Here is a 57,671-nt window from a genome sequence, read left to right on the forward strand (position 1 = left end):
CGCTGACCGCCGGAGAACTCGTGCGGGAAGCGGTTGTAGTGCTCGGGGTTCAGGCCCACGATCTCCAGCAGCTCACGGACCCGCTTCTCCCTGCCTCCCTCCGGCTGGATCCCGTTGATCTCCATCGGACCCGAGATGATCTTGCCCACCGTCTGGCGGGGGTTCAGCGACGAGTAAGGGTCCTGGAAGATCATCTGGATCTCGGAGCGGACCGGGGCCAGCTGCTTGCGGCTCGCGTGCGTGATGTCCTGCCCGCGGTACGAGATCCTGCCGCCCGTCGGCTCCATCAGCTTGGTGATCAGCCGGCCCGTGGTCGACTTGCCGCAGCCCGACTCCCCCACCAGACCGAAGCTCTCGCCGACGTGCACGGTCAGGTCGATGCCGTCCACCGCCTGCACCTGGCCGACCGTGCGGCGGATCGGGAAGCCGCCCTTGACCGGGAAGTGCTTGACGAGCTTCTCCACGACCAGCAGCGGTTCGCCGGGCGCGTCGGGGGCGGCTTCGCGGGGAGTGGGGAGGACGAGGTCCTCTGTCATGTCCGTAGACCTCCTAGCCCAGTCGGGGCTTGATCTCTTCGATGAAGATGGTCCGCTTCTCCTCGGCCGTGAGGTGGCAGGCCGAGGAGCGGTCCGGACCGAGCAACGGGATCTCGGTGACGCAGCGGTTGCCGCCGACGCGGTCCTGGAAGGTGCAGCGCGGGTGGAAGCGGCAGCCGGAGGGCGGCTTGAGCAGGGACGGCGGGGTGCCGGGGATCGGGGCCAGCGGGGCGTTCGGGTCCGAGTCCAGGCGCGGCATCGAGTTCAGCAGGCCCCAGGTGTACGGGTGTTGCGGCGCCCTCAGCACCTCGTCGACCGTGCCGCGCTCCACCGCGCCGCCCGCGTACATCACCATGATGTCGTCCGCCATGTCGGCGATGACCCCGAGGTCGTGCGTGATGAAGATGATCGCCGAGCCGAACTCCTGCTGCAGGTCCTTCAGCAGGTCCAGGATCTGGGCCTGGACGGTGACGTCCAGGGCGGTGGTCGGCTCGTCGGCGATCAGCAGGTCGGGGTCGCAGACCAGCGCCATCGCGATCATCGCGCGCTGGCGCATACCGCCGGAGAACTGGTGCGGGTAGTCCTTCGCCCGTTGTCGCGGGTTCGGGATGCCGACCTTCCCCAGCATCTCCACCGCCCGCTCCCAGGCCGCCTTCTTCGAGGCGCGCATGTGCTTCATGTACGGCTCGGCGATCTGCCGGCCCACGGTGTAGTACGGCGACAGGGCGGTGAGGGGGTCCTGGAAGATCATGGCGACCTTGTTGCCGCGCAGCCTCTCCAGTTCGGACTCCCGGGCGGTGGTCAACTCCTGCCCCTCCAGCAGGATCTCGCCCTCGACGGTGGTGAACATCGGGTTGTGCAGCCCGAGGATCGTCAGGTTCGTCACCGACTTCCCCGAGCCCGACTCGCCCACGATGCCCAGCGTCCTGCCGCGCTCCAGGTCGAAGGAGAGCCCGTCCACGGCCCGTACGACGCCGTCCTCGGTCCTGAAGCTGACGTGCAGGTCCCGCACCGAGAGGAACGCGTCCGCGTCGGCCGGGACCGGGGCGCCGGCCTCCTTGGTCAGAGTGGTCACGTCAGTGCTCCCAATCAGCAGTACCGCTGGAACGATTCCCCGCCGGGGCCTAGGCCAGGCGTACCCGGGGGTCGATGAAGGCGTACGCGGCGTCGACGACGATGTTGCAGAGCAGGATCATGGTGGCGGAGAACAGCATCACGCCCAGCAGCAGCGGCAGATCGCTGAAGAACACCGACTCCACCGCCAGCCGGCCGAGCCCCGGAAGTCCGAAGGTGTACTCCGTGATGATGGCGCCGCCGAGCAGCGAGCCGAGGTCGATGCCGAAGATGGTGACGACGGGGATCAGCGAGCCGCGCCAGGCGTAGCGGAAGAAGACGTACCGCCGGGACATGCCCTTGGCGCGGGCGGTGCGGACGTGTTCCTCCTGGAGTTGCTCGATCATCGAGGAGCGCGACATACGCGTGTACTGCGAGGCGAAGATCGTCGACAGCACCACCCACGGGATGATCAGTCCTCCGAACCAGGCGGCGGGGTTCTCGGTGAACTCGTTGTAGGCGGGCTTGTCGAAGATGTGGGTCTGGTAGACGAGGATCGCCAGGGCCAGCGGGCCGAGGAAGTAGATCTGCATCGAGCTGATCACCATCGCGCCGGCCGTGAAGGCCTTGTCGACGAGCGTGCCGCGCTTCCAGGCGGCGATCAGTCCGGTGCCCAGACCGACGACCAGGAAGCAGACCGCCCCGCCCACGGTGAGCGAGAGGGTGGTGGGCAGGCGGTCCATCAGGGTGGCCCAGACCTGCTCGTTGGAGTGGTACGAGTACCCGAAGCAGGGGGCGGGGCAGGGACCTTGGGCGAAGTCGTCGCTGCCCGTGACGAGGTTGGTCAGGAAGATCCAGTACTGCTCGGGGATCGGCTTGTCGAGGCCGAGGACCCGGTGCAGGTTCTCCAGGTTGGCCGGCGTGCACGTCTTGCCGCACATCAGGAGCGCCGGGTCACGCGGCATTCCGAAGAACAGCAGGAAGGTGACGATGCTCAGCAGGAAGAGGATGACGACGGCGCCGAGGGACCGGCGGACCAAAAAGCGCAGCATGGCAGGCAGCTCTCAGACGTCGGCGGGCCGGGCGGCACCCGGCGCGCGGGCCCCGGGGGAGGGCGGACGCACCGGGTGCCGCGAAGGGCGGGGTTACTTGACGTACAGGCGGCGCGGGTCGACGCCGGCGATGATGTCGTCGTAGACGAGGCCGCCGATCTTGGATCCGGCGATCTGGACCTGCTTGTAGTAGGCGGTCGGTACGACGTTGACCACCTTCGTGAGCAGGTACTTGTTGAGCTTCTCCCACTCGGCCGCGGCCTTGACCGGGTCGGTGATCGTGTTGATCCGGTCGATCTCGCTGTTGACCTTGGGATCGTTGATCTGGGAGTAGTTCTGGGCGCCCTCGGCGATCATGCGTCCGTCGTACAGCGGCGGGATCACGGTCGAGGCGGACGGCCAGTCGGCACCCCACGCGGTGTGGAAGATGTCGTAGTTGTTGTCCAGCTTGCTGACCTGGTCGTAGAAGGTCTCGGCCGGGATCTCCTGGCGCTGGACGTCGAAGCCGGCCTTCTCCAGGCCCGCCGCCATGGCGGTGGAGTACTGCTGGCCCTCAGGGGTGTTGATGTAGCCGAAGGTGAGCTTCAGACCGACCTTGCCGGCCTCTTCCAGCAGCTTCTTGGCCTTGGCCGGGTCGCCCGCGGGCTTCTTCTTCTTGCCGAACGGGTCGAACGAGGCGTCGTAGCCGCTGACGGTCGGGCTGATGATGCCGCCCGCGACCTCCATCGCGTCGGTGCCGCCGTAGGCACGCACGAAGGGTGTGACCGGAAGCGCGTGGGCGATGGCCTGGCGGACCTTGATGTCCTTCATCTCCGGGTGGCTCATGTTGATGTTCATCTGGCCGACGTACGGCTGGTAGCCGGAGACCGTACGGGACTTCAGCTTCGGGTCGTTCAGGACCTTGGACAGGTTGCCCGCGTCGACCTGGTTGCTGAAGCTGACACCCGTCCGGTCACTGCCGCTGTCGGCGAGCAGCGCCTTGGTGGAGTCCTCGTACTGCTGGTTGAAGGTGATGTTGAACCGGTCGACGTACTGGTGCCGCAGCGGGTCCGTGGCCGGGTCCCAGTTGGTGTTCCTCACCAGCACCATCGACTTGCCCGACTTGAACTCCTGGATCTTGTACGGGCCGGCGGCCACCGGGTCCTTGTCGTACTTCTCCTTGGTGTCGCCCTTCTTGGAGACGATGGCGTAGCCCGTCATGGCGAGGGCGTACGGCAGGTCGGGGTGCGGTTTCTTGAACTTGAAGACGACCGTGTTCTCGTCGGGTGTCTCCAGGATGCTGTCCGGCAGGTGCTTGCCCTTGAACGGGCCGTCCGGCAGCAGCTTGCGGTAGTCGGCACCGGGGGTGTCGGCCAGCCACTGCTGGATGTACGGCGGGCCCTGGTTGATGAAGGGCGCGAACTGCCGCTCGAAGGTGTGGCGGACGTCGGCCGAGGTGATCGCGGAGCCGTCCTCGAACTTGATGCCGTCCTTGAGCGTGAACTTCCAGGTCTTGCCGCCGTCCGTGGTCGTGCCGGAGTCGGTGGCGAGGTCGCCGACGACCTCGTGCTCGCTGCCGTCGTTGCTGGTCGCCTTGTAGCCGGTGAGGCCTCTGTGCAGCAGTTGGGAGACCGCCATCTCGTCCTGGACGTAGATCTGGCCCGGGTCGAGGTGGGCGTAACTGTCGCGGGCCAGCACCGAGATGGTGCCGCCGGACTTGGCGCCGGGGACCTCGGCCGCGGGTCCCTTGGAGGCCGCGGCGTCCCCGAACTTGATGGACGCCTGCTGCCGCTCGGCGTTCTCCTGCTGTTTCTTGTCGTTGCCAGTGCCCTTGCTGCCGCCCTCGCTGCACCCGGTCAGCACGAGTGCGCCGGCCGCGAGCACCGAGATCGCCGCGTATGCGTGGCGTCCGCCCCTACTCATCACTCAGTTCCCACCCATCTGTGTGTCACCAGTGCCAAGGAAGTGCCAAGTGCGAAGTGCCAATAGCCAAGTGCCAAGTGCGAAGTACCAGGTGCCAACCAGTGCGTCAGCGTGCCGTCTTGGGGTCGAAGGCGTCTCTGACGGAATCCCCGAGCAGGTTGAACGCGACGATGAAGATGATCATCGAGATGCCGGGGAAGAACATGTAGGTGATGTCGTTCCGCATCACGAGCTCGGTGGACGCCTTGGAGAACATCTGTCCCCAGTCCGGCGTCGGCTCGACGATGCCCACGCCGAGGAAGGACAGACCGGCCTCGGCGGTGACGAAGTTGGGGAGCATGTAGGTGCCCTGCACGAGGATCGGGGTGACCACGTTCGGCAGGATCTCCTTGCGGATGATCCGCCCCGGCGGGGCCCCGCTGACCTTGGCCGCCTCGATGAACTCCCGTTCTCGCAGGGCGAGTGTGGTGCCTCTGAGGATCCGCCCGAGGCTCATCCAGCCCAGGAACCACATCACCAGGATGAGGGCGACCACCCGGACGTAGACGGGCGTCTCGTCGCGCGGGCTGACGAACAGGGAGACCACGACCGGCATGCTGGCGATGAAGAACAGCTGGGACGGGAAGGCGAGCAGGAAGTCGATGACCCGGCTGATCCAGTAGTCGGTCTTTCCGCCCAGGTAGCCGGCCGTGACGCCGAGGATGATCCCGGTGAGCACGGTCGCGATCGTGACCGCGACGGAGATCCCCAGCGAAGTCCGGATGCCGTAGAGCAACTTGGTGAAGACGTCGTATCCGTTGCCGGGTTCGAGGCCGAACCAGAACTCGCCGCTGATCCCGCCGTTGGGCTGCACCGGGACGCCCGCGCTGTCGAACAGCTCAGGGCGCTCGTCGGCGTACACCGTGTACGGGTCCTTGCCGTACAGCCAGGAGATCACCGGGGCGAGCAGGCCGATCAGGAAGAAGAAGATGACGACGCAGGCCGAGATCACGCCGGTGCGGTCGCGTTTGAAGCGGATCCACATCAACTGCCCGGGTGAGCGCCCGACGAGCTGCTCGTCCTCGGCCTTCTCCGTCGGCTGTGGCTCGCCGTCCGCGACGATCGAGGTCCCGCCACCCTCAATACCGATACGACTTTTCACGTTTCGTCCGTTTCGCTGGTATGGGTATGCCAAAGCGAGGCGTACGGAAGTCCGCAGCCGGACGCGCGTAAGAGGTGGTGCGCCCCTTCCTCCGACACCCCTGACGGAGGATCAAGCGACCCCTGCCGCTCGTGAGTCGAACACTGTCCCCACAGTGCGAGGCCCATTGACCCGAGCGCTGCCGCTAACTATCTGCCATGCGCCAACTACCGACCACCGTCTTGAAATCTCAATTCAGTCACAGCTCACGGCGAGATCTTCCAAAATCCGGACAAAGCGTTTGCGGGGAGAAGGCCGCGAAACGGACGTGTTCCCTGGCTATCGTGCGAAGATCTCCGCATTTCGGACATGGGGGCGAGTCTCAGCCACGGAAAAACGACTTGCAAAAAGCCCGGGCTCCCCCATGACGGGGGAGCCCGGGCTCAAGTGCTCGATACTCAGCCGTGCTTGGCGCGGCTCGCGGCGCGGGCGCGCTCGCGGGCGTCCAGGTTCACCTTGCGGATGCGCACCGCCTCCGGCGTCACCTCCACGCACTCGTCGTCGCGGCAGAACTCCAGGGACTGCTCCAGCGACAGCTTGCGCGGCGGGACGATCGACTCGGCGACATCGGCCGTGGACGACCGCATGTTGGTGAGCTTCTTCTCCTTGGTGATGTTGACGTCCATGTCGTCGGCGCGCGAGTTCTCGCCGACGATCATGCCTTCGTACACCTCGGTGCCGGGCTCGACGAACAGCACACCGCGCTCCTGGAGGTTCGTCATCGCGAACGCGGTGACGGCACCGGCGCGGTCGGCGACCAGCGAACCGTTGTTGCGGGTCTGAAGGGTGCCGAACCAGGGCTCGAAGCCCTCGTGGATCGAGTGGCCGATGCCGGTGCCGCGGGTCTGGGTCAGGAACTCGGTCCGGAACCCGATCAGACCACGGGACGGAACGACGAACTCCATGCGCACCCAACCGGAACCGTGGTTGGACATGTTGTCCATACGGCCCTTGCGCACACCCATGAGCTGGGTGACGGCGCCCATGTGCTCCTCGGGCACGTCGATGGTCATGCGCTCGACGGGCTCGTAGACCTTGCCGTCCACGTCCTTCGTCACGACCTGCGGCTTGCCGATGGTCAGCTCGAAGCCCTCACGGCGCATCTGCTCGACCAGGATGGCCAGCGCCAGCTCGCCACGGCCCTGCACCTCCCAGGCGTCCGGCCGCTCGGTGTCCAGGACGCGGAGGCTGACGTTACCGATCAGCTCGCGGTCGAGGCGGTCCTTGACCTGGCGGGCGGTGACCTTGCGGTCCTTCACGGCCGCCTTCGCGTCGGCGCCCTTGCCGGTGCCGCCGCGGCCGACCAGCGGGGAGGTGTTGGTGCCGATGACCATGGAGATCGCGGGCTCGTCGACCGTGATCAGGGGCAGCGGGACCGGGTTCTCCGGGTCGGCGAGGGTCTCGCCGATCATGATGTCCGGGATACCGGCGACGGCACAGATGTCACCGGGGCCGGCCACCTCGGCCGGCTTGCGGGTCAGCGCCTCGGTCATCATCAGCTCGCTGATGCGGACGTTGGTGACGGATCCGTCGCGCTTCATCCACGCGACCGTCTGCCCCTTCTTCAGCTCGCCCTGGTGCACGCGCAGCAGCGCGATACGGCCGAGGAAGTTGTCGGCGTCGAGGTTGGTGACGTGGGCCTGGAGCGGGGCGTCCTCGTCGTAGGTGGGGGCCGGGATGTGCTCCAGGATGGTGGAGAAGAACGGCTCCAGGCTGGTGGAGTCCGCGGGGACGGTCCCGTCCTCCGGCTTGGTGAGCGACGCGATGCCGTCACGGCCGCAGGCGTAGACGATCGGGAACTCGATCTGCTCCTCGTCGGCGTCCAGGTCGAGGAAGAGGTCGTAGGTCTCGTTGACGACCTCGTCGATACGGGCGTCCGGCCGGTCCGTCTTGTTGATGCACAGGATGATCGGCAGGCGGGCCTGGAGCGCCTTGCGCAGCACGAACCGGGTCTGGGGCAGCGGCCCCTCGGAGGCGTCGACGAGCAGGACGACCCCGTCGACCATCGACAGACCGCGCTCGACCTCGCCACCGAAGTCGGCGTGGCCGGGGGTGTCGATGATGTTGATCGTGATGGGCTCCCCGCCGTCCTTGGGGTGGTACTTCACCGCCGTGTTCTTGGCGAGGATCGTGATGCCCTTCTCACGCTCCAGGTCGTTCGAGTCCATCATGCGGTCGTCGACCTGGTCGAGCTGGTGCGCGGCGAAGGCACCGGCCTGCTTCAGCATGCCGTCGACGATGGTGGTCTTGCCGTGGTCGACGTGGGCGACGATGGCGACGTTACGGATGTCGTGGCGCGTGGCCATATTGCGGCGTACTCCCGGAGTGTGAGGACGGCCCTGCTGCGTACGTCTGTGTTACGCGGGCCCTGCCGGGCGGAACATGCCACGGCCTCACCCCATGGTACGGGGCCGCTGCCGCTGGGGCTTGGTGGGATGCTTCAGCGCAGGTCAGTGAAGGGTTGACGCCCCTTTCCGGCCCGCACAGGGGGTCTGCGGCCCCCAGACCCCCGCTGTGGGCCGGTGTCGCAGCGTGACCGCTCCCCTCCAGCCCCTAACCGACCGACGTCGTAGCCGACGGCCTCGTCCCCTTCTTCAGGAAGCCCATGTCCTCGTACACCGGCGTCTCGAAGCCGAAGGCGCCCGCGTTGGCGAGGTTCTTCTTCGCCGCTGTCAGCTGGGGCCGCTGGTAGAGCGGGATCGAGCCGGCCGCCGCCCAGATGCGGGAGTCGGCCTTGCGGATCAGGGAGCGGGACTCGGACTCGTCGAGCGTGGCGATCGCCTGGTCGAAAAGCTGGTCCACCTGGTCGGTGCCGACGCGCGTGTAGTTCTGCTCGACGTTCAGGGAGCCGTCGGCCGCCGGGACCGGCTTGGCGTAGATGGGGCGGGCGTCGGTGGCGGGGTAGGCGGACGTCGGCCAGGAGTAGAGGGCGAGGTCGTACTGGCCGGAGGCGATGTGGTCCTTGAAGTAGCTCTCGTCCGAGACCTTGCTGATCTCGGTACGGATGCCGATCCGCTCCAGCATGAGCCCGATCCGGTCCGCCACCGTCCGCAGCGTCCGGGAGCCCTCGCCCGACGGCACCACGAACCGCAGGACCAGCGCCTTGCCGTCCTTCGCCAGCGGCCGCGCCGCCGCCCCCGCCGGCGCGGCGGTGCCCTGGGGGGCGTACGCGCCGGGCGCCCCGCCCTGCTGAAGCTGCTTGCCGCCGTACTGCTTGCCGTCCTGGGCGAGGTGCTCCCCCGTACGGCCGTCGCCGTCACCCGCCTTGTCGTCCTCGCCGACGATGTACGTGCCGTCGTCCCCGCCGGCCGAGTCCGGGTCCGAGTCCTTGCCCGCCGAGTCCGAGTCCTTCTCGCCCTTGCCGGCCTTGTCGGTCCCGCCGGCCTTCTCGGTCTTCTCGGGCTTCTCGTTCTTGTCAGCCTTCTCGTTCTTGTCAGCCTTCTCGGCTTTCTCGGCCTTCTCGGCGTTCCCGGTCTTGTCAGCCTTCTCGGCCTTCTCCCCGCCCTCGCCCTTCTCGGCCTTCTCCCCGCCCTCGCCCTTCTCGGCCTTCTCCCCGCCCTCGCCCTTCCCGGCCTTCTTCCCCTCCGCCCCGGCCGCCTTCTCCCCCTTCTCCGGTTCCTTGACCGGCCCGCCCGGCACCCACCCCGCGTCCGCGAGCAGCGCCTGCGCCTCCTCCGTGTCCTGGTCGCCGATCGCACCGCTGTTGTCGGCGTACGCGGCCTGGCCGGACAGGGCGAGATGGCTGCCGACCGGCTCGGCGGGCAGGCCGAGCGGGGCCAGGACCAGCTTCGCCAGCTCCTCGCGGTCCAGCGCGCGCGCCACGGCCCGCCGCACCCGCTCGTCGGCGAGCGGACCGTCGGTGCCGTTGAGGGCGAGCTGGGTGTACGTCGGTTCCAGGGACTTGCGCAGCTCGAAGCCGCGGAACGCCACCTCGTCCCGCCGCTGCTGGGGGGTCTTCTTCTGGCGCCGGTCCGGACCCATCAGCGGCGTGCCGCTGGCGCTCGCTCCGGCGCCGGCTCCGGTGCTCGCCGGCCGGGGAGGCGCGGCGAGGGCGATGCGCCGGGCCGCCGCGGGGTCGATCTCGGCCAGGTCGAGCTTTCCGGCGGCCAGCTCGGCGGTCCGCTCGTCGCGCGGCACGGCCCGCAGGACGATCTCGTCGAGCTTGGCCCGCTGTCCCCACCAGCGGGGATTGCGGGTGAGCCGGACCTCGTCGTCCTTGCGGTCGATCTTCTTCAGGGTGAACGGCCCGGCGCTGACCTTCAGCTTCTTGCGCGCCCCGTCGTTGAAGGAGTCCGGCGTGCCCATGACCTCCTTCGGGTACAGCGGCGAGAAGAGAGAACGCCAGTCGGCGTACGGGCGGGCGAAGGTGACCCGGACCTCCAGGTCGCCCTTGCCGCGCTCGATCCTCTCGATCCGGTCGTAGCCGGCGTTGCGGGCGGTCCAGTAGGCGCTGTCCTTGCCGGACAGGGCCCGCCACTGGGCGGCGAAGTCGGCGGCGCCGATCTCCCGGCCGTCGCTCCAGACGGCCTGCTGGTTGAGCTTGTACAGGACGACCTGCTTGGGCTCGGTCTCGACGATCTTGGCGGACTCCAGGTAGTCCGGGTTGCGCTCCGGCCGCCCGTTGGGGTCGAGCCGGAACATCGAGGGCAGGGTGGCCTGCGCGATCCGGGTCGTGGTGGCGTCGGCGTCCGACTGGAACGTGTTCAGTGTCTCCGGTACGGCGTCCACGGCCCACCGCAGCGTGCCTCCGTCGGCGACCTCGGCCCGGGCGGCCGGTGCGATGTCCTGCCCGGCCAGCGGCTTCCCGGCGGGATCGGGGTCGCTGCACCCGGAGAGCACGGTCATCGCGAGCCCACCGGCCGTGAGGAAGACGACCGAGCGCATGACCGCGCGGGAGGGCCTGGATCCGGCGCCGTCGTGGGACATCACTGCGTACCTCCGGAGAGCGGGTCCCGCCGGTGACAATTAGTGCGTTCTGATCACGTTTGGCGGTATTTTGGAGCTGATCAGATCTAAGGCACCCCACTGAAGGGGAAAGGGTTCGCCAGGCGGAGACGACACGGCGGCGGGGGCGTACAAGGCCACCCGCGTGGAGCAACGCACCCCCGGCGCTCCGCCCGGCTCCCCGGCGTACACAGAGCGCGCGTGCGGGCGTGCGTCGGAGGCATGCAATCCGCCAATCGCTGCACATGGCTTCACATCGGCAGGTGTGACGCGCAACACTCGCAGGCGCATGAACGTTGCCACCCAGGGCCGAAGGGCCCACGGAAGTGAGGTCACGTCATGTCCGTGCAAGACGACCTGACAGCTGTCCAGCGCTGCCTCGACGACCTGTCCCGGTCCGTTGGCCGCCTGGAGAAGCAGCTCGGTACCGCCGGGCTGGAGATGCGCCGCGTCCGTACCGACGCCAACCATCTGCGCGAGAGCGTCGCGCTGCTGCGGGATGCGGCCGCGAGCCCCACCGCGCAGCGCAAACCGGAGCTCGTCACCATCCCCGACACGCCGTACGACGACTCTCTGTGGATCGACACGGATGACGAGGGTCTCGGCGCCCGGGACCGCCACGCCCCCTGAGAACCCGCACCCGACCGGAGTCATGCATTGGCCACTGGTACGGAACCCCATCTGAACAGCGGCGGCGTACACACCGGTACGCGCGCCGCGATCGCCGCCCCGCATCTGCGGACCGACCGCTGGTGGCTGGCCCCGGCCGCCACCGCGGCCGGTCTGCTCGCCTTCATCGTGTACTCGACCTGGCGGGCCTTCGCCAACGCGGACTACTACGCGGCGCCGTACGTCTCCCCGTTCTACTCGCCCTGTCTGGCGGAGAACTGCGAACCCATGCGCGCCGGGCCGAACTGGGACCTGTTCGGGAACTGGTGGGGCATCTCCCCCGCGATCATCATCCTGATCTTCCCGCTCGGCTTCCGCCTGACCTGCTACTACTACCGCAAGGCCTACTACCGCGGCTTCTGGATGTCGCCCCCGGCCTGCGCGGTGGCGGAGCCGCACAAGAAGTACAGCGGTGAGACGCGCTTCCCGCTGATCCTGCAGAACATCCACCGGTACTTCTTCTACGCCGCCATCCCGGTCGCCGGCATCCTGACCTACGACACGGTGCTCGCCTTCCGCGACGAGAACTACGAGTGGGGCCACATGGGCCTGGGCACCCTCGTCTTCCTCGTCAACATCGTGCTGATCTGGGCGTACACCCTCTCCTGCCACTCCTGCCGGCACATCGTCGGCGGCAAGCTCAAGCACTTCTCCAAGCATCCGGTGCGCTACCGGATGTGGCAGTGGATCGGGAAGCTGAACGCCCGCCACATGCTGCTCGCCTGGACGTCGCTGGTGAGCGTGGCGCTCGCCGACTTCTACGTCTATCTCGTCGCGTCCGGGGTCTTCGACGATCCGCGCTTCTTCTAATCGTGAGTGGGGACTGAACTGATGTCCGTGGTCGAACGGCAGGAGTGGGACGTCGTCGTGGTCGGCGCGGGGGGCGCGGGCCTGCGAGCGGCGATCGAGGCGCGCGAGCGAGGCGCCCGTACGGCCGTGATCTGCAAGTCGCTGTTCGGCAAGGCGCACACGGTGATGGCCGAGGGCGGCATCGCGGCGGCCATGGCCAATGCCAACCCGCACGACAACTGGCAGGTCCACTTCCGCGACACCATGCGCGGCGGCAAGTTCCTCAACCAGTGGCGGATGGCCGAGCTGCACGCGCGGGAGGCGCCGGAGCGGGTGTGGGAGCTGGAGACCTGGGGCGCGCTGTTCGACCGTACGAAGGACGGCCGTATCTCGCAGCGCAACTTCGGCGGCCACGAGTACCCGCGCCTGGCGCACGTCGGCGACCGCACGGGCCTGGAGCTGATCCGCACGCTCCAGCAGAAGATCGTCTCGCTCCAGCAGCAGGACAAGAAGGAGACCGGGGACTACGAGTCCCGTCTGAAGGTCTTCCAGGAGTGCACGGTCACGCGGATTCTGACTGTGCCTGACAGCGGCTCCGCCGCGGGCGGCGGCCGGGTCTCCGGGGTCTTCGCGTACGAGCGCGAGACGGGCCGTTTCTTCGTGCTCGAAGCCCCCGCGGTCGTGATCGCGACGGGCGGGATCGGCAAGTCCTTCAAGGTGACGTCGAACTCCTGGGAGTACACGGGCGACGGCCACGCACTGGCACTGCTCGCCGGGGCGCCCCTGCTCAACATGGAGTTCGTGCAGTTCCATCCGACGGGCATGGTCTGGCCGCCGTCGGTGAAGGGGATCCTGGTCACGGAGTCGGTGCGTGGCGACGGCGGGGTGCTGCGCAACTCCGAGGGCAAGCGGTTCATGTTCGACTACATCCCCGACGTCTTCAAGGAGAAGTACGCCGAGTCGGAGGAGGAGGGCGACCGCTGGTACGAGGACCCGGACAACAACCGGCGCCCTCCGGAGCTGTTGCCGCGTGACGAGGTCGCCCGCGCCATCAACGCCGAGGTGAAGGCGGGCCGGGGCTCGCCGCACGGCGGGGTCTTCCTGGACGTCTCGACCCGGATGCCGGCGGAGGTCATCAAGCGCCGGCTGCCCTCCATGTACCACCAGTTCAAGGAGCTGGCGGACGTGGACATCACGGCCGAGGCGATGGAGGTCGGGCCGACCTGCCACTACGTCATGGGGGGCATCGCGGTCGAGTCGGACACCGCGGCGGCACGCGGGGTGCCCGGCCTCTACGCGGCCGGTGAGGTGGCCGGAGGCATGCACGGCTCGAACCGCCTCGGCGGGAACTCGCTGTCCGACCTGCTGGTGTTCGGCCGCAGGGCGGGCTGGCACGCCGCCGAGTACGCCGCCGCGCGGGCCTTCGAACGTCCCGAGGTCAGCGACCTCCAGGTCGACACGGCGGCCGCGGAGGCGCTGCGCCCCTTCTCGGCGGAAGGACCGGCCCCGGGCACGGAGGACGGGCGCCCGCCGGAGAACCCGTACACCCTCCACCAGGAACTCCAGCAGACCATGAACGACCTCGTCGGCATCATCCGCCGCGAGGCCGAGATGGAGCAGGCGCTGGAGAAGCTGGCGGATCTGCGGGTACGCGCCCGGCGGGCCGGCGTCGAGGGCCACCGGCAGTTCAACCCCGGCTGGCACCTCGCGCTCGACCTGCGCAACATGCTGCTGGTCAGCGAGTGCGTGGCCCGGGCAGCGCTGGAGCGTACGGAGTCGCGCGGCGGCCACACCCGCGAGGACCATCCGACGATGGACCGCAAGTGGCGCAACATCAACCTGCTGTGCCAACTGGCCGATCCGACGGGTGGTCTCGCGGCCACCGACCCCGAACGCGGCCAGATCACCCTCCTGCGGGAGACCACCGACCCCGTCCGCCCCGACCTGCTCGCTCTCTTCGACAAGGAGGAGCTGGTCAAGTACCTCGCCGAAGAGGAGCTGTACCAGTGAGCAGCTACGAGGCCCGCTTCAAGGTGTGGCGGGGCGATGTGCGGGGCGGCGGCCTGGAGGACTTCAAGGTCGAGGTGAACGACGGCGAGGTGGTGCTGGACATCATCCACCGCCTGCAGGCCACCCAGGCGCCCGACCTGGCCGTCCGCTGGAACTGCAAGGCGGGCAAGTGCGGTTCGTGTTCCGCCGAGATCAACGGGCGGCCGCGGCTGATGTGCATGACGCGGATGTCGGTGTTCGGCCGGGAGGAGACGATCACGGTGACGCCCCTGCGGGCGTTCCCGGTGGTCCGCGACCTCGTGACGGACGTCGGCTTCAACTACGAGAAGGCGCGTGAGGTCCCCGCCTTCGTTCCGCCCGCCGGCCTGGGTCCCGGCGAGTACCGGATGATGCAGGAGGACGTGGACCGCTCGCAGGAGTTCCGCAAGTGCATCGAGTGCTTCCTGTGCCAGGACACCTGCCACGTCGTGCGCGACCACGAGGAGAACAAACCGGCGTTCGCGGGGCCGCGCTTCCTGATGCGGGTGGCGGAGCTGGACATGCACCCGCTGGACGCGGCCGCCGAGGCCGGCCTGGACCGCAGGACGACCGCCCAGGACGAACACGGCCTCGGCTACTGCAACATCACCAAGTGCTGCACGGAGGTCTGCCCCGAGGGCATCAAGATCACGGACAACGCCCTGATCCCCTTGAAGGAACGGGCCGCCGACCGCAAGTACGACCCGTTGGTGTGGCTGGGGTCGAAGATCAGGAGGCGGTGATCCCCCCTCGCACTCCTCGCCCGCCTCGTTCCCGGCGGTCCGTTCGTCACCCGCCACACCCCGGGCTCATCCCCGGTCGCGCCGGCGCAATCGGGCTCATACGCTCCCAAATGTGACGTCATCCTTGATCCGGGGCCGGCCGCGGCGTGGGGGCTCGCCCATATCCGTGCGGGTGGTGCACGCCCTGGTGGGTGGGGTGGCCGCGGTGGTGTGGCTGGTGTTGCCCGCGATGACGGCGATGACGATCGGGGACGGGGATCCGGTCGCGGGCGGTGCGCCGCGGCCCGTCGCCGGGGCGGTGGCTCAGCAGGAGGTCGAGGAGACGTCCGCGGTGGACCTCGTGATGCCGTTGCTGGCGGCTGTCGCGGCGGGGGTGCTCGCAGGGTACGGGTTCCTGCGGCGGAGGCGGCGGGCACGGGGGCGTACGACTCCCGGTGGGGCGCCGGTCCCGGTCGTCGAGCCCGCGGTGGGGGAGCTCGATGAGCGGGCGCGTGCCCTGCTGGTCGAGGCCGATGACTGGGTGCGGGTGAGTCGGGAGGAGCTCGGGTTCGTCGCGGGGCGGGTCGGGGCGGGGGGTGGGGAGCCTGCCGCGGTTGAGCCTTTCGCCGCGGAGTCTTTCGCTATTGAGCCTTCCGCCGTTGAGCCTTTCGAGCGGGTTCTGCGGGACGCGGAAGGGGAGCTGGCGGTCGCGTTTCGGATGCGGTGGCAGTACGAGGGCGGCGTGCCGCAGGAGAGCGCGGCTCGGCGGCATGTGCTCGCCGGGATCGTCGGGCGCTGCGAGGAGACGGGGCGGTTGCTGGACGCGCAGGCCGCCGCGTTCGACCAGACGCGGGGGTTGGAGGAGGGCCTGGGCGGGGGGCTGGGTCATGCGCTGGTCGTCGCCGAGGGGCGGTTTCGGGAGCTGGCCGGGCGTATCGGGGACACGGACGCCGTCCTTGCCGAGCTCGGCGAGCGGTACGCCCCCTCCGCCACCGCCGCCGTCGCGGGCCATGTCGAGCAGGCCAAGGACCGGCTGGTGTTCGCCACCACGCGGCTCAACCTGTCCCGCCAACGCGCCGACTCGGGCGAGAACGGGCGGGCCGCGGGACAGTTGCGGTCGGCCGAGGGCGCCATCGCCCAGGCCGCCGTCCTCATCGACGGCATCGAGCGGCTCGCCGGGGAGCTGGCGACGGCCGCGGCGATGGTTCCGGCCGCGCTGACCGGCGGTGAGGCGGAGATCGCCGGGGCGCGGGAGTGGCTGCGGCGAGCCGGTGCCGGGACCTGGGACGCCGACGCGCCGAGGTCCGTCGGCGGGCCGCCGCCACCCGGCTCGCCCGCCTCCCCGCGCGCCGTCGAGGTCCCTCCCGGTGAGCTGCACGCCCGTGCCACCCGTGCCGACCTCGTCCTGGCCGTCGTACGAGAGGAGCTGACGTCCGGGCGGTACGACGCCCTCGACGTGCTGCGGCGGATCGTGCGGGGCGTTCAGCCCGTCTTCGCGGGGCGGGCCGGGGTGATCCCGGCCGCCGCGCTGGTGTGCGCGCGCAGTGCCGTGGCCGGGGCGGACGCTGTCGTCGCGACGCATCGGGCGGCGGTGGGCGGCGAGGCGCGCACCCGGTTGGCGGAGGCCCGGCGACTGCTCGCTCCCCCGGCGTCCGCGTCGGGGGCGGGTCGGGACGTGCGCCAGGAGCTCGCCGACCTCGTCGCGGCCGACGCTCTGGCCCAGCAGGCCCACGACCTCGCCGAACAGGACATACGCGTGCACGGCCACCCCGTCGTCGGCCCCGGCGCCGACACCGTAGGACTCGCCGGCGCCGTCCTCGGCGGGGTGCTGCTGGGCAGGGAGCCGGACGGCGGACCGCCCGTCAGCTTCGGCGGACCGCGCAGCCGGGAGCGGCGCGGAGACACGGCCCGCACCTGAACGCGCCGCGCCTCCGCCCGGCACGGCAACACCCCGCACCCCCACGCTCAGAACAGACTCAGCAACGCCTCCGCCGGATCCGCCAGCCCGTTCTCCCCGTCCGGCAGCGGGAGTTCGAACCACACCGTCTTGCCGCGCGGTGTGCGGCGGGAGCCCCACGCGGCACTGAGGAGGCCGACCAGTTGCAGGCCCCGGCCGCCCTCGTCCGTGTCGCGGGCGCGGCGGCGGCGTGGTTGGACCAGACCGGAGTCCCAGACCTCGCAGACCAGGGTGCGGTCCAGCAGGAGGCGGAGTCGGATCTCGCCCTCGCCGTAGCGCAGGGCATTGGTGACCAGTTCGCTGACCAGGAGTTCCGTGGTGTCGACCAGGGGTTCCAGGTCCCATGACAGCAGCTGGCCGCGGGCGTACTCACGGGCGCGGCCCACACTGCGCGGTTCCCGCGGCAGCGTCCAGTCGCCGACCGACTCGGCGGGCAGGCCCTGGACGCGGGCCATCAGCAACGCGATGTCGTCCTCGCCGTGGTGGCTGTCGAGGGTGTTGAGGACGTGGTCGCAGACGTCCTCCAGGGGGCGGGAGGGGTCGGTGAGCGCTCCCACGAAGGCTTGCAGACCCTCGTCCAAGGGGTGGTCGCGGGACTCGACCAGGCCGTCCGTGTAGAGCGCCAGCAGCGCGCCCTCCGGCAGTTCGACCTCCACCTCCTCGAACGGTTCCCCGCCCACGCCCAGCGGCATCCCCGGCGGCACGTCCAGCATCAGCGCCGCCTCACCGGGTTCGACGAGGACCGGCGGCAGGTGGCCGGCGTTGGCGAAGGTGCACCGGCGTGTGACGGAGTCGTAGACCGCGTACACGCAGGTCGCGAGGTACACCTCGGACAGGTCCGCCTCACGGGGCCGGCGGGCCGCGCGGGTGGCCTGCTGGACGCCGCCGGGGGCGCCCAGGCCGCGCGCGATCTCGTCCAACGCGGAGAGGACCTCGGCCGGTTCGAGGTCGAGGAGCGCCAGTGTTCGTACAGCCGAACGCAGTTCGCCCATCGCGACGGCCGCGCGCAGGCCACGTCCCATGACGTCCCCGACGACCAGCGCCGTGCGGTGCCCGGGGAGTTCGATGACGTCGAACCAGTCACCGCCCACCTCGCTCGGGCGGTCGGACGCGGCGTTGCCGGGCAGATAGCGGCACGCGATGTCCAGCCCGGACGCGACCGGGTCCCCCGGCGGGAGGAGCGAGCGTTGCAGTATCAGCGCGCGCTCGTGCTCGCGCCGGTACAGGCGGGCGTTGTCGATGCACACCGCCGCCCGCGCCGCCAGCTCCACCGCGAGGTCCTGGTCCCGCTCGCCGAACGGCTCACTGCCCTTCGTCCGGGCGAACTGCGCCAGTCCTACGACCGTGTCATGGGCGACCATCGGCACGGCGAGCGTGGACTGGACGAGGCCGCCCTCCTCGCCGGGCACGTGCTGCGGCCGGGCGGTGCGCAGGGCGTCCGCGCAGGGCGAGTTGAAGGGGTAGTGGTGGACGGCGCCGACCGCGACGGGGGCGCCGCCGCCGACGAACGGCGCGTCGGAGACCGCGCTGGCGAAGGCGACGCGGCGCACTTCGGCGCTGCCGTCGGCGAGGCCGGGCGGGGTCTCGTCGCCGGCCAGCAGGCCCTGGTAGAGGTCGACGGTGGCCAGGTCGCAGAAGCCGGGGACCACGACGTCGAGGAGTTCGCGGGCGGTGGTCTCCAGGTCGAGGGAGTTGCCTATGCGGGCACCGGCCTCGTTCAGGAGGGCGAGATTCCGCCGCGCGGCGGCGGCCTCGCGGGCGGCGGCGCGGCGGGCGGTGATGTCGATTCCGAGCCAGGCGATGCCGATGGGACGGCCGCTGCCGCTGTGCACCCGGTAGAGGTTGATGGACCAGTGGCGGCGCTCGTCGGAGCCGGGCAGGAAGCCCGTGACGTGCATGTCCGTGATGGAGTCGCCGCTCTCCAGGACGCGGCGCAGGGTGGCCGTCACCCGGTCCGCCTCGGGGCGGGCGAGATAGTCGTGGACACCGCGGCCGCGGTGGTCGTCCGGTGTGCCGCCGAAGACGGAGGCGAACCGGTGGTTGGCGCGACGCACCCGCAGGTCCGAGTCGATCAGCAGGAAGCCGAAAGGAGACTGACCGAAAATCGCCTGCGAGGCGGCGAGGTCGGTCTCGATACGGCGGAGGGTGCGCACGTCGACGACGATGCAGACGGCGGCCTTCTCACCGTCCTCGGTCCGCGTCGGCATGACGTAGACCTCGGCGAGGCCCTCCTCACCGCGCTCCCCCTCGGCCGTGTCCGGCTTCCGGAAGGGGACGACACCGGTCCACTCCCGCCCGTCGAGGATCTCGGCCATCTTGCGCTGGCCCTGCTCGCGCAGGTCGGGGTCGATGAACGTCTCGATGGGGTCCGTGCCGACGGCACGCTCAGCCGGGATGCCGAACAACTGCTCGGCGCGCAGGCTCCACTGGTCGACCAGGCCGTCGGGGCCGATGGAGAAGGACGCGACCTTGATGTAGTCGTACATCGAGCCGGGCGGACTGCTCTGCCAGATGGGGTCCCCGGGGCGGGCCTCGTCGGAGGCGAAGCCCGAGTCGTGGGGGGTGAGGCCGTCGGGGGCCGGTGTGTCACGGGAGCCCCGTGTGTGGTGCGTCGCCCGTTCTGGCGCGGCCCTCCTCCTCGCGCCGTCCGACGGGTCCTCGGACTCCGTGGCCTTCGCTGGTATCTCGCTCACGCGAACCGTCCCCTCCAGCTCACCGCGTCCGGCACCGGTCACCGGCGGCGGCTGCCCGCAGTATCCAGCACTACGGTCCCGCAGGACACGGTGTTCACGATCACAGCACGTTCCCGATGGTTTTCGGTCCCGGCTGCGGAAACACTTCCCGTCTTCTAACCAGCGGACACGCGGTCGAATCACGCGATTCGTCAACCGTCACCGGCCTGAACCACGTGTTCGACAGGGTGGGGCGGGACGTACACCGGCGTTGACGCCTACTGACGGGTTGTGAACGGCGTGGGCGGGGCGTGGAGGAAGCCGTCGCCGTGTCTCGCGGTGCCGGGCCTACTCCGGTACCACGAGCTCGAACCACACCGTCTTGCCCGCGTTCCGTCCCGGTCTCGTTCCCCATCGTCGTGAGGAGTGCGCCACGAGTTGCAGGCCGCGGCCGCTCTCGTCCTCCAGGTGGGCGGTGCGTTCGCGGGGTGGGTCGGGAAGGGGGTCGGAGACCTCGACGAGGAGGACGTCACCGAATGCGAGCGGGCGTACCAGGCGTACGCCGATGGGCCCGGTGGCGTGCCGCAGGGAGTTGGTCACCAGCTCACTGACCAGCAGTGCCGCGATGTCGGCGAGGCTGCCCAGGTCCCACGCGCGCAACCGGCCGCGAACGGCGGCACGCGCGGCCCGCACCGCGCCCGGCTCTGCGGGAAAGGTCCACTCGGCGCAGTCACCATCGGTGTCGGTCACGCCGATCACTTCCCAGGCCAACGGGGGCGCTCATGTCCGGTTTCACAGGGTTAATAGGCACATACCCGATATTCGGGAGCGGTATCGCGGGAGAGGAATCGCATCAACCGGTTCGCGCGGCGCTTCAGGGCGGTGACGGCGACGCCTCCGGGGCCTTCGCGTCACAGCCCGCCCTCGCCCCGGCCGCCCGGCCTCACCCCAGCCACCCGGCCACTTCCCGGACCGCCGGCACGTCCTGGTCCAGCCAGTCCACGTCCCAGAGTTCCCCCGGCCCCAGCCAGCGCAGCGCGTCGTGGTCCTGGAGCGGCTCGGGGTCCCCCGCCCCGGGCAGCAGGCGGGCCGTCCACACGTGCAGGACGTAGGGAGACTTCAGTGGCCACACCCCGGGCACCCGCTCGATCACCTCGGCGTCCACGCCGAGTTCCTCCCGCAGTTCCCGCACCAGCGCCTCCTCGGGCGCCTCTCCGGGCTCGACCTTTCCCCCGGGCAGCTCCCAGCGCCCGGCCAGCTCCGCGGGCGCACTGCGGCGCGCGGCGAGCAGGCGGCCCCGCCCCAGCAGCGCGGCGCCGACCACGATCCGTTCCGTCATGCGCCGGAGCCTACGGGAGCGGAAGAGGGCGGACGGAAAGGTGGTGCGCAGGCCGGTCAGCCGTCCGCGCCGCCGTTCTGGGCGATCCGCTCGACCCAGTACAGCCGCTTGGGTCCACGGCCGTCGAGGCTGTCCGCGATCTTCTGGGCCTCCGCCCGGGTCGCGTACCGGCCCACGCGGTAGCGATTGCCGTTGTCGTCCTGACGAACGACGAGCCAGGGAAGAGTGATCGTGCTGTCGTTCATCGCGCCCCACTGCTCCTTCCCGTCCACGACCGCCCGAGTCCCTCCCCCAGCCTTCGGCCGGGGGGATCCCCATCTCGCTTCGCTCGCGGCCTGTGCCGTGCCCCGCCCGCTAAGGAAACCGCAATCCGCATATGCCCGAGCCTACGCCTTACCTTCACTCAGCGAATACGGCTTTTCACAAAGAGGTACGCAACCAGCCAAGCCGCCGGGGGCGCGCGGTGTCGAGTGCGCCGTGCGCGGACGTCGACGCATCCGGTCACGGGCATGGCGGAGACGCCTGCCGCGACCTGCGAAAACGGCCAGATTCCAACGGCCGTGCGGAGTAAGGGAGTTGAGGGGCCGCCGGGGGCAACTCCCGTGAATGCGGGCGCTACTCGACCAACGGTGTGCGCTACTTCACTGGGAGGTGGTACGCGACCCGGTAGCGGTCCGCCGGGATCACCACGTCCGCCGTCTCCACGGGGCGGCCGGACGCGTAGTAGGTGCGCTGGATGACCAGGACCACATGGCCGGGGACGCCGCCCAACGCCAGCAGTTCCTCCGCCAGGCCGGGGCGCGCGCCCACCTCCTCCGTGACGTTGTCCACGACGACGTCGATGGCCGCCATGCGCTCGACGACGCCCATGCCGCCGAGCGGGCCCTCCTCGGGCAGCATCACGGGCGTACGGCCGGTGACGGCGAGGGGTTCCCAGGACGTGGAGAGCATCATCGCCTCGCCGGCGTCCCGGAACACGTACCGCGTGCACATCACGCGGTCGCCGGGCCGGATGCCGAGCCGCTCGGCGACGGCGACGCTCGCCAGGGCCTGTTCGCTGCTGGACTCCCAGGTGCCGCGCGCCTCGCCGTCGGCCTGCTCCTGACGGAAGGGGGTGGCACCGCTCGGCGGGCGGAAGCCGGAGCGGGCGATCCGGCGGGGCACGGGCCGCTCACGGACGTACGTCCCGGACCCGGAGCGGCCCTCGACCAGCCCCTCGGCCATCAGCACCTTGCGCGCCTCCAGCGCGACGGTGTCGGAGACGCCGTACTCCTCGCGGATCCTGGCCTGGGACGGGAGGCGGGTGTGCGGTGGCAGCGAACCGTCGACGATCTTCTTGCGGAGATCACCCGCGACGCGCAGGTACGCCGGCTGCTCACCGAAAGTCACTGGCCGCTCCCATCAGCTTGTACAGACAGCAACAGCCTGGCAACCAAGAGTTGTCCCGTGCAAGCAAAGGCCAGAGAATCACTCGATGTGATGACTTGTGCCGGTGGAGGGCTTTACCCAGGCACTTTCTTTCCGTATAGGCCGCGTTCACACATCGAGACCGCCCCCGCTTCCGCCCGCGCCACCGCCGCCGGAGTCGTCCTCGTAGCTCGGCACAGTCGTTTCCAGGCCCAGAGCCTTGCGCGCGGTGACGGTCGCGGGGCCGTCGACATGGGCGTACGCCTTGTCGTAGTGCGCGGAGAACGTGTCCGCGTCGTCGGCCGCGGCCGCCTCGGCCCACTCCTCGCGGGCGTCCTCCATGTCCGCGAGGAACTCGGTGACCGGCCCCTCGGCGACCTCCGGCCAGGGCTGTGTGCGCAGCATCCGGGTCTGCTCGCCGAGGACGCGGTGGACGTCCTTCGCCCAGGCCCGGTTCGCCGCCAGGTCCTCCTCGGGGTAGGCCTCGGGCTCCTCGTACAGCACGTCGTCGATGAGGTTGCTCGCCGACAGGAACCTCACCTGGTACGCGTCGAGCGTCATGTAGTCGCGGCGCAGCGAGCCGGTCAGGGGCTTGCCCTCCGTGCTGCCGAACATGCAGGTGATCGCCCGGTCTCCGAAGCGCCAGCTCTGCCGGGTCGGCACGAGGTGGTACACCTCGACGTCGTCGGGGACGGCCCAGGTGTCCAGGGAGTACTGGTTCCAGAGCGCGTAGCACCGGTCGTCGGCGACCCGCGTGACCTCGTCGTCGCCGGGGTAGGAGCCGCCCGGCACCGTCACGACGGCGAAGACCTCGGCGTCGTGCTCGCGGGCGCACGGCACCTCGTCGACGTCGTAGGTCTCGCCCTCCAGGGAGCCGGTCGAGGAGTTGAAGCAGTCGCCCTTGGCGAGCGCGTAGGCGGTGCCCTCGCCCTTCGCCGCGTCCCTGAAGCCGTCCCAGAAGTCGCCGGCGGAGCCCGTGGTGAGCGCCAGCGTCCACAGCGCGAGCCCGACCGAGGACAGCACGGAGCCGGCGATCGCCATGCCCTTGCCGCGCTCGCCCTTCTTCTTGATCTGCGCCAGGGCGATCAGCCCCAGCACCAGCCCGACGGCCGGAACGCAGCACAGGATGCCGAGGACGAGGGCACCGATGGCGACGCCGTTGACGGGCGCCGGGCGGCCGTAGGGGGCGTGGGGGCCGTAGGGGTGGTACGGGTACGGTCCCGGGGCGCCGGGTGCGCCGTAGGGGTACGGCGACGGCGGCGGGAACTGGCCCTGCGCGTACGGCCCTTGGGGCTGCTCCGGGTACCCCTGCGGCCGCTGGGGACCGGAGGGCGGGGGAATGGACACGGGTACCGTGCTCCTGGTTCAGGCGGCGGCGCCGGGCGGTGGGAACTGGCGTACGACTGGGCGAATCGTAAGCGGCAGGGGAGGGGGGACGTCATGCGCGTCACCAACGTGGTGATCGCGGCGGTGAACCGGCTCACGGCCCGGTGGGCGGGGGCGGCGGCCCCGGTTGCGTCCGGGCACGGCACGGTCTTCTCGGCGGCGGGGGTGTGGCCGCTGCTCGGCTTCCTCGCGGACGGGGCGGGCGGTCCGGCGCGGGCGGAACTGGCGGACGCGGTCGGGCTGCCTGCGGACGAGGCGGCGGGCGCGGCGCGGGAGTCGCTCGGCGCGATGGGGGCGATGCGGGGGCTGGACTCGGCGCTCGGGCTGTGGACCAAGCGGACACTGGAGCTGCGCGAGCGGTGGGAGGCGGGGCTTCCCGCGCAGGCGCACGGGGTGCTGACGGGGGACGCGGGCGCCGACAAGGGCGCGCTGGACGCCTGGGCGGCGAAGCGGACGGGTGGGCTGATCGAGGAGATGCCCGTCGACCTCGGCAAGGACACCCAGATGGTGCTGGCGAGCGCGCTGGCGTTGCGGACGCAGTGGCTACGGCCCTTCCTGGACTGGCCGATGACGCCGCGGACCGGGCCCTGGGGCGAGCGGACGCTGCTCGGGCTGTACCGGCGGAGCACGCTGCTGGACCGGGTCGGGGTCGCGGACACTCCGGCCGGTCACGTCACCGAGCTGAAGGTGCTGGGCGACAACGCGCTCGACGTCCATCTGCTGCTGGGCGAGGAGGGGATGACGCCGGGGCAGGTGCTGGGGGCCGGGGTGGACGTCCTGGCCCGCCGGTGGCCGGTGGTGCCGGGGCCCCACCTGCCGTACGGGGAGGTGGGACCGGGTCTGCGTGTCGTCAGGGAGCGCCGTGCACGGCCCGTACCGCCCACGCTGGACGTGGAGACCGTGGCCTTCGACCTGACCGCGCACCACGACCTGCTGGCGCTGCACCGGGTGTTCGGCCTGACGACGGCAACGGCACCGGGCCGTGGTCACTTCCCCGGCATCAGCGACTTCCCGCTGGCCGTGGGATCGGCCCGGCAGTCCACCACGGCGCGGTTCGGCGCCCTGGGCTTCCGCGCGGCCGCGGTGACAGCCGTCGATGTCGTCGCCGGCGGAGTTCCCCAGCTCCGCTGGGTGACCACCAGCGTCAAGGCGGCCTTCGACCGCCCCTTCGGCTTCCTCGCCCTGCACCGCCACACGCGGCTCGTCCTCGCGGCCGGCTGGGTCACGGACCCGGAGCCGTACCGCGAGGACGAGGAGGATCACTGATCCGGGGCTAGAACTGGAGCGCCCAGGCGTCGATCCGTCCGGTGTCGTAGTTCGCGTTGTCGCTCACGCGCAGCTTCCACGTGCCGTTCGCCGCCTCCGACGAGGCGTTCACCGTGTACGTGGTGTTGATGTTGTCCGCACTGCCGCCGCTGCCGTACGACTTGAGCGTGTACGCCGTGCCGTCCGGGGCGATGAGCTGGACCTGGAGGTCGCCGATGTAGGTGTGGACGATGTGCACCTCGACGGCCAGGGCCGAGGGCGCGTTGCCGGAGACGCCGGAGACCGTCACCGGGGACTCGACGGTGGAGTTGTCGCTGATCGGGTAGTCACCGGCGTTCTCGAAACGCGGGCCGGGCGGGGTGGTCGTACCGCCGCCGACGTTGAGGAGCCGGTTGGGCGAGCCCGTGCCGGGGTTGGTGACGACGCCGGTGGTGGCGGCGGACGTCAGTGCCGAGGCGACCTGGGCCGGGGTGGCCGAGGGGTTGGCGGCCAGGTGGAGCGCGGCCGCGCCCGCGACGTGCGGGCTCGCCATCGACGTACCGGAGATGGTGTTGGTCGCCGAGTCGCTCGTGCTCCAGGTCGAGGTGATGGACGAGCCGGGCGCGAACAGGTCCAGCGCCGAACCGTAGTTGGAGTAGCTCGCCCTGGCGTCCGAACTGGTCGTCGCGCCGACCGTGATGGCTTCCGCCACGCGTGCGGGCGACCTGGTGGAGGCGTTGGTCGACTCGTTGCCGGCCGCGACGGCGAAGGTGACGCCGGAGGCGATGGCGTTGCGTACGGCCGTGTCGAGGGCGGAGTCGGCGGGGCCGCCGAGGGACATGTTGACGACGGCCGGCTTGACCGCGTTCCGGGCGACCCAGTCGATGCCGGCGACGACCTGGGCGGTGGTGCCCTGGCCGGAGTTGTTCAGCACGCGGACCCCGACGATCTTCGCCTTCTTGGCGACGCCGTGCGCCGTCCCGCCGACCGTGCCCGCGACGTGCGTGCCGTGGCCGTGGCCGTCCTGGGCGGTGTTGTCGTTGTCGATCGCGTCGTAGCCGTAGGAGGCGCGGCCGCCGAAGTCGCTGTGCGTGATGCGGACGCCGGTGTCGATGACGTACGCGGTCACGCCCTGCCCGGCCGAGTCGGGGTACGTGTACGAGCTGTTGAGCGGCAGGTTGCGCTGGTCGACGCGGTCCAGGCCCCAGGAGGGCGGGTTGGTCTGGGTCGCGTCGACGCTGAAGGTGCGGTTCTGGACGACGGAGGCGACCGCCGGGTCGGCGGCGAGCCGCTTCGCCTCGGCCTCGGACGCCTCGATCGCGTAGCCGTTCAGGGCCTTCGTGTACGTCCGCTCGACATCGGCGCCGTACTTCTCGACGAGGGCACGCCCCGCCTGGGAGCCCGAGCGGGCGTGGTCCGCCCTGAGGGTCACGAGGTAGCTGTCGGCGACGGCGCCTGCCGCGCCCGCGTACTGGATACGGCCCTCGGGAGCGGCCGCGGCGGGGAGAGCGGAGACGAGGCTCGCGGTGAGGGCCGCGGTGGCCGCCGTGCTGAGCAGAGCCAGTCTTCGCCGGGTGGAACGCATCACTGCCATCTGAGGGGTCCTCCTCGATTGGTGGTGCGCTTGTGGGGTGACACCCGGACGGACGGGATGACAGGTGGGACAGGTGGGACAGGAGCCATGGAGCGATGGAGCGATGGAGCGATGAGGCGATGGCGCCATGGACTTGATGATCAGGTGCATGCCAAATCCCTGGCCGCTCCTGGGTGTCAGCCGAAAGATTGAGGCCTCCACAGGAATTGCACAAGGGCCCTGCACCCACGTAACGGACGCGCCGTGCCTCAGTCGTCGAACGCCGTGGCCCGGGTGCGCTTCTCCCAGGCGGCCACGTCCTCACGCACCTGGTCCAGATGACCGAGTACGGCCGTCACCGCGTCGTCGCCCAACGGCAGTCGCAACGGGGTCTTCTCCGCCTCCAGCGCGGCCAGGATCAGGGCCGCCGCCTTCGCCGGGTCGCCGGGCTGGGTGCCGTCGCCGCCGGAGACGAAGCCGCGGGTCCGGCTCACCTTGGGATACCGGCCGCTGTCCGCGCTGGCCCCGGCCCGCCCCGTCTCGAACAGCGAGGTGCGGAAGGAACCCGGTTCGACGATCAGCACCTTGATGCCGAACTCGGCGACCTCGTCCGCGAGCGCCTCGGACATGCCCTCCAGCGCGAACTTGGTGCCGCTGTACGCCGAGAAGCCCGCGAAGGACATCTGCCCGCCCATGCTGCTCATCTGCACGATCGCTCCGGCCCGCCGCTCCCGCATGTGCGGAAGTACCGCACGTGTGAGGGCGGCGGGCCCGAAGACATGCACATGGAACAGCTTGCGCAGTTCGTCGTCGGTTGTCTCCTCGAATGCGCCCACATGGGTACGGCCCGCGTTGTTGACCAGGACGTCGATGCGCCCGTGCCGGGCGATCACATCCGCTACGGCGGCCTCGGCGGCCCCCGTGTCACCGACGTCCAGCCGCAGTGCCTCCACCTGGTCGGGGTGCGCGGCCACCAGGTCGTCCAGCCCCTCGGGCCGCCGTACGGCACCGACCACTACGTCACCCTCGGCGAGGGCCGCCTCCGCGACGGCCCGCCCGAAACCGCTGCTCGCGCCGGTGATCAACCACACCTTGTTCATGACAGCTCCTCGTAGTCGCGTGTCCTGCGCGAACAAGCCTGCTGCCTCCGCCGGTTGCGCGTCCAAGACCCCCACTGATAACCGATGGCTATGACGAGGGACGTTCATGTGCGGGACCTGCGCTATTTCCTGACGGTGGCCGAGGAACTGCATTTCACCCGGGCGGCCGAGCGGCTGTACGTCTCCCAGCCCGCGCTCAGCAAACAAGTACGGGTGCTGGAACGGCAGTTGGGCGTGGAGCTGTTCCGCCGCGATGCGCGGGGCGTCACGCTCACCGAGGCCGGCACGGCACTGCTGCCACATGCCCGGCGGGTGCTGGACGCCTGGTCGGAGGGGGCGGCGGCGCTGGAGGCGGCCCGGGCCGCGGCGCGCGGCACACTGGTCGTCGGCATGAGCACCAGCCCCGGTCGCGGCGGACTGCTCCCGGCGATCCGCTCCCGCTTCACCGCCGCGCACCCGGACACCGTCCTGCGCCTGCGCCAGGTGAGCTGGGAGGACCCGACGGCGGGCCTCGCGGACGGCGGCACGGACGTGGCCTTCGTCTGGCTGCCCCTCCCTGACGCCGACCGTTACGCCTGGACGGTCGTCGCGCGCGAGCCCCGCCTGGTCGCCCTCCCGGAGAGCCACCCGCTCGCGTCCCGCACGGAGATCGACTTCGCGGACCTGCTCGACGAGCCGTTCCTCGCGCTGCCGGAGAGCGCCGGGCCGTTGCGTGCGTACTGGCTGGCCCTGGAGGAGCGGGAGGGCCGGCCGCCGCGCATCGGGGCGGAGATCGGCAGCACGGAGGAGACGTACGAGGCCCTGGTCGCCGGCCTCGGCGTCTGCCTCGTGGCGTCGGGCAACGCTCCGTTGATCACCCTGGGCGGGGTGGTGACCCGGCCCGTGCACGGGCTCTCGCCCAGCCGGTACGCGCTGGCGTGGCGCAGGGAGGACGAGGGGCGGTCGCTGGTGCGGGCGTATGCGGAGACCTGCCGAACGGTCACGAACGGCTGATCACGCATGACGTGCGAGTGCGCCCCGAAGCCCCCGACCTGCGACTGCTCCCCGGAGAGGATCGCGCCGCGGGAGGACCGCGCCTCGGGCACCGAGGTCCGCTTCATCGCCTGCCGACTGCCGATCTGCCGACCCTTCGTAGGCGAAGAGGGCTTCCAGTTCGGGGTAGCGCGGGTGATCCGAGTCGGGCGCTCGCGCCTCACTGCCGCCTGGGGTCGACGCCGCTGCGCGAGACCGCACGACTGGAACGAGTTCGTCGGTGAGGGTGGCCCGGTGTCGAAGGAGGGCCGCCAGGTCGTGCCGGTCGAAGGGTGACTGCTCCAGCCACTTGATGGAGCCGAGGAAGATCAGTTCCTTGGCCGGGTAATGTGCAGTGGATCAACTGGCGGCATCACATGCGAACGCATCCCAGGATGGAGGTACGTTCACGTACTTGGTGTGTACGGACACTACGAAAATGCCGGGAGGCGGATCACCCCGGCCAACAGGAAATTCCTCCTGCCGTTCCACGGTCAGTAGTGGTAGCGAGCGGCAAGGATGACGATCTCTTTGTCGGTGACCAGGTAGACGAGACGGTGCTCATCGTCGGTCCGCCTCGACCACGCTCCAGGCAGGTGATACTTGAGTGGCTCGGGCTTGCCGATCCCCGTGAAGGGGTCCCGCCTGACGTCCTCGATGAGCTTGTTGATCCGAGCCAGCATCTTGTGATCGTTCTTGAGCCAGGACGTGTAGTCCTCCCAGCCCTGATCCTCGAAGACAAGCCTCACGCAGCACCCTCACGTGCCGCATCCGGCGAGTCGGGGTCGATCAGCTCTCGCTCGGACACGTTGATGTTGGCCAGGGCGTTCTCGTACGCCTTGAGCAACCGGCGAGCGTTCGCCGGAGAGCGCAGCAGGTACGAGCCTTCACGCAGCGCTGCATAGTCCTCGGCCGAGACGAGCACGGCGTTGCCGTGCTTGGAGACGATCTCGATGGCCTCGTGGTTGTCGTTGACCTTCTTGATCAGCGGAAAGAGAGCCTTGCGGGCTTCGCTCGCAGTTATGGACATGACCTGACCCTTTCCGTCAGTGGTACCGAATAACGTACCACTTTCACCGCTCATAGGCAGGGCAGATGCGGACGAAGGCCAGATTCCAGCACTGTCCGAGCACGGGAAACAGCAAGGGGCCGACCCGAGCGAGCCGACCCCTGCTGCCTGAGCGCTTCACGGAGCGCCTAGCGGAAATTGACGAAGCAATCACACATTGAAGCGGAATGCCTCCAACAACGCTCTCACCTGCGGAAACGGATCCTGAGAGATCCAAGTCAGCACAGAATCAGCACGGGCGGCAGGCCCGAGGGTTGCAGGACGGTCAGGAAGGCGGTCGCCCCTTGACGATCTCGTGGCCCGGGCCTCGCCGAGTCGCTACCGTTTAGCCATGACCGCACTGCCCGACTGGATGCGCCCGCCGCGCGAGGAAGGCTGGTTCGCGGAGGACCTGGACCGCCTCCCCGAGGCACCCCGCCACACCGAGCTGATCGACGGAGCCCTCGTCTTCATGATGTCGCCCCGGCGGTGGTGGCATGGCCACCTCGTCACCATGCTCACTGTCGCCCTCATGGAGCAGGCGCCCAGCGAGGTCAGCGTCGGCCGCGAGATGACCATAAAGCTCGACGAGCGAAACCGGCCCGAGCCCGATCTGCTCTTGACGACGGCCGCCTACGACGGCGACCGCACCTGGTTCACGCCGGATGAGGTGCGACTCGTCATCGAGGTCGTCTCACCCGAGTCCGCGCACCGGGACCGCACGGTCAAGCTCCGCAAGTACGCGGAAGCCGGTATCCCGCACTACTGGTGCATCGAGGACGAGAACGGCGCCCCTGTCGTCCACGTCTACGAACTCGACGAGCCGACCGGCGCCTACGCGCCCGCCGGCATCTTCCGGGGCACTCTGAAGCGGCCTGTGCCTTTCGAGATCAGCCTGGATCTCGAAAGGCTCACCCCACCGAGGACCAAGTAGGGGTCAGCACCAAGTCAGCACGGGAACACAGAAGGGGCCGGACGCACAGAGCCCGTCCCCTTCTGACCTGCAGACTTGCAGACTTGCCCAATCACCTACCAGACGGTAACGAACCACTCACACGTTGAAGCGGAACTCCACAACGTCCCCGTCCTGCATCACATAGTCCTTGCCCTCCATGCGCGCCTTGCCCTTCGCGCGGGCCTCCGCCACCGAGCCGGTCTCCACCAGGTCGGCGAAGGAGATGACCTCGGCCTTGATGAAGCCCTTCTGGAAGTCGGTGTGGATGACGCCGGCGGCCTCGGGGGCGGTGGCGCCCTTCTTGATGGTCCAGGCGCGGGACTCCTTGGGACCGGCCGTCAGATAGGTCTGGAGGCCGAGGGTGTTGAAGCCGACGCGGGCGAGGGTGGCGAGGCCGGGCTCGTCCTGGCCGACGGACTGGAGGAGTTCGAGGGCCTCGTCCTCGTCGAGCTCGGCGAGGTCGGCCTCCAGCTTGGCGTTGAGGAAGATCGCCTCGGCGGGGGCGACCAGGGCACGCTGCTCGTTCTTGAAGTCCTCGTCGATCAGCTCGTCCTCGTCGACGTTGAAGACGTAGAGGAAGGGCTTGGTGGTGAGCAGGTGCAGGTCGTGCAGGAGCTCGTTGCGCTCGGTGCCCTGGACGATGCCGTGCGCGAAGAGCGTGTCGCCCTTCTCCAGGATCTCCTTGGCCTCCTCGACGGCCTTGACCTTCGGCGCGATGTCCTTCTTGATCCGCGACTCCTTCTGGAGCCGGGGCAGGACCTTCTCGATCGTCTGGAGGTCCGCCAGGATCAGCTCGGTGTTGATCGTCTCGATGTCGTCCTTGGGCGAGACCTTGCCGTCGACGTGGACGACGTTCTCGTCCTTGAAGGCGCGGATGACCTGGCAGATCGCGTCGGACTCACGGATGTTCGCGAGGAACTTGTTGCCCAGGCCCTCGCCCTCGGAGGCGCCGCGCACGATGCCGGCGATGTCGACGAAGTCGACGGTCGCCGGGAGGACGCGCTGCGAGGAGAAGATCTCGGCCAACTTGGCGAGGCGGGTGTCCGGGACGCCCACGACGCCGACGTTCGGCTCGATCGTGGCGAACGGGTAGTTGGCCGCCAGCACGTCGTTCTTGGTCAGGGCGTTGAACAGGGTCGACTTGCCGACATTGGGCAGACCGACGATTCCGATCGTGAGCGACACGTTGCGACTTCCCGTACGTGAGAGGACTTCAGGGGCTGGGCTGGGGCCCGGTCCTTCTTCGATCTTCGATGCAGATCGATCTTCGATGCAGATGCACGGGCCGATCCACCAGTCTACGGCGTACCGGACCCGGCCCCGGCGCCCTGTCGAACACGTGGCCAAGGTCTGCCCCTGGGCGTGTCTGAGGGGCGATCGGGCACATAAGCCGACCTAAGTTGGTCCAGTGGAGCAACACAGGGCGCGATCTGGCGGATACGAGTCGCGACGCGGTACGCCACCGTCGTTGCCGCCGCAGGCTGCGCGGGGCGGGGATATGTCGAGCCGGGGCGAGGGTCGGGCGGTGCGGGGCGGGAACGCGTCGGGGAAGGGTGACGGGGGGTTCGCACGTGAGCGGAGCGGCTCGGCCAGATCCGCCGGACGCGCTCAGGTGCCCCGGTCCTCCTGGTCATCCCGGGCCTCCCAGACCTCCCGACCGCCCCGCCCCTCCCCCTCCGACCGGCCCGTCCCCCAGCGCCGCCCCGGCAACGCCTCGGCGGCAGCGGCGGTGCGGCACGCCGGACCGCCGCCCGCGTCCCAGGCCGTACGCCGGCTTCCCAACCCGCGGCTGACCGGCCTGGGCGGCGGCCTGTTCTGCGGTGCCGTGATGACGCTGCTCGGCTACCTCGACGCGCTGCTGTTCGGGTCGTCGCTCATGGTGTTCAGCGTGCTGTTCCTGCCGGTGTGCGTGCTGACCGCGGTGTGGGTGCGCAGGGGCGACCTGATGACCGCGCCGGTGGTCGTACCGATCGCGTTCGCCGTGGGGCTGGTTCCGGTGGCCGACGAGGGCGGGGGCGTGAGCGGTCATCTGATGGGTCTGGTGACGGCCCTCGCCACGCAGGCCGGGTGGCTGTACGCGGGGACACTGATCGCCGGTCTCATCGTGACCGTGCGCAAGGCCCGCCTGATGGCACGCAGAGCAGCGGCCCGCCGCCGATCCGCGTAACCGCGCCGACCGCGCCGACCGCGCCCAGCGCGCCGATCCGGCCCGTTCGCTCACGGGGCCGGCCCGGGGCGGCGTCGGCTCGACCGCGGCCGGGGTCCCATCCTCACGCCTCACGCCTCACGCCGCACGCCGCACGCCGCACGCCGCACGCCGCACCAGCGCAACCGTGCTGCTCAGCTGACCAACTGCCCAGCTGCGCCGACCGCCGCGCCACCAGCCAGCATCCCTCAGACTGCTCACGGCCCAGCGGCAGGGCCCAGGGCACGCCCTTTGCCCGGCCCCGCGATCGTCGAACGCCCGCCAGACCGACCACCCCTGCTCGGCCCTCCCGGCCGGCCGACCCGCCGGCCCAAGCCCGCCCGCCCCTTCAGCGGACCGCCCTCCAGCTCCGGCTCGGGACGCCCCTCCGCCCGGCCGGCAGGCCTACGCGTCCGTCTTCTCCCCCGCCCGCATCGCCGCCCCCACGATCCCCGCGTTGTTCTGGAGCTGCGCCGGAACGATCTCGGCCTTGATGCCCTCGATGTGGTGCAGGAACTTGTGGGATTTCCGGCTCACCCCGCCGCCGATGATGAACAGCTCCGGGGAGAACAGCATCTCGACATGGGCGAGGTACTTCTGGACGCGGCGTGCCCAGTGCTCCCAGGTCAGGTCCTCGTCGTCCTTGGCCTTGCTGGAGGCGCGCTTCTCGGCGTCGTGCCCGTTGAGTTCGAGGTGGCCCAGCTCGGTGTTGGGGACGAGGGCGCCGTCGATGAACAGCGCGCTGCCGACGCCGGTGCCGAAGGTGAGGAGGATCACGGTGCCCCGGCGGTCGCGGCCCGCGCCGAAGTGCATCTCGGCGACGCCGGCCGCGTCCGCGTCGTTGACCACCGTCACCGGGAGGCCGCCGAGCCGGTCGCTGAACAACGCGCGCGCGTCGGTGTCGATCCAGCTCTTGTCGACGTTCGCCGCCGTACGGATCGTGGAGCCGTCGGTGACCACGCCGGGAAAGGTGAGCCCGACCGGACCCGTCCAGCCGTAGTGCCCCACGACCTGCCGCACACCGTCGGCCACCCCCTCGGGCGTGGCCGGCTGCGGAGTGAGCACCTTGAAGCGCTCCTGGGCGAGGTCGCCTCTGTCCAGGTCCACCGGGGCACCCTTGATCCCGGATCCACCGATGTCCACACCGAAGATCTGCATGGCCCTACGTTACGACGGAGGACTGACAGTCACGAGGGCGAGGCCCGGCGGTCACGCCTCCTCAGTCGCCCGACCCCGTGCGCTCGGCGATCAGGGCCGCCGCCTCCTCGCGCAGATCGCGGCGCAGCTCCTTGGGCAGGGAGAAGGTGATGGACTCCTCGGCCGCCTTGACGAGCTCGACGTCGCCGTAGCCGCGCTGGGCGAGCCACTCCAGGACCTCCTCGACGAGGACCTCGGGAACGGAGGCGCCGGAGGTGACACCGACCGTCGTCACGCCCTCCAGCCACGCCTCGTCGATCTCGCTCGCGAAGTCCACGAGGTAGGCCTCGCGCGACCCGGCCAGCTTGGCGACCTCCACCAGCCGCTTGGAGTTGGAGGAGTTGCGGGAGCCGACCACGATGACCAGCTCGGCCTCGGCGCCCATCTGCTTCACCGCGAGCTGGCGGTTCTGCGTGGCGTAGCAGATGTCGTCGCTGGGCGGGGAGATGAGCTGCGGGAACTTCTCCTTCAGGGCGTCGACGGTCTCCATCGTCTCGTCCACGCTCAACGTGGTCTGCGACAGCCACACGACCTTCGACGGGTCACGGACCTCGACCTTGGCGACGTCGCCCGGGCCGTCGACGAGCTGGATGTGGTCGGGAGCCTCGCCGGACGTGCCGATGACCTCTTCGTGGCCCTCGTGCCCGATCAGGAGGATGTCGTAGTCCTCGCCTGCGAAGCGGACGGCTTCCTTGTGGACCTTGGTGACCAGCGGGCAGGTCGCGTCGATGGTGGCGAGCTTGCCGCGCTCGGCCTCCTCGTGGACCACGGGGGCCACGCCGTGCGCCGAGAACATGACGATGTTGCCCGGCGGCACCTCCTCCGTCTGCTCGACGAAGATGGCGCCCTTCTTCTCCAGGGTCTGCACGACGTACTTGTTGTGGACGATCTCGTGCCGGACGTACACCGGAGCGCCGTACTGCTCCAGGGCTTTCTCGACGGCGATCACGGCGCGGTCCACTCCCGCGCAGTAGCCACGGGGGGCGGCGAGCAGGACACGGCGGCCAGGCGAAGCAGTCATGCACCCCATCGTAAGGGTGCGGTCGGTGCGTGAAAGATCGCGTGGGTGACGGGTTGGTGGGAAGAGTGACGGTGGGCTGTGAGGGGCGGGAAGCGTTGCGAGGGACTCGGGCCCGCGCCCCCACCGGCCCGAACCCGGTCGGCTGGGCGGCGTTGTCGGTGGGGGCCGTTACGCTCGGCGCATGGCTGTGAACACGACCCCCGAGTCCCCCCTGCCCGTCGGTGAGGTGTCGCGGCTCATCGGGGGGTGGATCGACCGGCTCGGGGCCGTGTGGGTCGAGGGGCAGATCACCCAGCTGTCGCGGCGCCCCGGCGCCGGCGTCGTGTTCCTGACCCTGCGCGACCCGTCGTACGACATCTCCGTGGGCGTGACGGCCTATCGCCAGGTGTTCGACGCCGTCGCCGGCGTGGTGAGCGAGGGCGCCCGGGTCGTCGTGCTCGCCAAGCCCGAGTGGTACGCCCCGCGCGGTCAGCTCTCCCTGCGCGCCGCCGAGATCAGGCCGGTCGGCGTCGGCGAGCTGCTCGCCCGGCTGGAGATGCTGAAGAAGGCCCTCGCCGCCGAGGGTCTCTTCGCGCCGGAGCGCAAGAAGCCGCTGCCCTTCCTGCCGCAGCTCATCGGTCTCGTCTGCGGCCGGGCCTCCGCCGCCGAGCGGGACGTGCTGGAGAACGCCCGGCACCGCTGGCCCGCCGTCCGCTTCGAGGTGCGCAACGTCCCCGTTCAGGGCGTGCACGCCGTACCGCAGGTCGTGCAGGCGGTGAAGGAGCTCGACGAGCTCGACGACGTGGATGTGATCATCGTCGCCCGTGGCGGCGGCAGCGTGGAGGATCTGCTGCCCTTCTCCGACGAGCAGCTCGTCCGGGCCGTCGCCTCCTGCCGTACACCCGTCGTCTCCGCGATCGGCCACGAACCCGACAACCCCCTGCTCGACCACGTCGCCGACCTGCGTGCCTCCACCCCGACCGACGCCGCCAAGAAGGTGGTACCGGACGTGGGCGAGGAGTACGAGCGGGTGCGGCTGCTGCGCGACCGGGCCCGGCGGTGCGTCGAGGCGTTCGTCGAGCGGGAGGAGCGGGGGCTCGCTCATGCCCTCGCGCGGCCCTCGATAGAGGATCCGCACCGGATGATCGACGAACGCGCCGATCATGTGGCCTCGCTCCTCGACCGCGGTCGCCGCTGCCTCGGCCACCATCTCGACCGGGCCGAGTCGGAGCTGACGCACACGCACGCGCGCGTGGTGGCCCTCTCCCCCGCGGCGACCCTGAAGCGCGGATACGCGGTGCTCCAGCGGGCGGACGGGCATGTGGTCCGTGATCCGGGCGAGGTGACGGCCGACGAGGCGCTGCGGGCGCGGGTCGCCGAGGGTGAGTTCTCCGTACGAGTCGACGCACGAAGCGATGCATAGGGTGGGCGCATGACCGGCAAGGTGGAAGAGGCCCTCGGGTACGAGCAGGCCCGGGACGAGCTGATCGAGGTCGTACGGCGGCTGGAGGCGGGCGGTACGACGCTGGAGGAGTCGCTCGCGCTCTGGGAGCGGGGCGAGGAGCTGGCCAAGGTGTGCCGGCGCTGGCTGGAGGGGGCGCGGGCTCGGCTGGACGCCGCGCTCGCCGAGGAGGCCGAGGCCGAGCGCGAAGAGGCCGAGGGCGAGCGCGAAGAGGCCGGGCGGGACTCCTGACGCCGTATCGGTGTTGTGAGGCGGGTCACCACACCCCGACATTTGTTGAAGCTTGAACTTGTCTCGCGTACCGTCGTTCCCGTAACCGGTCCCCGGTCCGTTTAACGCCTCACGACGCACTACTCGAGAAGGTTCACCTATGTCTCTCGTCCTTGACCCCGCCGCCCAGGACCTGCTGTTCCGCGAGGCCCGCACCGCGAACACCTTCACCGACGAGCCGGTGACCGAGGAGCAGGTCCAGGCGATCTACGACCTGGTCAAGTACGGCCCCACCGCCTTCAACCAGACCCCGCTGCGCATCACCCTGGTCCGCTCCGCCGAGGCCCGTGAGCGCCTGGTCCAGCACATGGCCGAGGGCAACCAGGCCAAGACCGCCGCCGCTCCGCTGGTCGCGATCCTGTCCGCGGACAACGAGTTCCACGAGGAGCTGCCGACCCTCTTCCCGGCGTTCCCGCAGGCCAAGGACCTCTTCTTCAGCGAGCGCGCGGCCCGCGAGAACGCCGCCGGGCTGAACGCCGCCCTCCAGGCCGCGTACTTCATCGTCGGCGTCCGCGCCGCCGGGCTGGCCGCCGGCCCGATGACCGGCTTCGACTTCGAGGGCGTCCGCAAGGAGTTCCTGGACGACGACCACACCCCGCTGATGGTCGTCAACATCGGCAAGCCGGGCCCCGACGCCTGGTACCCGCGCTCCCCGCGCCTGGCGTTCGACCAGGTCGTCACCACGGTCTGAACCGACCGGACACGACGAAGGCCCCCGGCGGCAGTCCGGGGGCCTCGTCATGTCCCTGGTGGGGTCACCGCGAGGGGGTCACTTCGCCCTCAGGGCCTTCGCCATCTGTGTCAGCTGCTCGAACGAGCCCGTGCCCGCGACCACGGTCGTCGCGCCCTTCTCCGCGTGCACGAGCGCGTCGTATCGGCCACCCGTGTACCGCGTCCACGTCCGGTCGCCGATCTTCTGGGTGACCTTCGTCTCCTGCGCGCCCTGGGTGGCCTCTTCGATGAACTCCGACGGCTTCTCGGTCGACTGCTGCACCTGGACGTACTGCCCGTCGGGGGTGTGGAAGCCGAGGTGCCAGGCGTCGAAGTCGTCGCCCTTGAAGCGGACGGAGGTCGGCTTCCAGGACTCGGGCAGGCCCTGGGGCGCGAGCACCGGGTAGGACGCCGCGCGGCGAGCCGTCAGCAGCTCCACGCGGTAGTCGACCCGCGGGAGGTCGGGAGCGCCGTCCTCATGGGGGACGAAGAGATAGATGACCCCCGCCGCGAGCACGGTCACTCCCAGGGAGAGGACCATGTTCCGGACCGACTTCTGCTTGCCGTTCGAACCTGCCACGCCCCCTATCGTCGCAGGTGCCCTGGTCTGCTCATCCGTGGGGCCCCCTGCTCATTCTGTCCGCCCGGGGATAGAGTCAGGGCCGTCACCCTCATCCGGCCGTCGTCGTATCAGAAAGGTGCGCTCCGATGACCGAGAACCATCATCATCTGCCGTCCGAGCTCGAGGTGCCCAACGAAGCCCCCGACCGCAACCTCGCCCTGGAACTGGTCCGCGTGACCGAGGCCGCGGCGATGGCCGCGGGCCGCTGGGTCGGGCGCGGCGACAAGAACGGCGCCGACGGCGCGGCGGTACGCGCCATGCGGACCCTCGTCCACACCGTGTCGATGAACGGCGTCGTCGTCATCGGTGAGGGCGAGAAGGACGAGGCGCCGATGCTCTTCAACGGGGAGCGCGTCGGCGACGGGACCGGAGCCGAATGCGACATCGCCGTCGACCCGATCGACGGGACCACGCTGACCGCGAAGGGCATGCCCAACGCGATCTCGGTGCTCGCCGCGGCCGACCGGGGGTCGATGTTCGACCCGTCGGCCGTCTTCTACATGGACAAGCTGGTCACCGGCCCCGAGGCCGCCGACTTCGTCGACATCGACGCGCCCGTGGCCGTGAACATCCGCCGGGTCGCCAAGGCGAAGCGGTCCACGCCGGAGGACGTGACCGTGGTCATCCTGGACCGGCCCCGGCACGAGGGCATCATCAAGGAGATCCGGGACGCAGGTGCGCGCATCAAGCTGATCTCCGACGGCGATGTCGCGGGGTCGATCTACGCGCTGCGCGAGGGCACCGGCGTCGACATGCTGCTCGGTATCGGCGGTACGCCGGAGGGGATCATCTCCGCCTGTGCGGTGAAGTGCCTCGGCGGCACGATCCAGGGCAAGCTGTGGCCGAAGGACGACGAGGAGCGGCAGCGGGCGATCGACGCGGGGCACGATCTGGACCGGGTGCTGCTCACCGATGACCTGGTCGCCGGGGACAACGTGTTCTTCGTCGCGACGGGCATCACCGACGGTGAGCTGCTGCGGGGTGTGCGGTATCGGTCGGAGACCGCGACGACCGACTCGATCGTGATGCGCTCGAAGTCGGGGACGGTGCGCAGGATCGATTCCGAGCACCGGTTGAGCAAGCTGCGGGCTTACAGCGCGATCGACTTCGACAGGGCGAAGTAACGAGGTAGCGAGGTAGCGAGCAGCGTCTTCAGGCGTTGGGCGCCCCCGGTGCGGAGGGGGCGCCCTTTTTCTTGCCTCTCAGCCCGCCTGCGCTATGCGGTTCGCCGTCCTTGCCGCCTTCTGCAGCTCCACCTCGCGGCGGCGGCGCCTTGCCAGGACCACTCGGCGTTCCGCCGCGGTGAGGCCGCCCCAGACGCCGTAGGGCTCGGGCTGGAGGAGGGCGTGTTCGCGGCACTCGACCATGACCGGGCAGCGGGCACAGACTCGCTTGGCCGCCTCCTCGCGGGAGAGTCGGGCCGCGGTGGGCTCTTTCGACGGCGCGAAGAACAGGCCGGCCTCGTCGCGGCGGCACACGGCTTCCGTGTGCCACGGGGCGTCTTGGTCCCTGTCTCGCACTGGCACCCGCTGGGCCGGAACGGCAGCTACCTGCAGGGACGAATGCGGCGGTTGCAGCACGGTCTACTCCTGACGACGGCTTCGCGAGCGAGAGACGATGCAGCAAGGTCTACCCGCTGTGCGCGCGCCTATGCAGGGAGTTCCCAACCGCTGGATCCGAGGGGGTCCGGCACGCTGCCGCCGGGCGTCCGACGCGGCCGAAACGTGCGGTGGGAGCCGCTCCGCTTCACGACAGTCAACGGTCCAGATGCTTGCGCAAACCCTTGGTGCCCTTGTCGAAGTGGCGCTGGACGCGATCGAGGATGTCCGCCACCAGCTTGCCCCGCCTCGGCCTGCCCTCGATGCTGCCAAGCACGGCCCATCCGTCGACATGGACGACCGGCGCCTCGGGATCCTCCGCGTCGAGGTGGTCCACCTCGAAGCTGCCGAGCACACCGCCGCCCGCGCCGCGCAGCGAGACGTTCTCCGGGACGCGGACCTCGACACTGCCGAGGACCGATATCGCGCGGATCACGACCTGCTGGTACTCGAAGAGGGCCTCGCTGAGGTCGATCTCGACGCTGCCGAAGATCGCGTAGGCGTGGATACGGCGGCCCGCTCGCCAGCGGCCCTTGCGGACCGCGCTGCTGAAGACCGCGACCACGTTCTCGTCCGGGTCGACCGGGAGCGCGACGGGGGTGGGACGGCTGGGGGCGGGCACGTGGGGTGCGCGGCGGGTGTGGGCGGCGGGCAGGTCCCGTATGAAGACCTCCAGTTCGCCGACCGTCTTGGCCGCGAGCACGCCCTCCACCCGCTCGGCGTGCTCGTCGGCGGTGAGGCGGCCCTCGCCGAGGGCGTCACGCAGGATGTCGGCGATCCGGTCGCGGTCGGCGTCGGAGGCGCGGAGCTCGGTGGCGGCAGCGGGCGCGGTCTGCTTCTGAAGGTCCACGGCAGTCAGCGTACCCAAACACGATAGATCGCGATAGCCTCTTTCTCCGGCGGAAACCAACTGAGCCTTACCTCACAAGCTCGCCGTCAGGGCCAGGTTCTACGCTGGTGGACGCTGCCAACGGAGGCCAGCCGCTGTCTGTCGAGTGAGGAATGGGCGAGATGCCTGAGTTCGCGTACACCGATCTGCTTCCCATGGGAGAGGACACCACCCCCTACCGGCTGGTGACCTCCGAGGGCGTCTCCACCTTCGAGGCCGACGGGCGGACGTTCCTCAAGGTGGAGCCCGAGGCGCTGCGCAAGCTGGCCGAGGAGGCCATCCACGACATCCAGCACTATCTGCGCCCGGCCCACCTGGCACAGCTGCGCCGGATCATCGACGACCCCGAGGCGTCGAGCAACGACAAGTTCGTGGCGCTGGACCTGCTGAAGAACGCGAACATCGCGGCGGCCGGCGTCCTGCCCATGTGCCAGGACACCGGCACGGCGATCGTCATGGGCAAGCGCGGGCAGAACGTGCTGACCGAGGGGCGCGACGAGGAGGCCCTCTCCCGTGGCATCTACGACGCGTACCTGAACCTGAACCTGCGGTACTCGCAGATGGCTCCGCTCACCATGTGGGAGGAGAAGAACACCGGCTCCAACCTGCCGGCGCAGATCGAGCTGTACGCCACCGACGGCGGCGCCTACAAGTTCCTCTTCATGGCCAAGGGCGGCGGCTCCGCCAACAAGTCCTTCCTCTACCAGGAGACGAAGGCCGTCGTGAACGAGTCCTCCATGATGAAGTTCCTGGAGGAGAAGATCCGTTCGCTGGGTACGGCCGCCTGCCCGCCGTACCACCTGGCGATCGTCGTCGGCGGTACGTCCGCCGAGTACGCGCTGAAGACCGCCAAGTACGCCTCCGCTCACTACCTGGACGAGATCCCGGCCGAGGGCTCGCCGCTCGGGCACGGCTTCCGGGACAAGGAGCTGGAGGAGAAGGTCTTCGAGCTGACGCAGAAGATCGGGATCGGGGCGCAGTTCGGCGGGAAGTACTTCTGTCACGACGTGCGCGTGGTGCGCCTGCCGCGGCACGGCGCGTCCTGCCCGGTCGCCATCGCCGTGTCCTGCTCCGCCGACCGTCAGGCCGTCGCGAAGATCACGGCGGAGGGCGTTTTCCTGGAGCAGTTGGAGACGGACCCGGCGCGCTTCCTGCCGGAGACGACGGACGAGCACCTCGACGAGGCCGGCGACGTCGTCAGGATCGATCTGAACCAGCCGATGGACGCGATCCTCGCCGAGCTGACCAAGTACCCGGTGAAGACCCGCCTTTCGCTGACCGGTCCGCTGGTCGTGGCCCGTGACATCGCGCACGCCAAGATCAAGGAGCGGCTGGACGCGGGCGAGGAGATGCCGCAGTACCTCAAGGACCATCCGGTGTACTACGCGGGTCCGGCCAAGACGCCGGAGGGCTACGCGTCGGGTTCCTTCGGTCCCACGACCGCCGGCCGCATGGACTCCTACGTCGAGCAGTTCCAGGCCGCCGGCGGCTCGAAGGTGATGCTGGCCAAGGGCAACCGCAGCAAGCAGGTCACGGACGCGTGCCATGCCCACGGCGGGTTCTACCTGGGCTCCATCGGCGGCCCGGCCGCCCGTCTCGCCCAGGACTGCATCAAGAAGGTCGAGGTCGTCGAGTACGAGGAGCTCGGCATGGAGGCCGTCTGGAAGATCGAGGTCGAGGACTTCCCGGCGTTCATCGTGGTCGACGACAAGGGCAACGACTTCTTCCAGGACCCGGCGCCGCAGCCGACCTTCACGTCCATTCCGGTACGGGGACCGGGCCTGGCGTAGCGCCCACGGTGCGGCGGGGGAGGGATCTCGCCCCCGCCGCACCTACCCGTCCCCTCCCCCGGAGGCCGCCGCCCCTTCAACCCCGCCCAGGGAACTCCGCCGGGGCTCCACCGACTCCGCCCCGGGACCCCGATCGGCCCTAAAAGCCTGGCCCTCAAACGACCGCCAGGCTGAGAAATACGGGCCGGACAGGCATAACGGTGCCGTCGGGCGCAGGACCAGCCGAACGACTTCTTCCGGGACCCGGCGCCGCAGCCGACATTGGCCAATTCCGTGCCCGCCAGGTTCTATCAGGGTCAGCCGCTCACCGATAGAGGCAAACAACCCTGTCACCGGAGCCGACACAACAGCCCTGCACTTGAGGGAATTTGACTCTATTCCCGTGCACCTTCCCCAGGGAATTCTTGCGTTGTGCCGCTGATTCGCACCAGGCACGTCTCACACGGCGCGTTCTCCCTGAAAGGAACCACTGTGTCGGCAACGACTCGACCCACGAAGCGTTTCATGACCCGTTCGCTCGCGCTGGCGCTCGCCGGCGCGGCCGGGCTCGGCGCCTTCGCCGCCACGAGCGGCACCGCCTTCGCCGATCTGAGGAACCGTGACGGATCAGTGATTCCGATTCACGTCCAGGGCGGCTCGCTGAGCCTTCCCGCTCAGACCAACAGCATCCGGGTGACCGTGCCCGGTGTCGGCTCCGACTGCAAGGTCGTCACCGACCGCAACAGGGAAACCGACACGGGCTTCCGGCTCTCCGAAGGCCGCCAGTTCGAGCTCGCCGCGTACAACGACCGCGCGTGCCAGGGCACCAGGGTCGGCGGCGTCGGCTACACGGCCTCGTACTCCGGCCCCGACCCGCGCAACGGGATGTTCACCAGGGTGCTCGTCCGCATCCAGAACCCGGCCCTGTTCGCGTGCACCAGCGGCGGCTGGACCGACGGCAGGGCCGTCGCCTGCCGCCAGTCGTGAGCGGCCTCGTCCACCGGTTCAGCCCACCCTCCTACTCCCCGACGGAGAGACCATCATGAGCAAACTCCTTCGCGCCCGGCGTGCCGTCCCGGCCGCATGCGTCGTCGCGGCGTCCGCCGTGGCACTCGCCGCCTCCCCGGCGTCGGCGGTGACCATCAACGAGATCAACGTCAGCTCGGCGAGGGTTCCGAGCGGGGCGGTCTGCGCCCATGTTTCCACCAACACCGGAAACGTGTGGGCGGACCTGCCCGTCAGGCCCGGTTCGACCTTCCAGCTCCGCGGCTTCACGGTCCAGACCGGGGAGCGCGTCAGCTTCCAGTGGTACAGCCGGACCAACAGCCCCGGTGGCTCCTGCGCGTCCAACTCCCACATCCGAGGCGACCACTACATCGCCCCCAACCGGACTCCCTGGAACATCAACTGACCGCTGCTCGCCCGATTCCGGACGATTGCACCAAGAAGGAACCACAGTGAAGAACAACACCCGCGTACGCCGTCTGGTCCCTGCCGCGCTCGTGGCGGCAGTCTCCACCGTCGCCCTGGCCGCCTCCCCGGCGTCGGCCGCCACCATCGGCATCACCGTCGCAAGCCAGGCGATCCCCTCGGGAGCGAGCTGCGTCTTCGTGACGGGCACCCAGAGCGGCGGTTCCTCCGGGCGCGTCGGCTTCACGCCCGGCGGCAGCGCCAGAATCAGCAACATCAACATCAACCCGGGTGAGCGAGTGCACTTCGACTGGCGCAGGGCTGACTGCGCCGGCGGGAGCATCCGCGAGGACTTCCGCCGCGCCCCGGCCAACCTGTCCCAGGGCGGCGTCTGGAACGTCAACTGACGAACCGCCACAGGCGAGGGGTCCGTCCCCCCGGAGTTCTCCGGGGGGACGGACCCCTCGTCGTTCAGCGTGCCCGCGCGGCCCCTGGCCCGGCGTCGTCCAGATGTCCGTGCCAGCACAGGATCGCCTCCCGCTGGCTGCGCACGCCGAGCTTCACGAAGATGCGGCTCAGGTAGTTGCGGACGGTCTTGTCGGTGAGGAACAGCTCCCGGGCCACGTCACGCACCCCCCGCCCGATCGCGAGCAGTTCCATGACCTGCCGCTCCCTGGTGGAGAGCCGCTGGCACCGCTCCGGCCTCGCCGGAGGCTCGGTGCCGGCGGCCACCCGGCCTTCGAGCCGCGCCCGGCAGGCGGCCCTGATCTGGTCGGCGGCGATCGCCGGGTCGAGGATGCTGGCGCCACGGGAGGTGCACAGCAGCGCCTCCCCGAGCAGCATCGCGTACCGGTTCTCCAGCAGATAGCTCATGGCCCCGCAGTCGAGCGCCAGGTGCACGTCGTCCCAGTCGAGCTCGTGCGCGAGCATCATGGTGGGCGGGAGTTCGCCCGCCGATTCGAATGAGAATCTTTTCAGCTCCTGGGCCATTCCTGAGCCGTAGAACAGCAGGACGTCGTCGCTGGGGAGAATTTCAACCGGTTCTCGTATCAGCCGGCCTCCGATTCCTTCGAGAGGAGCCGGGCTCACACCATGACGGCTGACGAGAGCCACCGACAACGAACGTGTGCGCAGGATTTCCCTCTTGTTTATGAAGTGCCACTGCACTGCATCTCCACGTGGGGGGTGTGGCTGTGCCGGAGCCTCGTGGGTGACTCACTCCGACATGTCAGCAGACTGTAGAGCACTACTCATGAGTAGATTATGAGGATTATGTTTGCCCTTTCTCACATCGGGGCACCGAGACGGAAACGCAACCGAAGCCGGAACATTCTCGTCCCGCGGGTCGCTGTAGCCGGTATGAGCGACTACCGCATCGAACACGACTCCATGGGCGAGGTCCGTGTCCCCGCCGAGGCCAAGTGGCGCGCGCAGACCCAGCGTGCCATGGAGAACTTCCCCATCTCGGGCCAGCGTCTGGAGCGGGCGCACATCGAGGCCCTGGCGCAGATCAAGGGGGCCGCGGCGAAGGTGAACGCGCGGCTCGGGGTGCTCGACGAGGACATCGCCGACGCGATCCAGGCGGCGGCCCGGGAGGTGGCCGAGGGGAAGTGGGACGAGCACTTCCCCGTCGACGTGTTCCAGACCGGGTCCGGCACCTCGTCCAACATGAACACCAACGAGGTCATCGCCACCCTCGCGACCGAGCGGCTCGGCCGGGACGTCCACCCCAACGACCACGTCAACGCCTCGCAGTCCTCCAACGACGTCTTCCCCTCCTCCCTCCACATCGCCGCCACCGCCGCCGTCACCCGCGACCTCGTCCCGGCCCTGGAGCACCTCGCCGCGTCACTGGAGCGCAAGTCCGAGGAGTTCGCCGACGTCGTGAAGTCGGGGCGGACCCATCTCATGGACGCCACGCCCGTGACGCTGGGGCAGGAGTTCGGCGGTTACGCCGCCCAGATCCGGTACGGCGCCGAGCGCCTGCACGCCTCCCTCCCCCGCCTCGCCGAACTCCCCCTCGGCGGCACGGCCGTGGGCACCGGCATCAACACGCCCCCCGGCTTCTCCGCCGCCGTCATCGAGGAGGTGGCCCGGGTCACGAGGCTGCCGCTCACCGAGGCGCGGGACCACTTCGAGGCGCAGGGCGCCCGGGACGGCATCGTCGAGACCAGTGGGCAGCTCAGGACGATCGCGGTGGGGCTGACCAAGATCGCGAACGACCTGCGCTGGATGGCGTCCGGGCCGCGCACCGGGCTCGCCGAGATCTCGCTCCCCGACCTCCAGCCGGGGTCCTCGATCATGCCCGGCAAGGTCAACCCGGTCATCCCGGAAGCCGTCCTCATGGTCGCCGCGCAGGTCATCGGCAACGACGCCACCGTGGCCACCGCCGGAGCGGCCGGCAACTTCGAGCTGAACGTGATGCTTCCGGTCCTCGCGAAGAACGCCCTGGAGTCGATCCGGCTGCTCGCGAACGCCTCCCGGCTGCTGGCCGACCGGACCGTGGACGGCATCGTCGCCCACCGTGAACGCGCCCTGGAGTACGCTGAGTCGTCACCCTCCGTGGTCACGCCGCTCAACAAGTACATCGGCTACGAGGAGGCCGCCAAGGTCGCCAAGAAGGCGCTCGCCGAGCGGCGGACGATCCGCCAAGTCGTGCTGGACGGCGGGTACGTGGAGCGCGGTGACCTCACGATCGAGCAGTTGGACGAAGCCCTGGACGTCCTGCGGATGACACGGCCGTAACCCTTGTTCCCCACGGCGTGAACCGTGACCCGCGCCGCAGCGTCGTATGCCTGTGGCACCTAATATCTGTCCATGGCGGAGGGTGGAGCGGTGACGACGGAAGTGGGCGGGTCGACGGACTTCTGGGCGCCCGGGACGCAGATCCTGTGGCGGTACCGGGAGAACGGCGGCGAGGGCTTCCACATCGCGCGTCCCGTCACCGTCGTACGGGACGACGAGGAGATCCTCGCCGTGTGGCTGGCTCCGGGCACGGAGTGCGTCAAGCCCGTGCTGGCCGACGGAACGCCCGTGCACCTGGAGCCGCTTCAGACGCGGTACACCAAGCCGCGTTCCGTCCAGCGGGACCGGTGGTTCGGGACCGGGGTGCTGAAGCTGGCGCGGCCCGGTGAGCCGTGGTCGGTGTGGCTGTTCTGGGAGCCCGGGTGGCTGTTCAAGAACTGGTACGTGAACCTTGAGCAGCCGCTGGCCCGTTGGGCGGGCGGCGTGGACTCCGAGGACCACTTCCTCGACATCTCCGTGCACCCGGACCGCAGTTGGCACTGGCGGGACGAGGACGAGTTCGCGCAGGCCCAGCGGGACGGGCTGATGGACGAGCGGCTCGCCGATCAGGTGCGGGAGGCCGGGCGTGGCGCGGTGGAGGTGATCCGCGGCTGGGGGCCGCCGTTCTCGGACGGCTGGCCGCACTGGCGCCCGGATCCCTCCTGGGCTGTACCTTCTTTGCCTGAGGACTGGGATCGCACACCCGCGCACATGTCCTCATGAGACCCTTGATGCGCCCCCGGGCAAGAAACGTAGGATCGTCCTCCGCAAGGGCGCGCTGGGGCAACTGCCTGAGCGCGCGCAGGGCTTGACCGATCGTCACCGAGGGGCGGCAGGACGTGAGCGAGGGTTACCAGGGCAACGCCGGGACGGGCAGACGCTCCCCCGGTGGCACAGGAACTGCCTCTGGCCACGCGGGAACTCCGTTCCTGGGGCACGTATTCCGGGTATCGGAGTTTCGGCGGGACGAACTGCACGCGTGGCGCGCAGCCCCGGACGGATGGATTCGAAAGGCGTGACGGAGCAGCCGATCTCCTTCGAACGCCCGGAGACGGGCGTCGACCCCGCGGAGCCCCGCGGGGCGCTCGTGCGTACCTCGACACCGCCGGCGACGCCCCCCACGCCCCCGCACACCGCTGGCGGTGGCACCGCGGACGCCGCCGCCTTACCCGCGCAGGCGCGCACCGGTGAGACCCCTTCCACGCCGGGCACCACCCCACCGTCCGGCCCGAGCAAGGAGCCCCCAGTCATCGCCGGCAACGGCCCCGAGCACTCGCAGCCCTCCGTCGCCGCCGAGCCCGACACCCACCGGCCGCGGCCCGTTCCGGAGACCATCCCGCCGCAGCCGGGAACCGAGCAGCCGCACGCGTCCGCCGAGCGGCGCAGCGGGCAGGGGCTGCCGCCCGGTCAGCCCACGCCGATGCGGCGGGACGGCGACCGGCTGCGCTTCGTGGGCGCCGCCACCCGGCGGATCGCCCGGGGCATCGACCTGGACGAGATCGTGATGGGGCTGTGCCGGGCGACCGTGCCGACCTTCTCCGACGCGATCCTCGTCTATCTGCGCGACCCGCTGCCGGTCGGCGACGAGCGGCCCACCGGGCCCGTCGTGCTGCGGCTGCGCCGCACGGACCGCATCCCGGAGGAGCGGGACACCGAGGGCGGCGGCTTCCTGCCCGCACAGCAGCCGGAGCCGAACGAGCTGGCCGACCTGTCCGCGGTCACCGCCGAACTGTGCGAGGTGCGGCCCGGCGGCGCGCTCGCCGAGGTGCTGCGCGGCGTACGCCCCGTGTTCGCCGACGCGCCCGCCGCCCGCGCCGCCCTGCCGGAACTCCTCGGCGACGACGGCGAGTTGATCATCCCCGATGGTCAGCGCGCGATCCTCGCCCCGCTGCGCGGCCGCCGCCGCGTCATCGGTGCCGCGGTCTTCCTGCGCCGCGCCGAGCGCCTGGCCTTCGAGCCGGACGACCTCCTGGTCGCCGCCCAGCTCGCCACGCACAGCGCCCTCGGCATCGACAAGGCGGTGCTGTACGGCCGTGAGGCGTACATCGCCGACGAGCTCCAGCGCACCATGCTGCCGGAGACGCTCCCGCGTCCGACGGGCGTGCGGCTGGCGTCCCGCTACCTCCCGGCGGCCGAGACGGCCCGGGTGGGCGGCGACTGGTACGACGCGATCCCGCTGCCGGGCAGCCGCGTGGCGCTGGTCGTCGGTGACGTCATGGGCCACTCCATGACGTCGGCCGCGATCATGGGCCAGCTGCGGACGACGGCGCAGACCCTCGCCGGGCTCGACCTGCCCCCGCAGGAGGTCCTGCACCACCTCGACGAGCAGGCCCAGCGTCTGGGCACCGACCGCATGGCGACGTGCCTGTACGCCGTCTACGACCCGGTCTCGCACCGCATCACCATCGCCAACGCCGGCCATCCGCCGCCCGTCCTGCTGCACCTGGGCGGCCGCGCGGAGGTCCTGCGGGTGCCGGCCGGCGCGCCGATCGGTGTCGGGGGCGTCGACTTCGAGGCCGTGGAGCTGGACGCGCCGGCCGGGGCGACCCTGCTCCTCTACACCGACGGCCTGGTCGAGTCACGGCTGCGCGACGTGTGGACCGGCATAGAGCAGCTGCGCGAGAAGCTGGCCGCGACCGCCCAGCTCACCGGGCCCGACCATCCGCCGCCCCTGGAAGCCCTGTGCGACGAGGTGCTGGACATGCTCGGGCCGGGTGACCGGGACGACGACATCGCGCTGCTCGCCGCCCGCTTCGACGGGATCGCGCCGAGCGATGTGGCGTACTGGTTCCTGGAGCCGGAGGACGCCGCCCCGGGGCGGGCCCGGCGGCTGGCCCGGCGCGCCCTGGCCCGCTGGGGGCTGGAGGAGCTCACCGACTCCGTCGAGCTGCTGGTCAGCGAGGTCGTGACGAACGCGGTGCGCTATGCCTCCCGGCCGGTCACCCTGCGGCTGTTGCGGACCGACGTGCTGCGCTGCGAGGTCGGGGACGACGTACCGCAGTTGCCGCGGCTGCGGCAGGCGCGGGCCACGGATGAAGGCGGTCGTGGGCTGTACCTGGTCAATCGGTTGGCCCGGCGGTGGGGGGCCACGCGGTTGAGCACCGGGAAGGTCGTCTGGTTCGAGTTGAACCGGAGCTAGGGCCTGTCGCGAAAGTGGCGCCTGCCGCGCGACGCCACTTTCGCAACAGGCCCTGGCCGCCCCGGGGACGGCCCCGCGCCCCTTCCGGGGCGCGCTCCTACTGTCCGTTGCCGGGTCTGACCGGGTCCAGGGTGGGTTCGTCCGTCGCCGCGCCGCCCGTCGGGTCCACCGTGGGTTCCTGGGTCGTCGGCTCCTGGGTCGGCGCCTGGGTCGTCGGTTCCTCCGTCGGCGGCTGAGTCGTGGGCGCCTGAGTCGTCGGCGCCTGGGTCGTCGGCTCCTGGGTCGGTTCCTGGGTCGTCGGCTCCTGGGTCGGCGTCGGCGTCCAGGTCGGCTGGACGGCCGCGCCCTGGTCGGTCTCCAGGTCGAACTTGGCGTCCGGCTTCGTCACGCCGAACATGTACGCCGCCCAGATCTCCGCCGGGAAACCACCGCCGTTGACGCGGTCCCGGCCGCCGGCGCCGTACATCTTGGTCTGCGCGTGCGTCTTGGAGTCCTCGCCGAAGAGGCCCACCGAGGTGACCAGGTCGGGCGTGTACCCGGTGAACCAGGCCGACTTGTTGTCGTCGGACGTACCGGTCTTGCCGGCCACCTTCTGGCCGTCCCGCTTGGGGTTGTTGCGCACGGACTCGCGCGCCGTACCGTCGTCGACCACGCCCGTCAGCACCGAGGTCACCGTGTCGGCGGTCTCGCGGCTGATGACCTCGTCGCCGATCGCCGCCGGGAAGGCGACCTTGTGGAGGTCGTGCGTGACCGACTTGACGAGGGTCGGGGTGACCTTCTTGCCGTGGTTGTTGAGGGTGGCGTAGACGCCGGCCATCTCCAGGGGGCTCGCCCCCATGGTGCCCAGGGTCTGCGCGGGCACCGCCTGCTGGCCCTCGACGTCCATGCCGAGGTCACCGGCGACCTTCATCACCTCGGTCATGCCGACGTCGACGCCCATCTGCGCGAAGACGGAGTTGACGGACTTGTTCATCGCCGTCTGGACGGTGATGTCGCCGTAGTCCCGGTCGTCCTCGTTCTGGGGGGCGAATCCGACCTTCTGGCCGTTGGAGACGACGGGGCGCTTGCTCGTGCCGTCGTAGACCGTGTCGGCGGTGATCGGCTTGCCGTCCTGGGTCCGGGCGTTCTCCTCCAGGGCCGCGGCGAGGATCACCGGCTTGAACGTCGAGGCGGGCTGGTAGTCCCTGCGGGTCGCGTTGTTGAGGTAGTGCTTCAGGTAGTCCTCGCCGCCGTACATCGCGACGACCGCGCCGGTCTTCGGGTCCACGGAGACGGCACCGGCCTGGATGTTCGCGTCGACCTTGCGCTTCTTCGGGTCCAGCTTGCTGGTCAACTGGGCGCGGGCGGCCTTCTCCAGCGCCGCCTGCTTCTTCTTGTCGATGTTGAGCGTGATGGTCCAGCCGCCCTCGTCGACCATCGCCTCGGCCTGCTTGGCGTCCTCGGCGGTGCCCTGGTCGACCAGTTGCTTCTCCAGCGCGCTGTCGGCGGCCTTCACCAGGTAGCCGGTCTGGCCCCCCATGCCGGGGTCCTCCTTGACCGGCTCGGGCGTCGGGAACGTCATGGCCTCGCGCTCGGCCTTGTTCAGCCAGCCCTGCTCGACCATGTTGTCCAGCACGTAGTTCCAGCGGGCCTTGGCCATCCGCTTGCCCTTGTCCGTGGCGATGGCCCAGTCGTACTGGTTCGGCGCCTGGAGGAGCGCGGCGAGGTAGGCGCCCTGCTCGACGTCGAGGTCCCTGGCGTCGACGCGGTAGTAGGCCTGCGCGGCGGCCTGGATGCCGTAGGCGCCGCGGCCGTAGTAACTGGTGTTGATGTAGCCGGCGAGGATGTAGTCCTTGGACTTCTCCCGGTCCAGCTTCAGCGAGATGACCAGTTCCTTCAGCTTGCGTGTGACGGTCTGTTCCTGGGTCAGGTAGTAGTTCTTGACGTACTGCTGGGTGATCGTCGAACCGCCCTGGGCGCCCTTGCCGGTGAGCGTGTTGAGCAGACCGCGGGCGGTGCCCTTGAGGTCGACGCCGGAGTCCTTGAAGAAGGTCTTGTTCTCGGCGGCGACGAAGGTCTTCTGCACGGGCTTGGGTACCTCGGCCAGATCCACGATCTCGCGGTTGAGGTCGCCCCTGCGGGCCAGGACCGAGCCGTCGCTGTACTTGTAGATGTTGCTCTGCAGCTTGGCCTCGGCGTTCCCCTTGGGGATGGGGATCATCATGTACATCACGATGAAGGCGGCCATGCCGAGCAGGACCAGGCCGAGGAACGTGCCGAGGATCTTCTTCCAGGTGAACAGCCGGCGTATTCGGCCCTTCCCGTCGCCGCCCCTGCCCCCGTTCTTCGCGGCGCGGCGGGCCGCGGCCCGGCCTCCCTGGGCGGCCGGCGGCCCGATCACGGTGGCCGACGAGCCTTCCACAGCAGCCGACGGCGTCCCGGGCGAGCGCCGGGGCGCGGCGCGGCGCCCACCACGCTGGCGCGCTCGTCTGTCTTCCGCTCGTCCCATGGGTCCGTTCCGCTCCGCTTCGCTCTGGTGTGCACTCCTGCCGCACAGGTTCGTCGCTCAGGTCAGCTCAGAAAACTAACACCCGAAGTTGTGACAAAGGACGGCCGATCCGGGCTTTTACGGACGTGACAATCAGCACCTGTCCCCAACGGAACCGACCGCTGAGGGATGCATAGGGTTGCCCGCGCGGGGTAAAGTGCTATCACTTTGATAGATCGAAGCTAGGGGAAGTCGACGCCGGCTTCCCGAGGAAACGGGGGAACCACCCATGTCGAACGACAGGACCGACGCCATATCGGTCACCGCCGGCGCACCCGGCGTACCCGGCGTACCCGATGTACCCGACATGCCCGCGCCACGCGTGCGGGAGTTCACGGCCCACAGCATCGGCGGCGGACTCGCCCTGCTGCTGGGCCTGCTCGGGCTGCTGGTCGGCGCGGGGCTGGTCGCCGGTGCCACGGCGGTCACCGGGGCCGGCGGCAGGGCGGCGCTGATCATCGCCGGCGCCCTGGTCGCCGTCGCCGCGCTGCTGGCCATGTCCGGGCTCAACATGGTCGCGCCGGGTGAGGCGCGGGTGGTCCAGCTGTTCGGGCGGTACCGGGGGACGATCCGGCAGGACGGACTGCGCTGGGTGAACCCCTTCACCTCCCGTACGAAGATCTCGACCCGGGTCCGCAACCACGAGACGGCGGTGCTGAAGGTCAACGACGCCTACGGCAACCCGATCGAGCTCGCCGCGGTCGTGGTGTGGAAGGTCGAGGACACCGCCCAGGCGTCGTTCGAGGTGGACGACTTCCTGGAGTTCGTCTCCACCCAGACCGAGGCGGCCGTCCGGCACATCGCCATCGAGTACCCGTACGACGCCCATGACGAGGCCGGCCTGTCGCTGCGCGGCAACGCCGAGGAGATCACCGAGAAGCTCGCCGCCGAGCTGCACGCGCGCGTGGAGGCGGCCGGGGTGCAGATCATCGAGTCGCGCTTCACGCATCTCGCGTACGCTCCCGAGATCGCCTCCGCGATGCTCCAGCGGCAGCAGGCCGGTGCGGTCGTCGCGGCGCGGCGGCAGATCGTCGACGGGGCGGTGGGCATGGTCGAGGCGGCGCTCGCGCGGATCTCGGAGCGGGACATCGTGGAGCTGGACGAGGAACGGAAGGCGGCGATGGTGTCGAACCTGATGGTGGTGCTGTGCGGCGACAGGTCCCCGCAGCCGGTCCTCAACACCGGGACGCTCTACCAGTGACGGTTCCCTCCGGGGGTTCGGCCCCTCAGCGTCGGCCGCAGCAGCGCAAGCAGGTGCTGCTGCGGCTGGACCCGTCGGTGTACGAGGCGTTGGCCCGGTGGGCGGGCGACGAGCTGCGCTCGGCCAACGCGCAGATCGAGTTCCTGCTGCGCCGCGCCCTCGCGGAGGCGGGGCGGCTGCCGGGTGAGGCCAGGCCGATTCCGCGCCGGGGCCGTCCTCCCGCGAACCCGCCCGAGTCCCAGTGACAGAACCGTGACAATCGGCCCCCACCTGGGCCGCCGCAGCACCGTCGCACCCACGCCGCACCCGCTGTCGTGACGTACACACGCGACGTATACATGCCGCGTATACACCCCGTGTAGAGTCCTCGCCATGTCCATCGGTCACACCCTTCTAGGGCTCCTGGAATCGGGCCCCCGCCACGGCTACGACCTGAAGCGGGCCTTCGACGAGAAGTTCGGTCACGACCGGCCGCTGCACTACGGCCAGGTCTATTCGACGATGTCCCGCCTGCTGAAGAACGGGCTCGTCGAGGTCGACGGGATCGAGCCGGGCGGCGGGCCCGAGCGGAAGCGCTACGCCATCACCGACGCCGGGATCACCGACGTGCGGCAGTGGCTCGCGACGCCCGAGAAGCCCGAGCCGTATCTCCAGTCGACCCTCTACACGAAGGTCGTCCTCGCGCTGCTCACCCGGCGCGACGCCGCCGACATCCTCGACACCCAGCGCGCCGAGCACCTGCGCATGATGCGCATCCTCACCGACCGCAAGCGGAAGGGAGACCTGGCCGACCAGCTCATCTGCGACCACGCCCTCTTCCATCTCGAGGCCGATCTGCGCTGGCTCGAACTCACCGCCGCGCGCCTCGACAAGCTCGCCGAGGTGGTGGCCAAGTGACAGCGCCTCCCGGTTCCCTGCTCGCGGCCGAGGGGCTGCGCAAGGCATACGGCCCGACCGTCGCGCTCGACGGGGCCGAGTTCTCCGTCCACCCCGGCGAGGTCGTCGCCGTCATGGGGCCGTCCGGCTCCGGCAAGTCGACCCTGCTGCACTGTCTCGCCGGGATCGTGCCGCCGGACTCCGGGTCCATCACCTACAACGGGCGTGAGCTGGCCACCATGAGCGACGCCCAGCGCAGTGCGCTCAGACGTTCCGAGTTCGGTTTCGTCTTCCAGTTCGGGCAGCTCGTACCGGAGTTGACGTGCGTCGAGAACGTCGCCCTGCCCCTGCGGCTCAACGGCACCTCCCGCAAGGAGGCCGAGAAGGCGGCGCTGTCCTGGATGGAGCGGCTGGAGGTCGACGACCTGAGGAAGAAGCGGCCCGGTGAGGTCTCCGGCGGTCAGGGGCAGCGTGTCGCCGTCGCCCGTGCGCTGGTCACCAACCCGCGCGTGCTGTTCGCCGACGAGCCGACCGGCGCGCTCGACTCCCTCAACGGCGAGCGCGTGATGGAGCTGCTGACGGACGCCGCCCGGTCGACCAACGCCGCCGTCGTGCTGGTCACGCACGAGGCCCGGGTCGCCGCCTACTCCGACCGCGAGATCGTCGTACGGGACGGCAAGTCCCGGGACATGGAGCGCGTCGTATGAACGTGGGCCAGTGGGCCAGGGATCTGGGCATGGGGGTCCGGTTCGCCTTCGCCGGCGGACGCGAGGGCTGGATCCGGGCCCTGCTGACGGCCGTCGGGGTCGGCCTCGGGGTGGCGCTGCTGCTGCTCACGGCCGCGTTCCCCAGCCTGCAGAGTGAACGCAACGAGCGGTCGTACGCACGCGGCGACCTCACCTACAACGGCCAGATCCTGAAGCAGGCGGACGACACCCTGGTGGTCGCGGACGCCGACACGACCTTCCGCGACGAGCACATCCGGGGCCGGACGCTGCAGCCCGAAGGGCCGCGGGCGCCGTTGCCGCCGGGCGTGGCGCAGTTCCCGGCGGCGGGCGAGATGGTCGTCTCCCCCGCGCTGAAGCGGCTCCTGGACTCGGACAGCGGCAAGCTGCTGCGGGAGCGGCTGCCGGACCGGATCGTCGGGACCATCGCGGAGCCCGGACTGATCGGCCCGGCCGAACTCACCTTCTACCGGGGCGGCAAGGACCTCGCACCGCAGGTCGACGGCGCCCGGGTGGCGCGGATCGACAAGTACGGCGACCCGAATCCGGCCACCGAGCGGACCGACCCGATCCTGATCCTGATCGTCCTCGTCATCTTCGTGGTGCTGCTGATGCCGGTCGCCGTCTTCATCGCCGCGGCCGTGCGCTTCGGCGGTGAGCGGCGCGACCGGCGGCTGGCGGCGCTGCGGCTGGTCGGCTCCGACGGCCGGATGGTCCGGCGGATCGCGGCCGGCGAGGCACTCGTCGGCGCGGCGCTGGGCCTGGTCTTCGGCACCGGCTTCTTCCTGATCGGCCGCCAGATCGCGGGCTCGATCGAGGTCTTCGACGTCAGCGTGTTCCCGAGCTACCTCAACCCCTCCCCCGCGCTGGCCCTGCTGGTCGCCGTCGCGGTCCCGGCGGCCGCCGTGCTGGTCACGCTGTTCGCGATGCGCGGGGTGGTGATCGAGCCGCTCGGCGTGGTGCGTACGGCGAAGCCCTCGCGGCGCCGGCTGTGGTGGCGGCTGCTGCTGCCGCTGGGCGGCGTCGCGATGCTCTGGCCGATGATCGGCCAGGGCGGCGACAACGGCACCTTCAACGAGTACCTCGTGATCGGCGGTGTGCTCCTGCTGCTCATCGGCGTGACCACCTTGCTCCCCTGGGTCGTCGAGGCGGTCGTCGCCCGGCTGAACTCCGGTGGGGTCGCCTGGCAGCTCGCCGTCCGCAGGCTCCAGTTGAGCAGCGGCACGGCGGCCCGCATGGTCAACGGCGTCGCCGTGGCGGTGGCCGGCGCGATCGCGCTCCAGATGCTGTTCGCCGGTGTGGAGAGCGACTACACCGAGGACACCGCCTACGACACCGTGCGCATCCAGATGCAGGTGAACCTGCCGGGTGACGTGCCGATCGCGCAGGCGGCCGACCGGTTCCGGGAGACCGAGGGCGTGCGCGGGGTCTACGCGTACTCGGAGGGGTACCTCGGCGAGCGGCGCAAGGACCCGGAGAAGGGCTCCGAGATGACCGTCGGCGACTGCGCGGAACTGCGCGAGGTCGCCCGGCTGCCCTCGTGCCGGGAGGGCGACGTCTTCTACCTGACGAACGCCGAGTACGACGAGCACACTCGGGAGTTCGCCGAGCGGCCGGGCCGGACGCTGTACCTCGACCCGTCCTACGAGGGTGACCCCAGGAAGCGGCACGAGACCGCCTGGGCCGTGCCGCAGAACCTGAAGAAGGCCACAGCGCGCCTGGACGCGGCGGGCCGGGAGCGGGGCGGCTTCCTGGTCACCCGCGCGGCGCTGCCGGCCGAGGCGGCGTCGGCCCTGACCGGGCAGGTCTACCTCCGGCTCGACAAGTCCGTACCGGACGCCCACGACCTGGCGCGGAACACGGCGGCGAAGATCGACGCGCGGGCGTACCCGATGGCCTGGCAGCCGACCCGGCAGGCCGACCGGTACACCACCATCCGCACCGGCCTGTTCGTCGGCGCCGTCTGCGTCATGGTGCTGATCGGCGCGAGCCTGCTGGTCTCCCAGCTGGAGCAACTGCGCGACCGCAAGAAGCTGCTGTCGTCGCTGGTCGCCTTCGGCACCCGGCGCCGCACGCTGAGCCTGTCGGTGCTGTGGCAGACGGCGATCCCGATCGCCCTGGGCCTGCTGCTGGCCGCGACGGTGGGACTGACGCTGGGCGCGGTCCTGCTGCGGATGGCGGACCAGCCGGTCCAGGTGGACTGGACGAGCGTGCTGTCCATGACGGGCGTCGCCGCCGGCGTCGTCCTCGTGGTGACGCTGCTCAGCCTGCCACCACTGCTGCGGCTGATGCGCCCGGACGGCCTGCGCACCGAATAGGGACCGGCGGCCTCACACCAACCACCCGCCCGCCTCCGGACACCGCCCCGCTCCTCGACCCGCCCCGCACAGCCAGGGCGACGCGACGAGCGGGGCGGAACCCGCGAAGCGGCCGGCAACAGCCGCCCGCCGCGCCCGAACAAGCCACGCACGGAACAGCCCGGCCACCCCGCCCCAGGCTCACACCCGCGCGTCCAACACCCCCACGTCCAACACCCGCACGGGCAACGGCCGCAGAGCCTCACGCAAAGCACCCGCCAACTCCTCGTACTCCGCCCCGCGCGCCGACCCGCTGCGCATGGCGAGAGCGACGCGGCGGGTGGGGGCGGGGTCGGCGAAGTAGCCGGTGAGGAGCTGGCTGCTGCGGGTCGTCTCCAGCTTGAGCGCGGTGCGCGGCAGCAGCGTGCAGCCCAGGCCGCC

General features: G+C 70.1%; 51 protein-coding genes (1 of these 51 running past the window's edge). 25 read left to right on the forward strand and 26 right to left on the reverse strand.

The features are described 5' to 3' along the window. The 7 genes from ABZ078_RS15005 to ABZ078_RS15035 form a co-directional block, all read right to left on the reverse strand. Positions 1-536 (reverse strand): ATP-binding cassette domain-containing protein (locus ABZ078_RS15005; protein ID WP_356575252.1); only part of this gene is annotated, 536 nt, incomplete at its 3' end. Between the two features lie 13 nt (positions 537-549). Next, on the reverse strand, positions 550-1,611 hold the full coding sequence (locus tag ABZ078_RS15010; protein WP_356575254.1) for an ABC transporter ATP-binding protein: 1,062 nt from the start codon (positions 1,609-1,611) through the stop codon (positions 550-552). Positions 1,612-1,660: 49 nt separating this feature from the next. After that, the gene (locus tag ABZ078_RS15015; RefSeq protein WP_356575256.1) at positions 1,661-2,641 is read right to left on the reverse strand and encodes an ABC transporter permease; all 981 of its coding nucleotides are present in this window, start codon (positions 2,639-2,641) and stop codon (positions 1,661-1,663) included. Positions 2,642-2,734: 93 nt separating this feature from the next. Next, entirely contained in the window at positions 2,735-4,543 is a 1,809-nt protein-coding gene (locus ABZ078_RS15020) for an ABC transporter substrate-binding protein (RefSeq protein ID WP_356575257.1), read from the reverse strand. Between the two features lie 106 nt (positions 4,544-4,649). Continuing rightward, positions 4,650-5,684: an ABC transporter permease gene (locus ABZ078_RS15025; protein ID WP_356575258.1), complete on the reverse strand. Its 1,035-nt coding sequence runs from the start codon at positions 5,682-5,684 to the stop codon at positions 4,650-4,652. A 437-nt stretch (positions 5,685-6,121) separates the two neighbouring features. After that, entirely contained in the window at positions 6,122-8,029 is a 1,908-nt protein-coding gene (gene typA / locus ABZ078_RS15030; RefSeq protein ID WP_356575260.1) for a translational GTPase TypA, read from the reverse strand. Positions 8,030-8,276: 247 nt separating this feature from the next. Continuing rightward, a complete protein-coding gene (locus ABZ078_RS15035; RefSeq protein WP_356575261.1) occupies positions 8,277-10,649 on the reverse strand; it encodes an ABC transporter family substrate-binding protein in 2,373 nt (790 codons plus the stop codon). A gap of 357 nt (positions 10,650-11,006) precedes the next feature. On the opposite strand from ABZ078_RS15035, the gene ABZ078_RS15040 reads away from it, so the two are divergent. The 5 genes from ABZ078_RS15040 (at position 11,007) to ABZ078_RS15060 (ending at position 16,793) form a co-directional block, all read left to right on the forward strand. Next, the gene (locus ABZ078_RS15040; protein WP_356575263.1) at positions 11,007-11,297 is read left to right on the forward strand and encodes a hypothetical protein; all 291 of its coding nucleotides are present in this window, start codon (positions 11,007-11,009) and stop codon (positions 11,295-11,297) included. Positions 11,298-11,324: 27 nt separating this feature from the next. Continuing rightward, positions 11,325-12,146: a hypothetical protein gene (locus tag ABZ078_RS15045; RefSeq protein WP_356575265.1), complete on the forward strand. Its 822-nt coding sequence runs from the start codon at positions 11,325-11,327 to the stop codon at positions 12,144-12,146. Positions 12,147-12,167: 21 nt separating this feature from the next. Beyond that, the gene (locus ABZ078_RS15050) at positions 12,168-14,135 is read left to right on the forward strand and encodes a fumarate reductase/succinate dehydrogenase flavoprotein subunit (RefSeq protein ID WP_356575267.1); all 1,968 of its coding nucleotides are present in this window, start codon (positions 12,168-12,170) and stop codon (positions 14,133-14,135) included. Further along, complete coding sequence (locus tag ABZ078_RS15055) at positions 14,132-14,896, forward strand: succinate dehydrogenase/fumarate reductase iron-sulfur subunit (protein WP_356575269.1); 765 nt, start codon at positions 14,132-14,134, stop codon at positions 14,894-14,896. The genes ABZ078_RS15050 and ABZ078_RS15055 overlap by 4 nt, the downstream gene beginning before the upstream one ends. Before the next feature lie 112 nt (positions 14,897-15,008). Next, positions 15,009-16,793, forward strand: a complete 1,785-nt coding sequence (locus tag ABZ078_RS15060; protein ID WP_356575271.1) for a hypothetical protein — start codon at positions 15,009-15,011, stop codon at positions 16,791-16,793. Positions 16,794-16,840: 47 nt separating this feature from the next. Here the strand turns inward: ABZ078_RS15060 and ABZ078_RS15065 are convergent, their stop codons facing one another. From ABZ078_RS15065 to ABZ078_RS15090, 6 genes are all read right to left on the reverse strand, one after another. Beyond that, positions 16,841-19,525, reverse strand: a complete 2,685-nt coding sequence (locus tag ABZ078_RS15065) for a SpoIIE family protein phosphatase (RefSeq protein WP_356575273.1) — start codon at positions 19,523-19,525, stop codon at positions 16,841-16,843. A 327-nt stretch (positions 19,526-19,852) separates the two neighbouring features. Then, positions 19,853-20,254 carry an ATP-binding protein gene (locus ABZ078_RS15070; protein WP_356575275.1) on the reverse strand — a complete coding sequence of 134 codons (402 nt, stop codon included), beginning with the start codon at positions 20,252-20,254 and terminating at the stop codon, positions 19,853-19,855. Between the two features lie 193 nt (positions 20,255-20,447). Beyond that, positions 20,448-20,843 (reverse strand): (deoxy)nucleoside triphosphate pyrophosphohydrolase, encoded by a 396-nt coding sequence (locus ABZ078_RS15075; protein WP_356575277.1) that lies wholly within the window; start codon positions 20,841-20,843, stop codon positions 20,448-20,450. A gap of 56 nt (positions 20,844-20,899) precedes the next feature. Continuing rightward, the gene (locus ABZ078_RS15080; protein ID WP_356575279.1) at positions 20,900-21,088 is read right to left on the reverse strand and encodes an SPOR domain-containing protein; all 189 of its coding nucleotides are present in this window, start codon (positions 21,086-21,088) and stop codon (positions 20,900-20,902) included. Positions 21,089-21,479: 391 nt separating this feature from the next. Beyond that, the gene (locus ABZ078_RS15085; RefSeq protein WP_356575281.1) at positions 21,480-22,232 is read right to left on the reverse strand and encodes a GntR family transcriptional regulator; all 753 of its coding nucleotides are present in this window, start codon (positions 22,230-22,232) and stop codon (positions 21,480-21,482) included. A gap of 147 nt (positions 22,233-22,379) precedes the next feature. Further along, complete coding sequence (locus ABZ078_RS15090) at positions 22,380-23,597, reverse strand: DUF4190 domain-containing protein (RefSeq protein ID WP_356575283.1); 1,218 nt, start codon at positions 23,595-23,597, stop codon at positions 22,380-22,382. Positions 23,598-23,690: 93 nt separating this feature from the next. Here ABZ078_RS15090 and ABZ078_RS15095 point away from each other — a divergent pair, with 93 nt between their 5' ends. Then, complete coding sequence (locus ABZ078_RS15095; RefSeq protein ID WP_356575285.1) at positions 23,691-24,902, forward strand: serpin family protein; 1,212 nt, start codon at positions 23,691-23,693, stop codon at positions 24,900-24,902. A gap of 7 nt (positions 24,903-24,909) precedes the next feature. Here ABZ078_RS15095 and ABZ078_RS15100 read toward each other — a convergent pair whose 3' ends face one another. Beyond that, the gene (locus tag ABZ078_RS15100; RefSeq protein ID WP_356575287.1) at positions 24,910-26,475 is read right to left on the reverse strand and encodes a S8 family peptidase; all 1,566 of its coding nucleotides are present in this window, start codon (positions 26,473-26,475) and stop codon (positions 24,910-24,912) included. A gap of 248 nt (positions 26,476-26,723) precedes the next feature. Further along, a complete protein-coding gene (locus ABZ078_RS15105) occupies positions 26,724-27,554 on the reverse strand; it encodes an oxidoreductase (protein ID WP_356575289.1) in 831 nt (276 codons plus the stop codon). A gap of 84 nt (positions 27,555-27,638) precedes the next feature. On the opposite strand from ABZ078_RS15105, the gene ABZ078_RS15110 reads away from it, so the two are divergent. Beyond that, a complete protein-coding gene (locus ABZ078_RS15110) occupies positions 27,639-28,547 on the forward strand; it encodes a LysR family transcriptional regulator (protein ID WP_356575290.1) in 909 nt (302 codons plus the stop codon). 512 nt (positions 28,548-29,059) lie between these two features. On the opposite strand, the gene ABZ078_RS15115 is transcribed toward ABZ078_RS15110, so the two are convergent. After that, complete coding sequence (locus ABZ078_RS15115) at positions 29,060-29,314, reverse strand: Txe/YoeB family addiction module toxin (RefSeq protein WP_356575292.1); 255 nt, start codon at positions 29,312-29,314, stop codon at positions 29,060-29,062. Next, entirely contained in the window at positions 29,311-29,595 is a 285-nt protein-coding gene (locus ABZ078_RS15120; protein WP_356575293.1) for a type II toxin-antitoxin system prevent-host-death family antitoxin, read from the reverse strand. Before ABZ078_RS15120 ends, ABZ078_RS15115 begins: the two co-directional genes overlap by 4 nt. 370 nt (positions 29,596-29,965) lie before the next feature. Between ABZ078_RS15120 and ABZ078_RS15125 the strand changes: the two genes are divergently transcribed. Next, complete coding sequence (locus ABZ078_RS15125) at positions 29,966-30,547, forward strand: Uma2 family endonuclease (RefSeq protein ID WP_356575295.1); 582 nt, start codon at positions 29,966-29,968, stop codon at positions 30,545-30,547. Between the two features lie 117 nt (positions 30,548-30,664). Here ABZ078_RS15125 and ychF read toward each other — a convergent pair whose 3' ends face one another. After that, entirely contained in the window at positions 30,665-31,753 is a 1,089-nt protein-coding gene (gene ychF / locus ABZ078_RS15130; RefSeq protein WP_356575296.1) for a redox-regulated ATPase YchF, read from the reverse strand. Between the two features lie 427 nt (positions 31,754-32,180). Between ychF and ABZ078_RS15135 the strand changes: the two genes are divergently transcribed. After that, positions 32,181-32,735 carry a DUF6542 domain-containing protein gene (locus ABZ078_RS15135; protein WP_356575298.1) on the forward strand — a complete coding sequence of 185 codons (555 nt, stop codon included), beginning with the start codon at positions 32,181-32,183 and terminating at the stop codon, positions 32,733-32,735. Positions 32,736-33,158: 423 nt separating this feature from the next. Here ABZ078_RS15135 and ppgK read toward each other — a convergent pair whose 3' ends face one another. Then, the gene (ppgK, locus tag ABZ078_RS15140; protein ID WP_356575300.1) at positions 33,159-33,911 is read right to left on the reverse strand and encodes a polyphosphate--glucose phosphotransferase; all 753 of its coding nucleotides are present in this window, start codon (positions 33,909-33,911) and stop codon (positions 33,159-33,161) included. 61 nt (positions 33,912-33,972) lie between these two features. Continuing rightward, positions 33,973-34,980, reverse strand: coding sequence for a 4-hydroxy-3-methylbut-2-enyl diphosphate reductase (locus ABZ078_RS15145; RefSeq protein WP_356575302.1), 1,008 nt, complete (start codon positions 34,978-34,980; stop codon positions 33,973-33,975). Between the two features lie 172 nt (positions 34,981-35,152). Between ABZ078_RS15145 and xseA the strand changes: the two genes are divergently transcribed. From xseA to ABZ078_RS15160, 3 genes are all read left to right on the forward strand, one after another. Then, the gene (xseA, locus tag ABZ078_RS15150; protein WP_356575304.1) at positions 35,153-36,373 is read left to right on the forward strand and encodes an exodeoxyribonuclease VII large subunit; all 1,221 of its coding nucleotides are present in this window, start codon (positions 35,153-35,155) and stop codon (positions 36,371-36,373) included. 9 nt (positions 36,374-36,382) lie between these two features. Further along, positions 36,383-36,643 (forward strand): exodeoxyribonuclease VII small subunit, encoded by a 261-nt coding sequence (locus ABZ078_RS15155; RefSeq protein WP_356575306.1) that lies wholly within the window; start codon positions 36,383-36,385, stop codon positions 36,641-36,643. Between the two features lie 139 nt (positions 36,644-36,782). Further along, positions 36,783-37,373, forward strand: coding sequence for a malonic semialdehyde reductase (locus ABZ078_RS15160; protein WP_356575308.1), 591 nt, complete (start codon positions 36,783-36,785; stop codon positions 37,371-37,373). Positions 37,374-37,451: 78 nt separating this feature from the next. Here ABZ078_RS15160 and ABZ078_RS15165 read toward each other — a convergent pair whose 3' ends face one another. Beyond that, positions 37,452-37,973, reverse strand: coding sequence for a DUF4245 domain-containing protein (locus ABZ078_RS15165; protein ID WP_356575310.1), 522 nt, complete (start codon positions 37,971-37,973; stop codon positions 37,452-37,454). Between the two features lie 128 nt (positions 37,974-38,101). Here ABZ078_RS15165 and glpX point away from each other — a divergent pair, with 128 nt between their 5' ends. After that, entirely contained in the window at positions 38,102-39,139 is a 1,038-nt protein-coding gene (gene glpX, locus ABZ078_RS15170) for a class II fructose-bisphosphatase (RefSeq protein WP_356575312.1), read from the forward strand. A gap of 78 nt (positions 39,140-39,217) precedes the next feature. On the opposite strand, the gene ABZ078_RS15175 is transcribed toward glpX, so the two are convergent. Continuing rightward, positions 39,218-39,595, reverse strand: coding sequence for a WhiB family transcriptional regulator (locus tag ABZ078_RS15175; RefSeq protein WP_356575314.1), 378 nt, complete (start codon positions 39,593-39,595; stop codon positions 39,218-39,220). Between the two features lie 175 nt (positions 39,596-39,770). Then, positions 39,771-40,463: a DUF1707 domain-containing protein gene (locus tag ABZ078_RS15180; RefSeq protein ID WP_356575316.1), complete on the reverse strand. Its 693-nt coding sequence runs from the start codon at positions 40,461-40,463 to the stop codon at positions 39,771-39,773. Between the two features lie 152 nt (positions 40,464-40,615). On the opposite strand from ABZ078_RS15180, the gene ABZ078_RS15185 reads away from it, so the two are divergent. The 4 genes from ABZ078_RS15185 to ABZ078_RS15200 all read left to right on the forward strand — a co-directional run bounded on the left by ABZ078_RS15185 (position 40,616) and on the right by ABZ078_RS15200 (position 44,088). Further along, positions 40,616-42,292, forward strand: a complete 1,677-nt coding sequence (locus ABZ078_RS15185) for a fumarate hydratase (RefSeq protein ID WP_356575318.1) — start codon at positions 40,616-40,618, stop codon at positions 42,290-42,292. 504 nt (positions 42,293-42,796) lie between these two features. Then, on the forward strand, positions 42,797-43,258 hold the full coding sequence (locus ABZ078_RS15190; RefSeq protein WP_356575320.1) for a hypothetical protein: 462 nt from the start codon (positions 42,797-42,799) through the stop codon (positions 43,256-43,258). A 55-nt stretch (positions 43,259-43,313) separates the two neighbouring features. Continuing rightward, positions 43,314-43,682 carry a hypothetical protein gene (locus ABZ078_RS15195; RefSeq protein WP_356575322.1) on the forward strand — a complete coding sequence of 123 codons (369 nt, stop codon included), beginning with the start codon at positions 43,314-43,316 and terminating at the stop codon, positions 43,680-43,682. Between the two features lie 46 nt (positions 43,683-43,728). Next, on the forward strand, positions 43,729-44,088 hold the full coding sequence (locus ABZ078_RS15200; protein ID WP_356575324.1) for a hypothetical protein: 360 nt from the start codon (positions 43,729-43,731) through the stop codon (positions 44,086-44,088). Positions 44,089-44,152: 64 nt separating this feature from the next. Here ABZ078_RS15200 and ABZ078_RS15205 read toward each other — a convergent pair whose 3' ends face one another. After that, complete coding sequence (locus ABZ078_RS15205; RefSeq protein WP_356575325.1) at positions 44,153-44,671, reverse strand: LuxR C-terminal-related transcriptional regulator; 519 nt, start codon at positions 44,669-44,671, stop codon at positions 44,153-44,155. Between the two features lie 369 nt (positions 44,672-45,040). Between ABZ078_RS15205 and ABZ078_RS15210 the strand changes: the two genes are divergently transcribed. The 3 genes from ABZ078_RS15210 (at position 45,041) to ABZ078_RS15220 (ending at position 49,604) form a co-directional block, all read left to right on the forward strand. Beyond that, positions 45,041-46,426 carry a class II fumarate hydratase gene (locus ABZ078_RS15210; protein WP_356575327.1) on the forward strand — a complete coding sequence of 462 codons (1,386 nt, stop codon included), beginning with the start codon at positions 45,041-45,043 and terminating at the stop codon, positions 46,424-46,426. 72 nt (positions 46,427-46,498) lie between these two features. After that, positions 46,499-47,188: a DUF402 domain-containing protein gene (locus tag ABZ078_RS15215; protein ID WP_356575329.1), complete on the forward strand. Its 690-nt coding sequence runs from the start codon at positions 46,499-46,501 to the stop codon at positions 47,186-47,188. Positions 47,189-47,465: 277 nt separating this feature from the next. Then, entirely contained in the window at positions 47,466-49,604 is a 2,139-nt protein-coding gene (locus tag ABZ078_RS15220) for an ATP-binding SpoIIE family protein phosphatase (protein WP_356575331.1), read from the forward strand. Positions 49,605-49,701: 97 nt separating this feature from the next. Here the strand turns inward: ABZ078_RS15220 and ABZ078_RS15225 are convergent, their stop codons facing one another. Further along, positions 49,702-52,092, reverse strand: a complete 2,391-nt coding sequence (locus ABZ078_RS15225) for a transglycosylase domain-containing protein (protein ID WP_356575332.1) — start codon at positions 52,090-52,092, stop codon at positions 49,702-49,704. Between the two features lie 346 nt (positions 52,093-52,438). On the opposite strand from ABZ078_RS15225, the gene ABZ078_RS15230 reads away from it, so the two are divergent. The 5 genes from ABZ078_RS15230 to ABZ078_RS15250 all read left to right on the forward strand — a co-directional run bounded on the left by ABZ078_RS15230 (position 52,439) and on the right by ABZ078_RS15250 (position 57,251). Then, the gene (locus tag ABZ078_RS15230) at positions 52,439-53,332 is read left to right on the forward strand and encodes an SPFH domain-containing protein (protein ID WP_356575500.1); all 894 of its coding nucleotides are present in this window, start codon (positions 52,439-52,441) and stop codon (positions 53,330-53,332) included. Further along, positions 53,329-53,577: a hypothetical protein gene (locus tag ABZ078_RS15235; RefSeq protein WP_356575334.1), complete on the forward strand. Its 249-nt coding sequence runs from the start codon at positions 53,329-53,331 to the stop codon at positions 53,575-53,577. Before ABZ078_RS15230 ends, ABZ078_RS15235 begins: the two co-directional genes overlap by 4 nt. 127 nt (positions 53,578-53,704) lie before the next feature. Beyond that, positions 53,705-54,229, forward strand: coding sequence for a PadR family transcriptional regulator (locus ABZ078_RS15240; RefSeq protein WP_356575335.1), 525 nt, complete (start codon positions 53,705-53,707; stop codon positions 54,227-54,229). Next, positions 54,226-54,915, forward strand: a complete 690-nt coding sequence (locus ABZ078_RS15245) for an ABC transporter ATP-binding protein (protein ID WP_356575337.1) — start codon at positions 54,226-54,228, stop codon at positions 54,913-54,915. The genes ABZ078_RS15240 and ABZ078_RS15245 overlap by 4 nt, the downstream gene beginning before the upstream one ends. Then, positions 54,912-57,251 (forward strand): FtsX-like permease family protein, encoded by a 2,340-nt coding sequence (locus ABZ078_RS15250; protein ID WP_356575339.1) that lies wholly within the window; start codon positions 54,912-54,914, stop codon positions 57,249-57,251. Before ABZ078_RS15245 ends, ABZ078_RS15250 begins: the two co-directional genes overlap by 4 nt. Positions 57,252-57,431: 180 nt before the next feature. Here the strand turns inward: ABZ078_RS15250 and ABZ078_RS15255 are convergent, their stop codons facing one another. Beyond that, positions 57,432-57,671, reverse strand: partial view of a LysR substrate-binding domain-containing protein gene (locus tag ABZ078_RS15255; protein WP_356575341.1) — the end only. 723 nt of this gene lie beyond the right edge of the window; 240 of the gene's 963 nt are visible here — the last part of the coding sequence; its start codon lies beyond the right edge, outside the window; it ends in the stop codon at positions 57,432-57,434.

Source organism: Streptomyces sp. NPDC006385, from assembly GCF_040612485.1.
Classification (GTDB): Bacteria; Actinomycetota; Actinomycetes; order Streptomycetales; family Streptomycetaceae; genus Streptomyces.

Bases quoted from the DNA above. Each gene is read 5' to 3' on its own strand.
- ABZ078_RS15125 (WP_356575295.1), top strand. From the start codon at position 29,966: ATGACCGCACTGCCCGACTGGATGCGCCCGCCGCGCGAGGAAGGCTGG.
- ABZ078_RS15210 (WP_356575327.1), top strand. From the start codon at position 45,041: ATGAGCGACTACCGCATCGAACACGACTCCATGGGCGAGGTCCGTGTC.
- ppgK (WP_356575300.1), bottom strand. From the start codon at position 33,911: ATGCAGATCTTCGGTGTGGACATCGGTGGATCCGGGATCAAGGGTGCC.
- ABZ078_RS15015 (WP_356575256.1), bottom strand. From the start codon at position 2,641: ATGCTGCGCTTTTTGGTCCGCCGGTCCCTCGGCGCCGTCGTCATCCTC.
- ABZ078_RS15215 (WP_356575329.1), top strand. From the start codon at position 46,499: ATGGCGGAGGGTGGAGCGGTGACGACGGAAGTGGGCGGGTCGACGGAC.
- ABZ078_RS15220 (WP_356575331.1), top strand. From the start codon at position 47,466: ATGGATTCGAAAGGCGTGACGGAGCAGCCGATCTCCTTCGAACGCCCG.
- ABZ078_RS15160 (WP_356575308.1), top strand. From the start codon at position 36,783: ATGTCTCTCGTCCTTGACCCCGCCGCCCAGGACCTGCTGTTCCGCGAG.
- ABZ078_RS15225 (WP_356575332.1), bottom strand. From the start codon at position 52,092: ATGGGACGAGCGGAAGACAGACGAGCGCGCCAGCGTGGTGGGCGCCGC.
- ABZ078_RS15100 (WP_356575287.1), bottom strand. From the start codon at position 26,475: ATGGCAGTGATGCGTTCCACCCGGCGAAGACTGGCTCTGCTCAGCACG.
- ABZ078_RS15190 (WP_356575320.1), top strand. From the start codon at position 42,797: ATGACCCGTTCGCTCGCGCTGGCGCTCGCCGGCGCGGCCGGGCTCGGC.
- ABZ078_RS15185 (WP_356575318.1), top strand. From the start codon at position 40,616: ATGGGCGAGATGCCTGAGTTCGCGTACACCGATCTGCTTCCCATGGGA.
- ABZ078_RS15050 (WP_356575267.1), top strand. From the start codon at position 12,168: ATGTCCGTGGTCGAACGGCAGGAGTGGGACGTCGTCGTGGTCGGCGCG.
- ABZ078_RS15155 (WP_356575306.1), top strand. From the start codon at position 36,383: ATGACCGGCAAGGTGGAAGAGGCCCTCGGGTACGAGCAGGCCCGGGAC.
- ABZ078_RS15240 (WP_356575335.1), top strand. From the start codon at position 53,705: ATGTCCATCGGTCACACCCTTCTAGGGCTCCTGGAATCGGGCCCCCGC.
- ABZ078_RS15035 (WP_356575261.1), bottom strand. From the start codon at position 10,649: ATGTCCCACGACGGCGCCGGATCCAGGCCCTCCCGCGCGGTCATGCGC.
- ABZ078_RS15145 (WP_356575302.1), bottom strand. From the start codon at position 34,980: ATGGGGTGCATGACTGCTTCGCCTGGCCGCCGTGTCCTGCTCGCCGCC.
- ABZ078_RS15110 (WP_356575290.1), top strand. From the start codon at position 27,639: ATGGCTATGACGAGGGACGTTCATGTGCGGGACCTGCGCTATTTCCTG.
- glpX (WP_356575312.1), top strand. From the start codon at position 38,102: ATGACCGAGAACCATCATCATCTGCCGTCCGAGCTCGAGGTGCCCAAC.
- ABZ078_RS15080 (WP_356575279.1), bottom strand. From the start codon at position 21,088: ATGAACGACAGCACGATCACTCTTCCCTGGCTCGTCGTTCGTCAGGAC.
- ABZ078_RS15205 (WP_356575325.1), bottom strand. From the start codon at position 44,671: ATGGCCCAGGAGCTGAAAAGATTCTCATTCGAATCGGCGGGCGAACTC.
- xseA (WP_356575304.1), top strand. From the start codon at position 35,153: ATGGCTGTGAACACGACCCCCGAGTCCCCCCTGCCCGTCGGTGAGGTG.
- typA (WP_356575260.1), bottom strand. From the start codon at position 8,029: ATGGCCACGCGCCACGACATCCGTAACGTCGCCATCGTCGCCCACGTC.
- ABZ078_RS15195 (WP_356575322.1), top strand. From the start codon at position 43,314: ATGAGCAAACTCCTTCGCGCCCGGCGTGCCGTCCCGGCCGCATGCGTC.
- ABZ078_RS15250 (WP_356575339.1), top strand. From the start codon at position 54,912: ATGAACGTGGGCCAGTGGGCCAGGGATCTGGGCATGGGGGTCCGGTTC.
- ABZ078_RS15105 (WP_356575289.1), bottom strand. From the start codon at position 27,554: ATGAACAAGGTGTGGTTGATCACCGGCGCGAGCAGCGGTTTCGGGCGG.
- ABZ078_RS15020 (WP_356575257.1), bottom strand. From the start codon at position 4,543: ATGAGTAGGGGCGGACGCCACGCATACGCGGCGATCTCGGTGCTCGCG.
- ABZ078_RS15040 (WP_356575263.1), top strand. From the start codon at position 11,007: ATGTCCGTGCAAGACGACCTGACAGCTGTCCAGCGCTGCCTCGACGAC.
- ABZ078_RS15095 (WP_356575285.1), top strand. From the start codon at position 23,691: ATGCGCGTCACCAACGTGGTGATCGCGGCGGTGAACCGGCTCACGGCC.
- ABZ078_RS15120 (WP_356575293.1), bottom strand. From the start codon at position 29,595: ATGTCCATAACTGCGAGCGAAGCCCGCAAGGCTCTCTTTCCGCTGATC.
- ABZ078_RS15230 (WP_356575500.1), top strand. From the start codon at position 52,439: ATGCCCGCGCCACGCGTGCGGGAGTTCACGGCCCACAGCATCGGCGGC.
- ABZ078_RS15075 (WP_356575277.1), bottom strand. From the start codon at position 20,843: ATGACGGAACGGATCGTGGTCGGCGCCGCGCTGCTGGGGCGGGGCCGC.